The organism is Streptomyces sp. NPDC058231, assembly GCF_042882275.1.
In the GTDB taxonomy this organism is placed as follows: Bacteria; Actinomycetota; Actinomycetes; order Streptomycetales; family Streptomycetaceae; genus Streptomyces.
In genome coordinates, this window is record NZ_JBHVWN010000010.1 from 112732 (window position 1) to 170402 (window position 57671).

47 protein-coding genes (2 of these 47 only partly in view) are annotated in these 57671 nt (G+C 70.5%); 24 read left to right on the forward strand and 23 right to left on the reverse strand.

The annotated features are described in order from the left end of the window. The 3 genes in view from iolB to iolC are tightly spaced (at most 27 nt apart) and all read right to left on the reverse strand, a layout consistent with a single transcriptional unit that may run on beyond the window. Positions 1-93: the beginning of a 5-deoxy-glucuronate isomerase gene (iolB, locus tag ACFVXE_RS10285; protein ID WP_389670594.1), read on the reverse strand. The gene continues 834 nt to the left of window position 1, outside the view; only the first 93 of its 927 coding nucleotides appear in the window; the start codon lies at positions 91-93; its stop codon lies beyond the left edge, outside the window. 27 nt (positions 94-120) lie between these two features. After that, positions 121-1008, reverse strand: coding sequence for a deoxyribose-phosphate aldolase (locus ACFVXE_RS10290; protein ID WP_389670595.1), 888 nt, complete (start codon positions 1006-1008; stop codon positions 121-123). Continuing rightward, entirely contained in the window at positions 1005-2108 is a 1104-nt protein-coding gene (gene iolC, locus ACFVXE_RS10295; RefSeq protein ID WP_389670596.1) for a 5-dehydro-2-deoxygluconokinase, read from the reverse strand. Before iolC ends, ACFVXE_RS10290 begins: the two co-directional genes overlap by 4 nt. A gap of 134 nt (positions 2109-2242) precedes the next feature. On the opposite strand from iolC, the gene ACFVXE_RS10300 reads away from it, so the two are divergent. The 3 genes from ACFVXE_RS10300 (at position 2243) to ACFVXE_RS10310 (ending at position 4078) form a co-directional block, all read left to right on the forward strand. Continuing rightward, on the forward strand, positions 2243-3193 hold the full coding sequence (locus tag ACFVXE_RS10300) for a sugar phosphate isomerase/epimerase family protein (protein ID WP_389670597.1): 951 nt from the start codon (positions 2243-2245) through the stop codon (positions 3191-3193). A gap of 85 nt (positions 3194-3278) precedes the next feature. Further along, the gene (locus tag ACFVXE_RS10305) at positions 3279-3662 is read left to right on the forward strand and encodes a peptidoglycan-binding protein (protein ID WP_389670598.1); all 384 of its coding nucleotides are present in this window, start codon (positions 3279-3281) and stop codon (positions 3660-3662) included. A 218-nt stretch (positions 3663-3880) separates the two neighbouring features. Then, positions 3881-4078 (forward strand): helix-turn-helix transcriptional regulator, encoded by a 198-nt coding sequence (locus ACFVXE_RS10310; RefSeq protein ID WP_389670599.1) that lies wholly within the window; start codon positions 3881-3883, stop codon positions 4076-4078. 248 nt (positions 4079-4326) lie between these two features. Here ACFVXE_RS10310 and ACFVXE_RS10315 read toward each other — a convergent pair whose 3' ends face one another. Both ACFVXE_RS10315 and ACFVXE_RS10320 read right to left on the reverse strand, forming a co-directional pair. After that, positions 4327-5373: a zinc-dependent alcohol dehydrogenase family protein gene (locus ACFVXE_RS10315; protein WP_389670600.1), complete on the reverse strand. Its 1047-nt coding sequence runs from the start codon at positions 5371-5373 to the stop codon at positions 4327-4329. 77 nt (positions 5374-5450) lie between these two features. Beyond that, a complete protein-coding gene (locus tag ACFVXE_RS10320; RefSeq protein WP_389670601.1) occupies positions 5451-7691 on the reverse strand; it encodes an MMPL family transporter in 2241 nt (746 codons plus the stop codon). 241 nt (positions 7692-7932) lie between these two features. On the opposite strand from ACFVXE_RS10320, the gene ACFVXE_RS10325 reads away from it, so the two are divergent. The 3 genes from ACFVXE_RS10325 to ACFVXE_RS10335 all read left to right on the forward strand — a co-directional run bounded on the left by ACFVXE_RS10325 (position 7933) and on the right by ACFVXE_RS10335 (position 11647). Further along, positions 7933-8664, forward strand: a complete 732-nt coding sequence (locus ACFVXE_RS10325) for a TetR family transcriptional regulator (RefSeq protein ID WP_389670653.1) — start codon at positions 7933-7935, stop codon at positions 8662-8664. 134 nt (positions 8665-8798) lie between these two features. Continuing rightward, complete coding sequence (locus ACFVXE_RS10330) at positions 8799-9101, forward strand: heavy-metal-associated domain-containing protein (protein WP_389670602.1); 303 nt, start codon at positions 8799-8801, stop codon at positions 9099-9101. Positions 9102-9247: 146 nt separating this feature from the next. Continuing rightward, positions 9248-11647 (forward strand): heavy metal translocating P-type ATPase, encoded by a 2400-nt coding sequence (locus ACFVXE_RS10335; RefSeq protein WP_389670603.1) that lies wholly within the window; start codon positions 9248-9250, stop codon positions 11645-11647. 532 nt (positions 11648-12179) lie between these two features. On the opposite strand, the gene ACFVXE_RS10340 is transcribed toward ACFVXE_RS10335, so the two are convergent. Then, positions 12180-13469 (reverse strand): citrate synthase, encoded by a 1290-nt coding sequence (locus ACFVXE_RS10340; protein WP_389670604.1) that lies wholly within the window; start codon positions 13467-13469, stop codon positions 12180-12182. A 197-nt stretch (positions 13470-13666) separates the two neighbouring features. Beyond that, positions 13667-15898 (reverse strand): ATP-dependent RecD-like DNA helicase, encoded by a 2232-nt coding sequence (locus tag ACFVXE_RS10345; RefSeq protein ID WP_389670605.1) that lies wholly within the window; start codon positions 15896-15898, stop codon positions 13667-13669. Between the two features lie 533 nt (positions 15899-16431). On the opposite strand from ACFVXE_RS10345, the gene ACFVXE_RS10350 reads away from it, so the two are divergent. After that, the gene (locus ACFVXE_RS10350) at positions 16432-16899 is read left to right on the forward strand and encodes a transglycosylase SLT domain-containing protein (RefSeq protein WP_389670606.1); all 468 of its coding nucleotides are present in this window, start codon (positions 16432-16434) and stop codon (positions 16897-16899) included. 444 nt (positions 16900-17343) lie between these two features. Next, complete coding sequence (locus ACFVXE_RS10355; RefSeq protein ID WP_389670607.1) at positions 17344-17679, forward strand: hypothetical protein; 336 nt, start codon at positions 17344-17346, stop codon at positions 17677-17679. Positions 17680-18031: 352 nt separating this feature from the next. Here ACFVXE_RS10355 and ACFVXE_RS10360 read toward each other — a convergent pair whose 3' ends face one another. Genes ACFVXE_RS10360 through ACFVXE_RS10370 form a run of 3 tightly spaced genes read right to left on the reverse strand, consistent with a single transcriptional unit; the run spans position 18032 to position 21190 of the window. Next, positions 18032-18862, reverse strand: coding sequence for a sugar phosphate isomerase/epimerase family protein (locus ACFVXE_RS10360; protein WP_389670608.1), 831 nt, complete (start codon positions 18860-18862; stop codon positions 18032-18034). Continuing rightward, positions 18859-20004, reverse strand: coding sequence for a dihydrodipicolinate synthase family protein (locus ACFVXE_RS10365; RefSeq protein ID WP_389670609.1), 1146 nt, complete (start codon positions 20002-20004; stop codon positions 18859-18861). Before ACFVXE_RS10365 ends, ACFVXE_RS10360 begins: the two co-directional genes overlap by 4 nt. Before the next feature lie 34 nt (positions 20005-20038). Next, positions 20039-21190 (reverse strand): Gfo/Idh/MocA family protein, encoded by a 1152-nt coding sequence (locus ACFVXE_RS10370; RefSeq protein ID WP_389670610.1) that lies wholly within the window; start codon positions 21188-21190, stop codon positions 20039-20041. A gap of 108 nt (positions 21191-21298) precedes the next feature. On the opposite strand from ACFVXE_RS10370, the gene ACFVXE_RS10375 reads away from it, so the two are divergent. Both ACFVXE_RS10375 and ACFVXE_RS10380 read left to right on the forward strand, forming a co-directional pair. Beyond that, on the forward strand, positions 21299-22402 hold the full coding sequence (locus ACFVXE_RS10375; protein ID WP_389670611.1) for a LacI family DNA-binding transcriptional regulator: 1104 nt from the start codon (positions 21299-21301) through the stop codon (positions 22400-22402). A 168-nt stretch (positions 22403-22570) separates the two neighbouring features. After that, positions 22571-23359, forward strand: coding sequence for a sugar phosphate isomerase/epimerase family protein (locus tag ACFVXE_RS10380; RefSeq protein WP_389670612.1), 789 nt, complete (start codon positions 22571-22573; stop codon positions 23357-23359). 10 nt (positions 23360-23369) lie between these two features. Here the strand turns inward: ACFVXE_RS10380 and ACFVXE_RS10385 are convergent, their stop codons facing one another. After that, entirely contained in the window at positions 23370-24278 is a 909-nt protein-coding gene (locus tag ACFVXE_RS10385) for an EamA family transporter (RefSeq protein WP_389670613.1), read from the reverse strand. 131 nt (positions 24279-24409) lie between these two features. Here ACFVXE_RS10385 and ACFVXE_RS10390 point away from each other — a divergent pair, with 131 nt between their 5' ends. Further along, positions 24410-25318, forward strand: coding sequence for a LysR substrate-binding domain-containing protein (locus tag ACFVXE_RS10390; protein WP_389670614.1), 909 nt, complete (start codon positions 24410-24412; stop codon positions 25316-25318). A gap of 318 nt (positions 25319-25636) precedes the next feature. Further along, on the forward strand, positions 25637-27463 hold the full coding sequence (locus tag ACFVXE_RS10395; protein ID WP_389670615.1) for a glycoside hydrolase family 3 protein: 1827 nt from the start codon (positions 25637-25639) through the stop codon (positions 27461-27463). A 137-nt stretch (positions 27464-27600) separates the two neighbouring features. On the opposite strand, the gene ACFVXE_RS10400 is transcribed toward ACFVXE_RS10395, so the two are convergent. Then, entirely contained in the window at positions 27601-29091 is a 1491-nt protein-coding gene (locus tag ACFVXE_RS10400; protein ID WP_389670616.1) for a S28 family serine protease, read from the reverse strand. Positions 29092-29170: 79 nt separating this feature from the next. Further along, positions 29171-29536 carry a hypothetical protein gene (locus ACFVXE_RS10405; RefSeq protein ID WP_389670617.1) on the reverse strand — a complete coding sequence of 122 codons (366 nt, stop codon included), beginning with the start codon at positions 29534-29536 and terminating at the stop codon, positions 29171-29173. 235 nt (positions 29537-29771) lie between these two features. Here ACFVXE_RS10405 and ACFVXE_RS10410 point away from each other — a divergent pair, with 235 nt between their 5' ends. Continuing rightward, a complete protein-coding gene (locus ACFVXE_RS10410) occupies positions 29772-30257 on the forward strand; it encodes a hypothetical protein (RefSeq protein ID WP_389670618.1) in 486 nt (161 codons plus the stop codon). 26 nt (positions 30258-30283) lie between these two features. Here the strand turns inward: ACFVXE_RS10410 and ACFVXE_RS10415 are convergent, their stop codons facing one another. Next, positions 30284-34036 (reverse strand): ABC transporter ATP-binding protein, encoded by a 3753-nt coding sequence (locus ACFVXE_RS10415; protein ID WP_389670619.1) that lies wholly within the window; start codon positions 34034-34036, stop codon positions 30284-30286. A gap of 187 nt (positions 34037-34223) precedes the next feature. After that, positions 34224-35123 (reverse strand): serine hydrolase, encoded by a 900-nt coding sequence (locus ACFVXE_RS10420; RefSeq protein ID WP_389670654.1) that lies wholly within the window; start codon positions 35121-35123, stop codon positions 34224-34226. Between the two features lie 227 nt (positions 35124-35350). Here ACFVXE_RS10420 and ACFVXE_RS10425 point away from each other — a divergent pair, with 227 nt between their 5' ends. Continuing rightward, positions 35351-35701, forward strand: coding sequence for a hypothetical protein (locus tag ACFVXE_RS10425; protein WP_389670620.1), 351 nt, complete (start codon positions 35351-35353; stop codon positions 35699-35701). Positions 35702-35728: 27 nt separating this feature from the next. On the opposite strand, the gene ACFVXE_RS10430 is transcribed toward ACFVXE_RS10425, so the two are convergent. From ACFVXE_RS10430 to ACFVXE_RS10440, 3 genes are all read right to left on the reverse strand, one after another. Next, the gene (locus ACFVXE_RS10430; RefSeq protein WP_389670621.1) at positions 35729-37414 is read right to left on the reverse strand and encodes a thiamine pyrophosphate-binding protein; all 1686 of its coding nucleotides are present in this window, start codon (positions 37412-37414) and stop codon (positions 35729-35731) included. Then, positions 37411-38388, reverse strand: coding sequence for an agmatinase (gene speB, locus ACFVXE_RS10435; RefSeq protein WP_389670622.1), 978 nt, complete (start codon positions 38386-38388; stop codon positions 37411-37413). Before speB ends, ACFVXE_RS10430 begins: the two co-directional genes overlap by 4 nt. Before the next feature lie 161 nt (positions 38389-38549). Further along, positions 38550-40010, reverse strand: coding sequence for a sodium:solute symporter (locus ACFVXE_RS10440; RefSeq protein WP_389670623.1), 1461 nt, complete (start codon positions 40008-40010; stop codon positions 38550-38552). Between the two features lie 131 nt (positions 40011-40141). Between ACFVXE_RS10440 and ACFVXE_RS10445 the strand changes: the two genes are divergently transcribed. Next, positions 40142-41683, forward strand: coding sequence for a PucR family transcriptional regulator ligand-binding domain-containing protein (locus ACFVXE_RS10445; protein WP_389670624.1), 1542 nt, complete (start codon positions 40142-40144; stop codon positions 41681-41683). A gap of 597 nt (positions 41684-42280) precedes the next feature. Here the strand turns inward: ACFVXE_RS10445 and ACFVXE_RS10450 are convergent. Further along, positions 42281-43303 (reverse strand): helix-turn-helix domain-containing protein, encoded by a 1023-nt coding sequence (locus tag ACFVXE_RS10450; protein ID WP_389670625.1) that lies wholly within the window; start codon positions 43301-43303, stop codon positions 42281-42283. Positions 43304-43500: 197 nt separating this feature from the next. Here ACFVXE_RS10450 and ACFVXE_RS10455 point away from each other — a divergent pair, with 197 nt between their 5' ends. After that, positions 43501-47346: a S8 family serine peptidase gene (locus tag ACFVXE_RS10455; protein ID WP_389670626.1), complete on the forward strand. Its 3846-nt coding sequence runs from the start codon at positions 43501-43503 to the stop codon at positions 47344-47346. Between the two features lie 128 nt (positions 47347-47474). Further along, positions 47475-47648, forward strand: a complete 174-nt coding sequence (locus ACFVXE_RS10460) for a hypothetical protein (RefSeq protein WP_389670627.1) — start codon at positions 47475-47477, stop codon at positions 47646-47648. Positions 47649-47715: 67 nt separating this feature from the next. On the opposite strand, the gene ACFVXE_RS10465 is transcribed toward ACFVXE_RS10460, so the two are convergent. Continuing rightward, on the reverse strand, positions 47716-48069 hold the full coding sequence (locus ACFVXE_RS10465; RefSeq protein ID WP_389670628.1) for a PRC-barrel domain-containing protein: 354 nt from the start codon (positions 48067-48069) through the stop codon (positions 47716-47718). Positions 48070-48174: 105 nt separating this feature from the next. After that, positions 48175-48336, reverse strand: a complete 162-nt coding sequence (locus tag ACFVXE_RS10470) for a hydrophobic protein (protein ID WP_389670629.1) — start codon at positions 48334-48336, stop codon at positions 48175-48177. Positions 48337-48570: 234 nt separating this feature from the next. Here ACFVXE_RS10470 and ACFVXE_RS10475 point away from each other — a divergent pair, with 234 nt between their 5' ends. The 4 genes from ACFVXE_RS10475 to ACFVXE_RS10490 all read left to right on the forward strand — a co-directional run bounded on the left by ACFVXE_RS10475 (position 48571) and on the right by ACFVXE_RS10490 (position 52215). Beyond that, positions 48571-48744 carry a CsbD family protein gene (locus tag ACFVXE_RS10475; RefSeq protein ID WP_389670630.1) on the forward strand — a complete coding sequence of 58 codons (174 nt, stop codon included), beginning with the start codon at positions 48571-48573 and terminating at the stop codon, positions 48742-48744. A gap of 387 nt (positions 48745-49131) precedes the next feature. Continuing rightward, a complete protein-coding gene (locus ACFVXE_RS10480) occupies positions 49132-50289 on the forward strand; it encodes an acyl-CoA dehydrogenase family protein (RefSeq protein ID WP_389670631.1) in 1158 nt (385 codons plus the stop codon). Between the two features lie 19 nt (positions 50290-50308). After that, complete coding sequence (tesB, locus tag ACFVXE_RS10485) at positions 50309-51184, forward strand: acyl-CoA thioesterase II (protein WP_389670632.1); 876 nt, start codon at positions 50309-50311, stop codon at positions 51182-51184. 29 nt (positions 51185-51213) lie between these two features. Continuing rightward, positions 51214-52215, forward strand: coding sequence for a cation diffusion facilitator family transporter (locus ACFVXE_RS10490; protein WP_389670633.1), 1002 nt, complete (start codon positions 51214-51216; stop codon positions 52213-52215). A 40-nt stretch (positions 52216-52255) separates the two neighbouring features. On the opposite strand, the gene ACFVXE_RS10495 is transcribed toward ACFVXE_RS10490, so the two are convergent. Further along, positions 52256-53035, reverse strand: a complete 780-nt coding sequence (locus ACFVXE_RS10495; RefSeq protein WP_389670634.1) for a phosphatase — start codon at positions 53033-53035, stop codon at positions 52256-52258. Between the two features lie 462 nt (positions 53036-53497). On the opposite strand from ACFVXE_RS10495, the gene ACFVXE_RS10500 reads away from it, so the two are divergent. Next, on the forward strand, positions 53498-54463 hold the full coding sequence (locus ACFVXE_RS10500; protein ID WP_389670635.1) for a helix-turn-helix domain-containing protein: 966 nt from the start codon (positions 53498-53500) through the stop codon (positions 54461-54463). Positions 54464-54772: 309 nt separating this feature from the next. Here the strand turns inward: ACFVXE_RS10500 and ACFVXE_RS10505 are convergent, their stop codons facing one another. Beyond that, positions 54773-55375 carry a TetR/AcrR family transcriptional regulator gene (locus ACFVXE_RS10505; protein WP_389670636.1) on the reverse strand — a complete coding sequence of 201 codons (603 nt, stop codon included), beginning with the start codon at positions 55373-55375 and terminating at the stop codon, positions 54773-54775. Between the two features lie 109 nt (positions 55376-55484). On the opposite strand from ACFVXE_RS10505, the gene ACFVXE_RS10510 reads away from it, so the two are divergent. Continuing rightward, positions 55485-57092, forward strand: a complete 1608-nt coding sequence (locus tag ACFVXE_RS10510) for a carboxyl transferase domain-containing protein (RefSeq protein ID WP_389670637.1) — start codon at positions 55485-55487, stop codon at positions 57090-57092. A 14-nt stretch (positions 57093-57106) separates the two neighbouring features. Next, positions 57107-57671, forward strand: partial view of an acetyl-CoA carboxylase biotin carboxylase subunit gene (locus ACFVXE_RS10515; protein ID WP_389670655.1) — the 5' portion only. It continues 1514 nt past the right edge of the window; the window shows 565 of its 2079 coding nt (coding positions 1-565); its start codon is at positions 57107-57109; the stop codon falls past the right edge of the window.

Consider the following 57671-nt stretch of genomic DNA (forward strand, 5'->3'; position numbering starts at 1 on the left):
CAGGGTGTACGGGCCGTCGGCCGCGCTGCCCGCGGGCAGATGCCACCGGTGCTGCGGCCGTTCGCGTACGCGTTCCTCATGCTCCGTGGTCATGCCCTCTCCCTACCCCTTGTCCACCCGCTACAGCAGTGCCACGGCCGTGTCGACGGCCGCGGCCACATCGCCGTCGACCGGATAGAGCAGCGACCTCCCCACCACCAGCCCCTGGACGGTGGGGAGTCGCAGCGCGGCACGCCATTTCTCGTAGGCCGCCTCCTGGTCGTCGCCCACTTCGCCGCCCAGCAGCACGGCGGGCAGCGTCGACGTCTCCATCACGCGCGCCATGTCGCCGGGGTTCTCGGTGACGGGAACCTTGAGCCAGGTGTACGCGGAGGTACCGGCCAGCCCGGAGGCGACGGCGATCGACGTGGTCACCGCCGCCGCTCCGAGGTCGTTGCGGATCCGGCCGTCGACCCGGCGGCAGAGGAACGGCTCGACGAAGACAGGCAGCCGGTGTGCGGCCATGGCGTCGATGGCGCGGGCGGCCGCGTACATGGTGTCGAGGGAGCCGGGGTCGTCGTGGTCGATACGGAGCAGCAGCTTGCCCGCGTCGAAGCCGAGCCGGGCGAGGTCGTCGGGGCGGTGGCCGGTGAAACGGTCGTCGAGCTCGAAGGAGGCGCCCGCGAGCCCGCCGCGGTTGAGCGAACCGACAGCCACCTTCTCCTCCAGCGCGCCCAGGAGCAGCAGGTCGTCGAGGATGTCGGCGGTGGCGAGGACGCCGTCGACACCGGGTCTGGACAGGGCGAGGCAGAGCCGTTCCAGGAGCTCGAACCGGTTGGCCATGGCCAGTTCGCGCCCGCCGACGGCGAAGGAGCCGCGGGCGGGATGGTCCGCGGCGATGATCATCAGGCGCCCGCCGGCTCCGACGAACGGGCGTCTGCGGCGACGGGCGGCGGCCTCGGCGACGGCTTCGGGGTGGCGCACGCGCAGCCGCACGAGGTCGGAGACGGAGGAGGCCGCGGGCGTCATGAGACGGCTCCAGGTCCGGGATCACCGGTGGTGACGGCTGAACGGAGCAGGGCCTCTTCGACCTCGTGCGGGAACGGCATGGCGGGCGAACAGGCGAGCCTCGATGCCACGATGGCACCGGCGGCGTTGGCGTACCGCATGATGCGCCCGGTGTCCCAGCCGGCGAGCAGCCCGTGGCACAGGGCGCCGCCGAACGCGTCGCCGGCGCCGAGGCCGTTGACGACCTCGACCGGCAGCGGTGGGACTTCGACGACGGTGCCGTCCCGGTGGACGGCGAGGACGCCCTTGGGGCCCTGTTTGACGACGGCGAGCTCGACCCCGGCGGCGAGCAGGGCTCGGGCGGCGGCGTGCGGTTCGCGTTCCCCGGTGGCGATCTCGCACTCGTCGAGGTTGCCGACGGCGACGGTGGCGAGGGCGAGGGCCTCGCGGTAGCGCGCGGCGGCGACGGGGTTCCCGGGACGGTCCGCGGCCGGCAGACGGGGATCGGGACGGTCCGGGTCGGGGTGACCGCGGTCGGGGTCGTCGGAGCCGGGGCCGCCGGTCCAGAACATCGGGCGCCAGTCCAGGTCGAAGACCGTGAAACGGCCGGGGCCCGGTCCGGCACCGGAACCCGCGCGCGCCGCGCTCCGGGCGCGCAGCGCCGCCAGCGTCGCCGTGCGGCTGGGCTCCGCGCAGAGTCCGGTGCCCGTCATCCAGAAGACCCGGGCCGCCCGTACCGAGTCCAGGTCGAGTTCGGACTCGTGGATCTCCAGGTCGGGCGCCTTGGGCAGGCGGTAGAAGTAGAGCGGGAAGTCGTCCGGCGGGAAGATCTCGCAGAAGGTCACCGGGGTCGGATAGGCGTCGACGGGCGTCACCCACCGGTCGTCGACCCCGAACTCCCGCAACTGCTGGTGGAGATAGTCGCCGAACGCGTCCCGGCCGGTCCGTGTCACGACCGCCGTCCGCCGGCCGAGCCGGGCCGCCGCGACCGCCACATTGGACGGTGAGCCGCCGAGGAACTTTCCGAACGTGTCGACCTGAGCCAGCGGCAGACCGGTCTGCAACGGGTAGAGATCCACTCCGATCCGCCCCATGGTGATCACGTCGTACATCTCAGGCATACGCATCCCTTCGACCGGCGATCGGAGCGGCTGACCCCAGGTCTAGCCCCCTCTCCGGAACCCTGTCAACATTTTGTCCGGACATAAGGACGAATGCTTGACACCTGTCCCGTGGCGCATCGAGGCTGGGCCGCATGACCTCCTCCGCACCCGCTCCGGCTCGCATCCGTATCGGCTCGGCTCCCGACTCCTGGGGGGTCTGGTTCCCCGATGATCCCCGTCAAGTCCCTTGGCAGCGCTTCCTCGACGAGGTGTCCGAGGCCGGCTACGAGTGGATCGAGCTGGGCCCGTACGGCTACCTCCCGACGGATCCCGTCCGCCTCGCCGACGAGACCGGCCGCCGCGGACTCACCGTCTCCGCGGGCACCGTTTTCACCGGATTGCACCAGGGACCGGACGTCTGGGAACGGACCTGGGCGCATGTCGCCGACATCGCGGCACTCACCCGGGCGATGGGCGCCGCACATCTGGTGGTCATCCCTTCGTTCTGGCGCGACGACAAGTCCGGCGAGGTCCTCGAGGACCGGACGCTCACCGCGGAACAGTGGCGCCACCTCACCACCCAGACGGAGCGGCTGGGGCGCGAGGTGCGGGACCGTTTCGGGCTGCGGATCGTCGTGCATCCGCATGCCGACACCCACATCGACAGCGAGGAGAACGTCAGCCGGTTCCTCGACGCCACCGACCCCGACCTGGTCTCGCTCTGTCTCGACACCGGCCACTACGCGTACTGCGGCGGGGACAGCGTCAAGCTGATCGAGACCTACGGTGAGCGGATCGGCTATCTGCACCTCAAGCAGGTCGATCCGGAGGTCCTGGCCGAAGTGGTGGCCGACGGGGTGCCGTTCGGCCCCGCGGTGGCGCGCGGCGTGATGTGCGAGCCGCCGAACGGGGTGCCCGCCCTGGGGCCCGTGCTGGACGCGGCCCGTCGGCTGGACGTCGATCTGTTCGCGATCGTCGAGCAGGACATGTATCCGTGCCCGCCCGACAGGCCCCTCCCGATCGCCCGCCGCACCCGCGCCTTCCTCCGTTCCTGCGGCACACCGGCACCGGCGCCCGACACGCCGGACCGTCCGCGGAAGTGACGTCCGGGCGGTATGCGGTGTTGTGCTCGGAAGAAGCGGGTGCGGCCCCTGCCGCGCCCCGTGACCGCACGAGGAGCAACTCACCGTGATCCGCAAGATGTCTCCCTCCCCCCGGACGGTCGGGGCCTCGGCCCTGGCCGCCCTCACCCTGGCCGTCGCCCTCGCCGCGGCCCCGGGCGCCTCGGCCACCGGGAATCACCCGGGGCCGCCGCTGGCGCCGCCCGGCGCCGGTACGGTCTGCGCGTTCTACGACGGCGACGAGCCGACGCTCTTCGGCGAGCAGGGCGAACGGGTCTCCGAAGTGCAGTGCCTGCTGGCCAACCGCCGCTATCTGCCGTGGAGCGAGGTCGACGGCACCTTCGGGACGACGACCCTCGCGGCCGTACAGCGCTTCCAGGCGGACCATCCGCCGCTCGTCCCGGCCGGCCTGGTCGACCGTCAGACCTGGTGGGCGCTCTGGCACGCATAGCCGGGTTCGGTCACCCTGAACACCTTCTGTCACAGAGATCACCTCCTCGTCACGGTTGTCTCCGTTACGCGGGCCTTCCGTCACAGGCGCTTCACAGGCCCTGACCGCTCGTCAGGACGCGTCGTTCACCGGGCACTGACCGAGTGATCGTCAGCGTCGGTGCCGCAGCTCCCCCGACAGCCCCCCGGCTGCCGCTGCGGCGCAGAGAGGTATCACTTATGACGGACAGAAGACTCTGGTCCTACAAGGACATTGCCGCACACATCCGGGTTCAGCCGGACACCGTCCGCTCCTACCGCAAACACGGTCTCCTGCCCGCACCGGACCATGTGGAGGGCGGTAAGCCCTACTGGTACGCAGACACTGTCCGCGCCTGGGTCGCCTCCCGACCGGGAAACCGGGGCCGCAAGGACTGACCGCTCCTTTCCCGCTCCTCCTCCATCCGTTCCAGGCCCCGCGCGGCACCGGATCCCACCCGGCACCGCACGGGGCCTCCGTCTGCACCCGACTCCCTTTGTGACGGGAACTGGACACGCCCGGCGCCCTCCTGTCGCGGCCGGTGGCCGGTCGCTTTCCGGTGGCCGGTCGCTGCCGGTGTTCGTCACGCCCGGTGTTCGTTCCCCGCGCGGCGTTCGTCGCGCCCCGGCTCCCGGCCGGCCCCGCGCTACTTCGTCGGTTCGATGATCGTCACGCCGGCCCCTGGAGCCGTCCCCATCGCGGCAAGCGCGGCCGGGGCCGCGTCCAGCGTGATGGTGGACGTGACCAGCAGGTCCGGACGGAGGGTGCCTGCCCGCACCATGTCCATCATCGGCGGGTAGTCGTGGGCAGCCATCCCGTGGCTGCCGAGAATCTCCAGTTCCAGGCCGATCGCCCTGGCCATGGGGACGACGGGGTCACCGGCCGCCGTGGGCAGCAGGCCCACCTGGACGTGGCGCCCCTGCCACCGCAGGCTACGGATCGAGGCGGCGCAGGTGACCGGTGACCCCAGCGCGTCGAGCGAGAGATGGGCTCCGCCACCCGTGATTTCACGCACGGCCTCGTCGGCGCCGTCCGGATAGGCTGAGGCGTCCACGCATTCCACCGCGCCGAAGGTCCGCGCCAGTTCGAGAGCGCGAGCCGAGACGTCGACGGCGACCACCCTGGCTCCACAGGCCACCGCGATCATGACTGCCGACAGTCCGACGCCGCCGCAGCCATGCACCGCGACCCATTCGCCCGGGGCCACCCGGCCCTGGCCGACAACGGCCCGGAACGCCGTGGCAAACCGGCACCCCAGACCCGCCGCGGTCGCGAACGACAGTTCCTGGGGCACGGCTACCAGATTGACGTCGGCCTGCTCCAGTGCCACGTACTCGGCGAACGACCCCCAGTGGGTGAAGCCGGGCTGGGTCTGCCGCTCACAGACCTGCTGGGCCCCGGCCGCGCAGGCGGGGCAGCGTCCGCAGGCGCAGACGAAGGGGACGGTGACCCGGTCTCCGGGGCGCCAGTTGGCGACGCCACGCCCCACCGCCTCGACGACACCGGCGAGTTCGTGGCCCGGCACATGCGGCAGTTCGATGTCGGGATCATGGCCTGTCCAGCCGTGCCAGTCGCTGCGGCACAGCCCGGTCGCCTCGACCCGGACCACGACACCCTGGTCGGAGGGGGTCGGGTCCGGCACGTCCTTCACCGCGGCGTCCTGCCCGAACTCCTCGAAGACCACTGCTCGCATCGGTCCCGCCCTTCGTTCCGCCCGGAGGGACGCCCTGCCACCCGAGGGTGCCCCCGCTGCTGATCGGACCGCCGAATCTACGCCCCGGTGCTGATCCTGTCCCGCCCCGGAGAGGCTGCGGATATCTGCTCGACCGGGGCCGGGAGGGACACTCCTTCGCTCAGCCCGAACCTCCGGTGGAAGGCCCGCAGCGGTGCAGGCGCCCACCAGGTGACCTTGCCCGTCAGCTTCATCACGGAGGGGACGAGCAGACTCCGGACCACCATGGCGTCCATCAGTACGGCCAACGCGATACCGAGGCCCAGCATCTTGGTGTTGGTCACCCGTGACGTACCGATGGCGACCATCACCACCGCCAGGATCACCGCAGCCGCGGTGATCAGCCCTCCGGTGCGGCGCAGCCCGAAGGTCACCGACCGTTCGTGGTCGCCGGTGCGGTCGTACTCCTCCTTGATCCGGGAGAGCAGGAACACCCCGTAGTCCATGGAGAGTCCGAATGCGACGCAGAACATCAGCACGGGCAGTGTCGTCTCCATGTCCCCTGTGCTGGTGAAGGAGAGGGGACCGGAGAGATGACCGTCCTGGAAGATCCAGACGACCGCTCCGAACATCGCGGTGAGGCTCAGGGCGTTGAGCACCACTGCCTGGAACGGGATCAGCAGGCTGCCGGTGAGCAGGAAGACCAGTAGCAGCGTCGCCACGGCGATGATCCCCACCGCCCAGGGCAGTCGGTCCGCGATAGCGCTCCTGGAGTCCACCAGCACCGCCGCCGTACCCGTCACCGAGGTGTCGAACAGGGCGGGCTCGGCCCGGAGCTCCCGGACCAGCTGTTGGGACTCCTCCCCCACGGCCTCCCCCTCGGGCAGCACGCTGAAGTACGCGGACCGTCCCCGCATCACCGGTCCGTCCACCCGCAGCACGCCGGGGAGTGCCGCGATCCTGCTCCGGTACTCGGCGTACCGGGCGGGAGTCGCCTGACCCTGCGCGAGGACCGCCAGGCCGCCGCCGGGGCTGCCGGGGAAGCCGTCCCGTATGTGCTGCTGGACGACGTGCGACTCGGCGGTCGCGGGCAGCTGACGGTCGTCCGCCGTACCGAACCGCACACCGAGGAAGGGCAGTCCGAGCATGATCAGCCCGACGGTGGTGGCGGCCGCGAAGACCGGCGCCCGGCGCATCACCAGGGCCGCGAAGCGTTCCCATCCCTTGCCGGATCCGTCGGCCTCGCCTGGGACCGCCGCGGCCCGCCCCGTCCCTCGGCGTCGCAGCAGGCGCCGCAGGTCCAGGGAGTTGATCCGCGGGCCGAGCAGCATCAGCGCGGCCGGCAGCAGAATCAGCGCGGCGGCCGCGGCCAGCAGAACCACGGCGATCCCGGCATAGGCGAACGAGCGCAGGAAGTACTGCGGGAAAACCAGCATCGCGGCGAGCGAGACCGCCACGGTCATCGCGGAGAACAGCACCGTGCGCCCCGCGGTGCGCAGCGTCCTGCCCACTGCTGTCCGGGTGTCCGTCCCCGTCGCCAGCTCCTCGCGGAACCGGCGCACGATGAACAGGGCGTAGTCGATGGCGAGTCCGAGGCCGAGCGCCGTGGTGAGGTTCTGGGCGAAGACCGAGACGTCGGTGAATTCGGTGATCCCGCGCAGGACGGCGTTGGTCCCCAGGATCGCGACGATTCCGACACCGAGCGGCAACAGGGCCGCGATCGCGCTGCCGAAGACCATGACCAGCAGGACCAGCGTGACCGGCAGGGCGATCAGCTCGGCCCGCAGCAGATCCTCCTGAATGATCGTCTGCATCTCGTGCCGTACGGCGACGGGTCCGCCGACGGAGACGGTCACCGGGCCGTGCGTCCCTCGGTAGGCGGGGGCTATCCGGTCCAGGACCTCACCCGCCGCTTTGTCCTGGCCCTCGATCCTGGCTGCGATCAGCGCCTCCCGCCCGTCCTCGGCGCGGAGCGCGGGCGATCTGCCCCGCCAGTAGGACCCGACACCGGTGACGCCCTTCTCCGCGGCCAGTTTCGCGGTGAGCCGTGCGGCCTCGGCGGCCACCGCCGGATCGTCGACCGAGGCGCTTCCGCTGTCGACGAGCAGCAGGAGGTTGGGCTGGGAGGCGGGGAACTCACGCTCCAGCGCCTTCGTCGTATACGTCGACTCGGCACCGGGGGCCTCCCAGCCGCCGCTGCCCATCCGGTCCGCGACCCCGCTCCCCGCGAACACCGCGAGTGCCGTGATCGCCAGGGCGGCCAGCAGCGCAAGCCGCGGTCGCGCCGTGACGAAGCGGGTCCAGCCTCCCAGTCGCTCCGGGCGGTTGACTTCAGGCATGGTGCGGTGTCCCCTTCCCCCAGACCCGGGCAGCACAGGGCAGCATGGGTCAGTCGTTGCCACCTACACTGGCAAACACGAGTCATCGCTCGCGTTTCACAAGAATGCGAGCGGCCACTCGCGTTTGTCAACCACGCCATGAAAGCTGGGGATTACCGTGTCGGAGGCCAGAGCCGAAGCCGCCGGAGCGGCGGGAGCCGAGGGTGGCGCAGACGCAGCGAAAGCCACGGGTGCCGCGAGAATCACAGGGGCCACCGGCGCAGCAGGGGGCGCGGAGCCCGCAGGGGCCGCCGAGGCCTCCGACTCCACCCGGACCGCCCGCCCACGCCGTCGCCAGGCTCGCGGCGAAGCCCGTATCGCGCAGCTGCTCAAAGCGGCCGCCAGCGTGTTCTGCGCGACCGGCTACACCGCGGCGAGCACCAACGCCATCGCCCGCGAGGCCGGCGTCTCACCCGGCACGCTCTACCAGTTCTTCCCGAACAAGGAGGCCATCGCCGTCGAGCTCGGCGACCAGCTCCTGAACCGCTGGCGCGAGACGTACGGCGCGGCCTTCCTCCCCGACAACCTGGCCCTCCCCCTCGACCGGATGCTGGATGCCACGCTCGACCCGCTGATCGCGTTCAACTGCGAAAACCCGGCGTTCACCGTCCTGCTGCACGGTCCGGAGATCCCCGGCGTGATCATCCGCGGACACGACGCCCTGCACACGACGATGCTCTCCCGGGTCGAGACCATCCTCGGCGACTACCTCCCGGACACGCCGCCCGCCGAAATCACCCGCGTCGCCACCATGATCTTCATCGTGTTCAAGGCCGGGCTCGACGTGATCATGGCCCACGACGGCGACGAACGAGATGCGTACACCAGGGAGTTGAAGACCGTGATCCTCCGCTACCTGGAGCCACTGGTCGGCGACAGCGCCCACTGCCGCCGCCCGCCCCACCCGGCCGCCGCTCCTCCGAATGGCCGCTAGCGCCCGGCCGGCACCGCCCCCCCCTTCGCATTCATACCCCCTAGGGGTATAAAGTGATGAGTGTCGGGGTGCACCGGCCTTCCCGGAGCCCTCCGACGTCACACCGAGATGTACGTGCCGAAGAGGAGAACACCATGACCGCCGAGACCCAGCTCCCCCAGGCCACCGGCTCCTGCTGCTCGCCCGGCGGCGCCTGCCACGACGGCGCCGACGCCACGACCGGCGGGGTCACCGCCGTCTATCGGGTGACCGGCATGACCTGCGGCCACTGCGAAGGCGCCGTCGCGGAGGAGCTCTCCGGGATCGAGGGCGTCTCCTCGGTGAAGGCCGTTGCCTCCACCGGTCAGGTGACCGTGGTCTCCGAGGCGCCGCTGCCCGAGGAAGCCGTGCGCGCCGCGGTGGACGAGGCGGGTTACGCGTTCGCCGGCCGGGCCTGAGCGCTCTCCGCGGCCCAGCCCGGGCCCCCGCAGACCCGCGTCGTCAGTACCACCCGCACCACCCGCACCAAACTTTTTCCGCCGGGCCGGACCGACCAGCAGATACTGGTGGGGCACGGCCCGGTCGGCATTTCAGGAGTTCGGACATGCACAGCGCAACAGAGGCCGAAGCCCCGGCGACCGCGGGTTCGGAAGCGGAACTCACGATCGGCGGGATGACCTGCGCCTCGTGCGCGGCCCGCGTCGAGAAGAAGCTCAACCGGATGGACGGCGTGACCGCCACGGTGAACTACGCGACCGAGAAGGCCCGGGTCACGTACGGAGCGGGGACGCGGCTGGCGGATCTGATCGCCACGGTCGTGAAGACCGGCTACACGGCACAGCCCGTACACCGCCCGGCACCCGCACCGCCCGAGGAATCACCGGCGGAGGCCGACACGCCCATACCCCCGACCGGCACGACGAGCCCCACCGGCACCGCCGGCGTCGACACGGACACCACCACCAGCACCAGCACCAGCACCAGCACCCACCCCACCACCGACGGTACCGACGACGCCGACCGCGCCGCGGCCGCCGACCTCGCCGGCCTGCGTCAGCGGCTGATCGTCTCGGCCGTGCTCGCCGCGCCCGTCATCCTCCTCGCCATGGTCCCGGCCCTCCAGTTCGACAACTGGCAGTGGCTCTCCCTCACCCTCGCCGCCCCCGTCGTCGTCTGGGGCGGCCTGCCCTTCCACCGCGCCACCTGGACCAACCTCCGGCACGGCGCAGCCACCATGGACACCCTGGTCTCGGTCGGCACGCTCGCCGCGTTCGGCTGGTCGCTCCGGGCACTGTTCTTCGGCGGCGCGGGCATGACCGGGATGCGGCACGGATTCGACCTCACCGCCTCCGGGGCCGACGGTGCGTCCACCATCTATCTGGAGGTCGCGGCGGGGGTCGTCACGTTCATCCTGCTGGGTCGCCATCTGGAGGCGCGGGCCAAGCGGAAGGCCGGTTCCGCCCTGCGTGCGCTGATGCACCTCGGCGCCAAGGACGTCGCGGTCCTCCGCGACGGCTCAGAAGTACGTATCCCCGTCGCCGGGCTCGCCGTCGGGGACCGGTTCGTGGTCCGTCCGGGCGAGAAGATCGCCACCGACGGCACCGTGGTCGAGGGCGCCTCCGCGATCGACGCGTCGATGCTCACCGGCGAGTCCGTACCCGTCGAGATCGGAATCGGCGACACCGTCACCGGCGCCACACTCAACGCGGGCGGCCGACTCGTCGTCGAAGCCACCCGCATCGGCACCGACACACACCTGTCCAAAATCGCCGCACTCGTCGAAAACGCCCAGAACGGCAAGGCCCAGGCCCAACGCCTCGCCGACCGCATCTCCGCCGTCTTCGTCCCCACCGTCCTACTCATCGCCCTGACCACCCTCGTGACCTGGCTCCTGCTCACCGACGACACCACCGCCTCCTTCACCGCAGCCGTCGCCGTACTGATCATCGCCTGCCCCTGCGCCCTCGGACTCGCCACCCCCACCGCCCTCATGGTCGGCACCGGACGCGGCGCCCAGCTCGGCATCCTCATCAAAGGCCCCGAAGTCCTCGAAACCACCCGCCGCATCGACACCGTCGTCCTCGACAAGACCGGCACCGTCACCACCGGCCGCATGACCCTCACCGCCCTCCACCCCACACCCGGCACCGACCCCACCCAACTCCTCCGACTCACCGGCGCCCTCGAACACCCCTCCGAACACCCCATCGCCCGAGCCATCACCACCGCCGCCACCGAACGCACCCCCACCCCACTCCCCACCGCCCACGACTTCACCAACCTCCCCGGCACCGGAGTCCACGCCACCATCGACGGACACACCGTCCTCGCCGGACGCGAACAACTCCTCACCGCCGCCGGAATCGAGATCCCCGAGGCGCTCTCCGCCGTGCTCGCGGATGTCGTGGCCCAGGGATGTACCGCCGTCGTGGTCGCCTGGGACGGCGAGGCGCGCGGCGTCCTCGGCGTCGCCGACGCGGTCAAGGAGTCCAGCGCGGAGGCCGTCGCGGAGCTGCGCGCCCTCGGTCTCAGGCCGGTGCTGCTGACGGGTGACAACCGGGTCGTGGCGGATGCCGTCGCCCGCGCCGTCGGCATCGACGAGGTCTACGCCGGGGTGCTGCCGGAGGAGAAGGTGCACGTCATCGAGCGGATGCGGGCGCAAGGCCATTCGGTGGCGATGGTCGGCGACGGCGTCAACGACGCGGCCGCCCTCGCCACGGCCGACCTCGGCCTGGCGATGGGGACCGGCACCGACGCCGCGATCGAGGCGAGCGATCTGACCCTCGTTCGTGGAGATCTCAAGGTGGTCGCCGATGCCATCAGGCTCTCCCGACGCACCCTGACCATCATCAGGGGCAATCTGTTCTGGGCATTCGGCTATAACGTGGCCGCCCTACCCCTTGCGGCATTTGGCCTGCTCAACCCTATGATTGCTGGAGCGGCGATGGCGTTCTCATCGGTCTTCGTCGTGACGAACAGCCTGCGGTTGCGCGCCTTCACATGATTTCCACAAAGAGATCTAGATCACATCGATTTTGGGTAACCATTCGATGAGCTCGCGAGTCTAAGAGTGCGATGCCAAAGACGTCTTGGGGGACGTCCGGTGAAGCGTCTTGGGGGATGCTTCAGGCAAGCGTTGGCCGGGGCACGTGCACCGGGGAGCTTTGAGCGGCCCTCCCGTACGTACCCCGGCAGACCGCGGGGGCGCGCAACCGCAGTGACGCAGTAGAGCAGTACCCGAGCGACACCCAGGAGCTTCGGCTCCCACAGACGCCCGGCCGGATCCCGTGGGGGGAATCCGCTCCGGGATATGGGAAGCGCCTCGCAGTCGACCCGTGGGGGGATCGGCGGCGGGGCGCTTCTCGCTTGGTACGGGCCTCGCAGCCCCCGCCCGGTCGCCTCCCGTGCGGCGGGACGTCCCGGTTGGAACGTGCGCCGGGAAAGCAGATCGCCCCGGACACCGCGCTCTGTACGAAGCGCGGTACGCGGGGCGAAGGCAACCGGCCACTACGGCCGGGGTGGTTCGGCTACGAGGTTCAGCGACCCTCGACCGGGACGAAGTCGCGCAGGACCTCGCCGGTGTAGATCTGGCGCGGGCGGCCGATGCGAGATCCCGGCTCCTTGATCATCTCGTGCCACTGGGCGATCCAGCCGGGAAGCCGGCCGAGCGCGAAGAGCACGGTGAACATCTCGGTCGGGAAGCCCATGGCCCGGTAGATCAGGCCCGTGTAGAAGTCCACGTTGGGGTAGAGGTTGCGCGAGACGAAGTACTCGTCGGAGAGCGCGTGCTCCTCCAGCTTGAGCGCGATGTCGAGCAGCTCGTCGGACTTGCCGAGCGCGGACAGCACGTCGTGGGCCGCAGCCTTGATGATCTTGGCGCGCGGGTCGAAGGACTTGTAGACGCGGTGGCCGAAGCCCATCAGCCGGACGCCGTCCTCCTTGTTCTTCACCTTGCGGATGAAGGAGTCGACATCGCCGCCGTTGGCCTGGATGCCCTCGAGCATCTCCAGCACCGACTGGTTGGCGCCGCCGTGCAGCGGGCCCCAGAGCGCGGAGATACCGGCGGAGATCGAGGCGAACATGTTCGCCTGCGAGGAACCGACCAGGCGCACGGTGGAGGTCGAACAGTTCTGCTCGTGGTCCGCGTGCAGGATGAGCAGCTTGTCGAGCGCGGAGACGACGACCGGGTCCAGCTCGTACTCCTGGGCGGGGACCGAGAAGGTCATGCGCAGGAAGTTCTCGACGTACCCGAGGTCGTTGCGCGGGTAGACGAAGGGGTGCCCGATCGACTTCTTGTACGCGTACGCGGCGATCGTCGGCAGCTTGGCCAGCAGGCGGATCGTCGAGAGGTGGCGCTGCTCCTCGTCGAACGGGTTGTGGCTGTCCTGGTAGAACGTGGACAGCGCGCTGACGACCGAGGACAGCATGGCCATCGGGTGGGCGTCACGCGGGAAGCCGTCGAAGAACCGCTTGACGTCCTCGTGCAGCAGGGTGTGCTGGGTGATCTCGTTCTTGAAGGTCGACAGTTCGTCGACCTTGGGAAGCTCGCCGTTGATGAGCGTGTACGCGACCTCCAGGAACGTCGAGTGCTCGGCGAGCTGCTCGATGGGGTAGCCGCGGTACCGCAGGATGCCCTGCTCACCGTCGAGGTAGGTGATGGCGGATTTATACGCGGCGGTGTTGCCGTATCCGCTGTCCAGCGTCACCAGGCCGGTATGTGCCCGGAGCTTCCCGATGTCGAAGCCCTTGTCGCCGACGGTGCTGTCGATCACCGGGTAGGTGTACTCGCCATCGCCGTACCGCAGTACTACAGAGTTGTCGCTCACGTCATCCCTCACCGACGTAGTGCCTCTTCTTCGAGGTTCCCTGACTGTCTCCACCCTCCCCCATTTGGCTCAGGAGAGTGCACTCGGGGTCGTCCATTGGACCTACTGACGGCACTCAGTGCCGTCAACTTACTCATCCTGCCCCCTTGACTCCGGTTCCGGAAGGCCTCCGTGATGTTTCCCACCGATTTGATCGATCATTTTTCCGGGGATCCTCCGCCAGATCCTCCGTACAGCCGGTAATCCAGCGCCGTACAGCGCTTGCCTGCGGAAACTGTCCGGACCGCCTGCCCGATCGCCTGACGCGACCCGACCAGCACGACGAGCTTCTTGGCCCTCGTCACAGCGGTGTACAGCAGGTTTCGCTGGAGCATCATCCAGGCACTCCTGGTGACGGGAATGACGACGGCGGGGTACTCGCTGCCCTGGGACCGGTGGATCGTCATGGCGTACGCATGGGCCAGCTCGTCGAGCTCGTCGAAGTCGTACGGGATCTCCTCGTCCTCGTCGGTGAGGACCGTCAGCTTCTGTTCGTCCAGGTCGAGCGAGGTGACGACGCCGACCGTGCCGTTGAAGACACCGTTCTCCCCCTTGTCATAGTTGTTTCTGATCTGGGTCACTTTGTCGCCCACGCGGAAGACCCGCCCGCCCATCCGTTTCTCCGGCAGGTCGGGGCGGCCCGGGGTGATGGCCTGCTGGAGGAGGCCGTTGAGCACACCCGCGCCGGCCGGGCCGCGGTGCATCGGGGCGAGCACCTGCACATCACGCCTCGGATCGAGACCGAATCTGGCCGGGATACGGCGTGCGGCGACATCCACGGCGAGTACACCCGCCTCCTCCGTCTCGTCCTCGACGAAGAGGAAGAAGTCGTTCAGCCCCTGGGTGAGAGGCGGCGTCCCGGAGTTGATCCGGTGGGCGTTGGTGACGACACCGGACTGCTGCGCCTGGCGGAAGATCGTGGTCAGCCGGACTGCCGGCACGGGCCCGCCCTCGGCGAGCAGATCCCTCAGCACCTCCCCCGCGCCGACCGACGGCAGCTGGTCGACGTCTCCGACGAGCAGCAGATGGGCACCGGGTGCCACGGCCTTCAGAAGCTTGTTGGCGAGCAGCAGGTCGAGCATCGACGCCTCGTCGACGACGACGAGATCGGCGTCCAGCGGACGGTCCCGGTCGTACGCCGCGTCCCCGCCCGGCTTCAGCTCCAGCAACCGGTGCACGGTCGACGCCTCGGCCCCGGTCAGCTCCGACAGCCGCTTCGCGGCACGCCCGGTGGGCGCCGCCAGAACGACCTTCGCGCGTTTGGCGCGGGCCAGCTCGACGATCGAGCGCACGGTGAACGACTTGCCGCAGCCGGGGCCGCCGGTCAGCACGGCGACCTTCCGGCTGAGCGCGAGCCGGACGGCGGCCTCCTGCTCAGGGGCGAGCTTCGCGCCGGTGCGCCCCGCGAGCCAGGTCAGCGCCTTGTCCCAGTCCACGTCCTGGAAGGCCGGCATCCGGTCCTCGGGGGTCCGCAGCAGCCGATGGACCTGCGCGGCGAGGGCGACCTCGGCGCGATGGAACGGTACGAGGTAGACGGCGGTGACCGGCTCCCCGCCCTCGGGCGACGGCACCTTCTCCCGTACGACCCCTTCCGGATCCTCGGCCAGCTCGGCGAGGCACTCGATGACCAGCCCCGTGTCGACCTGGAGCAGCTTGACGCCGTCCGCGATCAGCCGCTCCTCCGGGAGGAAGCAGTGGCCCTGGTCGGTGGATTGCGACAGCGCGTACTGCAGTCCCGCCTTCACCCGTTCCGGGCTGTCGTGCGGAATGCCGACCGCTTGCGCGATCTTGTCGGCGGTGAGGAAACCGATGCCCCATACATCGGCGGCCAGCCGGTAGGGCTGGTTCTTCACGACGGAGATCGACGCGTCCTCGTACTTCTTGTAGATACGGACGGCGATGGAGGTGGAGACCCCGACCCCCTGGAGGAAGACCATCACCTCCTTGATCGCCTTCTGTTCCTCCCACGCGGCGGCGATCATCTTCGTCCGCTTCGGTCCGAGCCCGGGGACCTCGACGAGCCGCTTCGGCTCCTGCTCGATGATGTCGAGCGTGTCGACGCCGAAGTGCGTCGTGATCCGGTCGGCCATCACCGGGCCGATGCCCTTGATCAGCCCGGAGCCGAGGTAGCGCCGGATGCCCTGGATGGTGGCGGGCAGCACGGTCGTGTAGTTCTCCACCGTGAACTGCTTGCCGTACTGGGAGTGCGACCCCCAGCGCCCCTCCATCCGCAACGACTCGCCGACCTGCGCACCCAGCAGCGAACCGACGACCGTCAGCAGGTCATTGGCACCCCGGCCGGTGTCGACGCGGGCGACCGTGTACCCGTTCTCCTCGTTCGCGTAGGTGATCCGCTCCAGGACCCCTTCGAGGACGGCCATGTTGGACATGAGCCGACGGTATCGGGCGCCACCGACACTCCGACGGCGGAGTCCCGGACTTCCTCACCACACGGCATCCGGGGTCGCGACGAGGCCGCCACCCGCCATCTCGCCCGACGCGGCCTCCGCGAGTTCTCCGGGCCGCGCGCGAATGGGCCGACCGTACGCCGCACTCCATTACTTTGCGCTTTTCATTCGCTACACGAGTTCGTCGCACGAGTTCGTCGCACGAGTTCGTCGCACGAGCGCGCCACGCGAGTTCCTCACACGAGTCGAATAGCGGTTTCTTTGTCCGGCACGGGCAATATCCCCATGTCCGTTTTGTGATGATTAGACACTTTAGTCTTGTGATGTGAGCGATATGGCGTGCGTCACCATGATACGACTTAGTAGGGCAAAGACCCCTCCGAATGGCCTGTTTGCGGCGAATTCGGACACCGTTGGCGATTCCCTATACGTATCCCGATAGTAATGAGGGTCGTTGACCGGGGCTTAAACCCCGTTTAAGAATTCTTGGCATCCCCACGGGAGAGGTAATTCCGATGCAGATCTCCGCGATGTCCAAGAAGTTCGCTCACATGACCCAGACCAAGAAGATCTCGCTGGGCATGGCCGCCGCCGGGGCGGCAGTTGTCGCCGGCTCCCTCGTCAGCGCCCCGGCCGCTTCGGCCGCCACCCCCGCCCAGTCCGGCGGCAGCGTCAACACCTGGATCAACCAGTCCCTGGCGATCATGCACGCGAAGGGCATCCCGGGCTCCTACAACGGCATCTACCGCAACCTGATGCGCGAGTCGAGCGGCAACCCGAACGCCATCAACAACTGGGACTCGAATGCCGCCAAGGGCATCCCGTCCAAGGGTCTGCTCCAGGTCATAGACCCGACGTTCAAGGCGTACCACGTCGCCGGCACCTCGTGGAACATCTACGACCCGGTCGCCAACATCACCGCCGCCTGCAACTACGCGGCCCACCGCTACGGCTCGATCGACAACGTCAACTCGGCCTACTGATCGGCCTACGACAGAGCCGGTCCCGACCGTCACCGGGCCGGCCCGCCGTTCCACCGACAAGGTCCTCGGTATTGCGAGCAGATCGCTCGCCGTACCCGGGCCGAACGCTCACGACGCTGTGCCCGGCCCGGAACCCCAGGCCGGCGCCGTCCGTCAGCACCAGCCGTGGCAGGACTCCCCGCACCGAAGTCCGGGGAGTCCTGCCACGGTTGTTTTCGGCGTTCCGGCGGCTCCCCGCGCGACAGGGCTCGACCGCCGTCCCGGTCTGCGGCGCGAGCCCCGACCGACCGGGCTCGGCCCCCTGTCCTTCCGATGAGCGGCCGTGGGCTTGCCGGATACCTGGCGTCCGGTGGGCACCCGTCCCTATGATGCTGCGCTGACCAGCGCCGTCGCCATATTCCCGACCCGGCCCGGCATCGCCCCCTTGTCGCAGAGGACCCGCCCATGCCTGTTCGCCGGATCGCCGCCCTTGCCGCGGTGCCCCTGACCGCACTGCTCCTGGCCGCCTGTGGCAGCAGCGCGGTGCACGGCAAGATCACCGAGAAGGAGTACAAGCCGGCCCGCACCACGTGGTCCACCGAGTCGGTCACGAAGCGGGAATGCACCACGTCCCGGAGCAAGGGCAGGACCAAGAGGTCGTGCCGCTCGGTGCGGACGGGCAGCCACCGTGTCCCGCACCGTCATTCGGCCTGCTGGCAGATCGAGTTGGACAACGACGCCCACGAGCTGTGCATAGCCAAGAGCAAGTGGGACAAGGTGCGCGTCGGCGACCGGTGGTGACACGCCGGGACCGGACGGCGGCGTCGTCGCCGGAAGCATGCGGGTAGTGGATGCGCGGAAGGCGCTGGAGTGTGCAGGTGACTCCCGCGCCGGCCTCCGGTCGGGCCGGGGTGGACCGCTCCGCGCCGGGCCGTGCCGGGAGGCAGCCGGGGCCGGCGCCCCGTAGTTGTCCCGGAACGCGAAATGGGGCCCGGTCAGAAGACCGGACCCCCCTCGCTTTCCCCCTCCGTCAGGGCTTCCCGATCCCCCCGGATCCCTCCCCGGAAGCGCCCGACGCAAGATACGACCCGGCAGGGCGCCGAAGGGTTGTAGCCCTTTACGATCTCTTTACGCTGCCGATCCGGACCCGCTCTCAGCAGGCGTGCTCGACGTACCGGGCCGCGACCTCGGCGAGAACTTCGGCGCCGTCACGCGCCCACAGGCCCTCGTTGAAGATCTCCACCTCGATCGGTCCGGCGAAGCCGGTGGCCTCGACCATCCGGCGGAAGGCCCGGAAGTCGACACTTCCGTCGCCGAGCTGGCCACGCCCGACCAGGACGCCCGCCGGTAGCGGCGTGATCCAGTCCGCCAGCTGGAAGGAGTGGATGCGTCCGCCCGCGCCGGCCCGCGCGATCTGTGCGGCCGCCTGGTCGTCCCACCAGATGTGGTAGGTGTCCACGACCACGCCGACCTGCTCCGCCGGGAAGCGCTCGGCGATGTCCAGGGCCTGGGACAGGGTGGAGACGACGCAGCGGTCCGAGGCGAACATCGGGTGCAGCGGTTCGATCGCCAGGCGTACACCGCGCTCCTGCGCGTACGGGCCCAGTTCGGCGAGTGATTCCGCGATGCGTTCGCGGGCGCCGTGGAGATCACGGCTCCCGGCCGGAAGGCCGCCGGAGACCAGGACCAGGGTGTCGGTGGACAGCGCGGCCGCCTCGTCGATCGCGGCACGGTTGTCGTCCAGGGCACGTGCCCGTTCGGCCGGGTCGAGGGCGGTGAAGAAGCCGCCCCGGCACAGGCTGGTGACGGAGATCCCGGCGTCGGCGAGGAGCTGCGCGGTGCGCTCCACCCCGTACTCCTGGACAGGGGCTCGCCACAGGCCGACCTTGCCGATGCCCGCCTTGACGCAGCCCTCGGTGAGCTCGGGCAGTGACCACTGCTTGATGGTCTCCTGGTTGATGCTCAGACGCGACAGGTCCGTCACCGGACACCTCCGTTGACCGTGAGCAGGGCGCGCATCCTGGATTCGGCCAGCTCCGGGTCGGGGAACAGGCCCAGCCGGTCGGCGAGTTCGTACGCCGTCGCCAGGTGCGGCAGCGAGCGGGCGGACTGGAGGCCGCCGACCATCGTGAAGTGTTCCTGGTGCCCGGCCAGCCAGGCGAGGAAGACCACGCCCGTCTTGTAGAAGCGGGTGGGCGTCCGGAAGAGGTGCCGGGACAGTTCGACCGTGGGGTCGAGGAGTTCCCGGAAGCCCTGGACGTCCCCGGTGTCCAGAACGCGCACCGCGTGGGCGGCCAGCGGTCCGAGCGGGTCGAAGATGCCGAGCAGCGCGTGGCTGAAGCCCCGGTCGTCGCCCGCAATCAGCTCGGGGTAGTTGAAGTCGTCGCCGGTGTAGCAGCGGACGCCTCCGGGCAGCCGGCGGCGTACGTCGATCTCGCGCTCGGCGTCCAGGAGCGAGATCTTGATGCCGTCGACCTTGTCGGGGTGTTCGGCGATGACCTTCAGGAAGGTGTCGGTGGCGGCGTCGAGGTCCGACGAGCCCCAGTAGCCGTCGAGTGCCGGGTCGAACATCGGGCCGAGCCAGTGCAGGACGACAGGTTCCGAGGCCTGGCGCAGCAGGTGGGCGTAGGTCTCGAGGTAGTCCTCGGGACCGTTCGCCGCGGCGGCGAGGGCGCGGGACGCCATCAGGATGGCCTGGGCACCGCTCTCCTCGACGAGGGCGAGCTGCTCCTCGTACGCGGCCCGCACCTCGGCGAGCGTGGCGGGCCCCACGGGAAGCTGGTCGGTGCCGACACCGCAAGCGATCCGGCCGCCGACCGCCTTCGCCTCGGCGGCTGAGCGGCGGATCAGCTCGGCGCCACCGGCCCAGTCCAGCCCCATGCCGCGCTGGGCGGTGTCCATGGCTTCGGCGACACCGAGACCGTGCGACCACAGGTGTCGGCGGAAGGCGAGGGTGGCCTCCCAGTCGACGGCCGCGGGGGCGTCGGGGCTGACGTCGGCGTACGGGTCGGCGACCACATGGGCGGCGGAGAAGACCGTACGGGAGGCGAGCGGCGCCCCGCCCGGGGCGAGGTCGAGCGGGGTGGTGCGGGGTTCGTACGGACCCTGCGGGAGATGGATGGTCACGGGATCAGCTCCGGACGGGACGGGAGTCGGGTCGTCACGGCGTCAGCTCCGGAACGTCGAGGCGGCGGCCCTCCGCGGAGGACTTGAGACCGAGCTCGGCGAGCTGTACGCCCCGGGCGCCGGCCATCAGGTCCCAGCTGTACGGCTCGTCGAGCACGATGTGCCGCAGGAAGAGCTCCCACTGGGCCTTGAAGCCGTTGTCGAAGACGGCGTTGTCGGGGACTTCCTGCCACTGGTCACGGAACGACTCGGTGACCGGGAGGTCGGGGTTCCAGACCGGCTTGGGGGTGGCGGAGCGGTGCTGGACACGGCAGTTGCGCAGTCCGGCGACGGCGGAGCCGTGCGTTCCGTCGACCTGGAACTCGACGAGCTCGTCGCGGTTGACCCGGACGGCCCAGGAGGAGTTGATCTGGGCGACGGCTCCGCTCGCCAGCTGGAAGATGCCGTAGGCGGCGTCGTCGGCAGTGGCCGCGTACGGCTTGCCCTGCTCGTCCCAGCGCTCCGGGATGTGCGTCGAGACCTGCGCCTGAACGGTCTTGACCTGGCCGAACAGCTCGTGGAGCACATACTCCCAGTGCGGGAACATGTCGACGACGATGCCTCCGCCGTCCTCCGCCCGGTAATTCCACGACGGGCGCTGCGCCTCCTGCCAGTCGCCCTCGAAGACCCAGTACCCGAACTCGCCCCGAACGGAGAGGATCTCGCCGAAGAAGCCGCCGTCGATGAGGCGCTTCAGCTTCAGCAGACCCGGCAGGAAGATCTTGTCCTGGACGACACCGTGCTTGATCCCGGCGTCACGGGCGAGGCGGGCCAGCTCCAGGGCGCCCTCGACGTCCGTGGCGGTGGGCTTCTCGGTGTAGATGTGCTTGCCCGCGGCGATCGCCTTCTTGATCGCCTCGACGCGGGCCGAGGTGACCTGGGCGTCGAAGTAGATGTCGATCGAGTCGTCGGCGAGCACCGCGTCCAGATCGGTCGACCACTCGGTCAGGCCGTGCTGCGCGGCGAGTTCCTCCAGCGCGTGGGCGCGACGTCCGACGAGCACGGGCTCGGGCCACAGCACCTCGCCGCCGCCGAGGTCGAGGCCGCCCTGCTCGCGGATCGCGAGGATCGAGCGCACCAGGTGCTGCCGGTATCCCATGCGACCTGTGACGCCGTTCATGGCGATGCGCACTGTCCTGCGTGTCACGAAGTTCCCCTCCATACAGCTTTAGCAAGCGCTTTCTATGCGGTATGACGCTAGCCTGCCGACAGCGGCCCGGACAAGAGGGCCCGGTCAAAACCCTCGGAGGATGCGATGACAGTCACCCTGGCCGATGTGGCGGCTCGCGCCCGGGTGTCACCCGCCACCGTGTCCCGGGTGCTCAACGGCAACTACCCGGTGGCGGCGTCCACTCGGGAGCGGGTGCTGCGCGCCGTGGACGACCTGGACTACGTGCTGAACGGACAGGCGAGCTCGCTCGCCGCTGCCACGTCCGATCTGGTCGGCGTCCTGGTCAACGACATCGCCGACCCGTTCTTCGGGATCATGGCGGGGGCGGCGCAGACGGAGATCGGCGGGCCGGGCGACGGTTCCGGACGGGCCGGGGGCGAGAAGCTCGCCGTCATCTGCAACACCGGCGGCTCCCCCGAACGCGAACTCACCTACCTCACCCTGCTCCAGCGCCAGCGCGCAGCGGCGGTCGTGCTCACCGGCGGCGCCGTGGAGGACCCGGCGCACCAGGCCGCGATGGCCGCGAAGCTGGCGAAACTCGCGGACGCGGGCACCCGGGTGGTGCTGTGCGGGCGGCCTCCACTGCCGGACGGGGACGCGGTCGTGGCGGCGCTCGCCTTCGACAACCGGGGTGGCGGCCGGCGGCTCACCGAGCACCTGCTCTCGCTGGGCCACCGACGGATCGGCTATGTCGCGGGGCCGGAGGAACGGACCACCACCCGCCACCGGCTGGAGGGTCACCGCGAGGCGATGGCGGCGGCAGGGCTGCACGGGGACGGCGGGACCATGGAGGGGCGCCTCGCGAGCGAGCGCGACGAGGACCGTCTCACCGTGCACGGCCCGTACGACCGGCGTTCCGGTTACGACGCCACTCTCGAACTCCTTCGCCGCGAACCGGAGGTGACGGCGATCGTCGCCGCCAACGACACGGTGGCGCTGGGCGCGTGCGCAGCGATCCGGGACCGCGGCCTCCGTATTCCCGAGGACATCTCCGTAGCCGGCTTCGACGACCTGCCGTTCTCGGTGGACGCGGTGCCGGCGCTGACGACCGTACGGCTGCCGCTGTTCGAGGCGGGGGCGCGCGCGGGACGGCTGGCCATGGGCAAGGAGACCCCGCCGCCGGGAGGCGTCGCGACGATCGCGGCGGAGCTGATGGTGCGGGGGTCCACGGCGGCGCCGCGGAAGTGACACCGGGGCGAGGCCGTCACAGCCGAGGGCATCCGGCGGCCGGCGCCGCCCGCTGATTCCGCCGCCCGGCCGGGGGTACCCGTATCGCGTGCCGTGGGCCGATGATGTGCGGGCCGCTGTCCGGTCCCGTCAGGCGCAGTGGCACGTACCGACGGAAGGAACACGCTCGTGAAGCTCGCTTTCTCGACCCTCGGAGTGCCGGGGATGCCGATGGCAGACGTCATCCGGCTCGCCGTCGACCACGGCTACCAGGGGGTGGAACTGCGCGCCCACGCCGAGGAGCCGGTGCACCCGGGACTCTCCGGACCCGAACGGGGTGAGGTGGCCCAGGAGTTCAAGAGGGGCGGCGTCGAGATCCTGACCGTCGCCGGGTACGTCCGGGTCGCCGCCGAAGGGGAGGACGAGCCGGTGATCGCCGGGCTCGCCGAACTCGTGAAACTGGCCCACGACCTCGGCGCGCAACATGTCCGGGTCTTCCCCGGCGGCGGCTCACTGGATCCCGAGGTGGCCGACGCGAACGCCGCCCGCCGGCTGGCCGCCGCCGCCCCGTACGCCGCCGACCTGGGCGTACGCATCCTCCTGGAGACCCACGACTCGCACCGGGCCGGAGCCGACGTGGCCCGGGTCGCGGGAACGGTCGGGCACCGCCAGGTCGGTGCGCTGTGGGACATCATGCACACCTGGCTGGCGGGCGAGGAACCGGCCGCGACCCATGCGGTGCTCGCCCCGCACCTGGGCTACGTCCAGGTGAAGGACATCGCGTCGGCGCAGGACACACGGCCGCTGGCGCTCGGCGCCGGGGTGCTGCCGCTCGGGGCCTGCCTGGACACCCTGGACGCGGACAGCTGGGTCTGCTGGGAGTACGAGAAGCGCTGGCATCCGGACGCGGCCGAGTTGCCGGGACTGCTGGGCGCAGGACGCGAGCACCTGCTGCGGCTGGGTGCGCCCAAGCAGTAGGCCACCCGGATCAGGCGCTCACCGGCTGCGGTTCCGTGGACTCCGGCGCCACGGGCCGCGGCCTGCGCGCCCCCGCGAGCGACGTCAGCGCCACCCCGCCCACCAGCAGCGCCGCCGCGCACCACCGCAGCGGACTCACCGACTCGCCGAGGAACAACGCGGCCGAGGACATCCCGAAGACCGGCACGAGCAGGGTGAACGGGGCGACGGACGAGGCCGGGTGGTGGCGGAGCAGGAAGCCCCAAGCCCCGAAGCCGAAGACCGTGGTGACCCAGGCCACGTACACGATGATCCCGACCCCGCTCATGTCCAGCGCGGCCAGTGCGTCGGCGTCGCGGTGCGGGCCCTCGAGGAGCAGCGAGAGGCCGAGCAGCGGCAGTACCGGGACGGTCGAGACCCAGACCATGAAGTTGAGGGAGTCGGGCGGGGCGGCCCTGCGGGTGAGGACGTTCGACACACCCCAGCAGGCCGCCGCCACGATCACCAGGACGAACGCGAGCACAGGTCCGCCCGCCCCCTCGTCCACCGCCGCGACCCCGATGCCGGCCAGCGCCGTCACCATGCCCAACACCCTTGTCCTTCCGGGCCGTTCGCCGAGCGTGACCGCCGCGAAGAGAGCCGTGAAGACTGCCTGGACCTGGAGCACGAGGGAGGAGAGACCGGCGGGCATCCCTCGGTCCATGCCGATGAACAGCAGCCCGAACTTCGCCACGCCGAGGACCAGCCCGACGCTCACGATCCATTTCCAGGCGACCTTGGGGCGTCCGACGAAGAAGACCGCGGGGAGCGCCGCGACCAGGAAGCGCAGGGCGGAGAAGAGCAGCGGCGGGAAGTGTCCGAGGCCGAGCTCGATCACGACGAAATTGACACCCCAGACGGCGGCCACAAGGGCGGCCAGGGCGATGTGGAGGGGACGCATGGACCGAGGATCACCCGCCTGCATCATGTAGCACCAGCGCGGATTTCTTCATGGTTGAATTAAGCGTTGCTGATGAATCTGGCAAGGGCCGCGCACCCCGGTGGGGCGGCCTCCGCGTACCGGAGGTTCCGTTGCTCGATCTGTCCCGGCTGCGCGCGCTGCACTCCGTCTCCGTCCACGGCTCGGTCGCCGGCGCCGCCGCGGCGCTCGGCTACACCCCGTCGGCGGTCTCCCAGCAGATCACGAAGTTGGAACGGGAGACCCGCACGACGCTGCTGGAACGGCGCGGCCGAGGTGTCGCGCTCACCGAAGAGGCTCTCCATCTCGTCTCCGCGGCACAGCAGTTGCTGGCGATCGTGGAGCGTGCCGAGACGACTCTGGAGGAGCGCCGGGGGTTGCCGACGGGCCGGCTCTCGATCGGCGCGTTCGCCTCCGCGGCGCGCGGTCTGCTGCCCGCCGTGCTGGCCGGGCTGGACCGCGACCATCCCGCCCTGGACGTCCGGCTGACCGAGGTCGACCCGCATCTGTCGGTCGATCTGGTGGCCAAGGGCGTGATCGATCTGGCGGTCGCGCACGACTGGGACATCGCCCCGCTGCCCGCCCCGGAAGGGGTGGCGCAGGCGGTGATCGGTGACGACCGGTGCGATCTCCTGGTGCCGGAGGGGCATCGCCTCGCCGGGCGGCGCGGGGTGCGGCGCGAGGAACTGGCGAAGGAGCGGTGGATCTGCCAGCCGCCCGGGACGGTCTGCCACGACTGGCTCGTACGGACGCTGCGGGCTGCGGGGTACGAGCCCGACATCCGGCACCAGGCGGAGGAGAACCACACCCAGCTGGCGCTGCTCGCCGCCGGGCTCGGGGTCGCCATGATCCCGCGGCTCGGGCGGGGTCCGCTGCCGGAGGGAGTCGTCGCGGTGCCGCTCGATCCCGTACCGGTACGGCGGCTGTACGCACTGTGGCGTACGGAGGCGGCCCGACGGCCCGCGATCACCGCGGCGGTGGGCGCGCTCCAGGCGCGAGGAGAGGCAGCCGGACTGACCTGAGGGCTGTCGGTCGGGCGTGCTCCGGGTCGGCCCGGTCGGGCGGGCCCGGGGGCGCATGACCATGACGGGCCGGGCGGCCGCCGCAGGGGGGCGGAGCGCGGCGCCGCTCCCGGTTCCTGCCGGGGCGCGGCGGACACCGTCCCGTCCCCGGCGAACCCGATCGGCGGTGTGCCGCGCCCGGCCGCCGGGGCCGACCGGTTTCCGGCAACCCGTTTATCGGGCGGCGCCCTTGACCGGTAGTTACTTTCTGGATATCGGTGACCCTGGGAAGTTTCTTTCATCACCTTCTCCTCACCGAGTACGGCCGAAGGAGCTCACGTGCCCCACCGCACCTCCAGACGCACTCTCCTCACCGCCACCGCCGCGACCGTCGCCGCGGTCGCGACCGGTGCGGCCGCCGCCCCCGGGGCAGCCGCCGCATCCGCTCACTCCTCCGCCACCACCGAGCGCCTCAAGCGGCTCATCTCCCGGATGAGTCCGGAGGAGAAGGTGGGCCAGCTCTTCGTGATGCGGGTGTACGGGCACTCCGCCACCGAGCCCGACCAGGCCGACATCGACGCCAACATGGCCGAGATCGGAGTCCGCACCGCCGCCGACCTGATCGCCAAGTACCACGTCGGCGGCATCATCTACTTCACCTGGGCGCACAACACCCGGGATCCGCACCAGATCGCCGATCTCTCCAACGGCATCCAGCGTGCCGGACTCGCCGGACCCACCCCGCTGCCGCTGCTCATCTCCACCGACCAGGAGCACGGCATCGTCTGCCGTGTCGGTGAACCCGCGACGCTGATGCCGGGCGCGATGGCGCTGGGTGCGGGCGGTTCGCGTCCCGACGCCCGGCGGGCCGGGAAGATCGCGGGCGCCGAACTCGCCGCGATCGGCATCAACCAGAACTACGCCCCGGACTCCGACGTCAACGTCAACCCGGCCAACCCGGTCATCGGCGTACGTTCCTTCGGCGCCGATCCGCAGGCCGTGGCCGCGATGGTCGCAGCCCAGGTGAAGGGGTACCAGAGCGCCGGGATCGCCTCGACGGCCAAGCACTTCCCCGGCCACGGCGACACGAACACCGACAGCCACACCGGTCTGCCGTACATCCACCACACCCGCGCGCAGTGGGCCGAGCTGGACGCCCCGCCGTTCCGGGCCGCGATCGCCGCCGGCATCGACTCGATCATGACCGCGCACATCGTGGTGCCCGCTCTCGACCCGGCCGAGGACCCGGCCACGCTGTCCCGTCCCATCCTCACCGGCATCCTGCGCGAGGAGCTGGGCTACGACGGTGTCGTGGTCACGGACTCGCTCGGCATGGAGGGCGTACGCACGAAGTACGGCGACGAGCGCGTGCCCGTCCTCGCCCTGCAGGCGGGCGTGGACCAGCTGCTGAACCCGCCGGACCTCCACGTCTCCTGGAACGCGCTGCTCGCGGCCGTGAAGAGCGGGGAGATCAGCGAGGCCCGGCTCGATGAATCGATCCTGCGGATCCTGCGGCTGAAGACGAAGCTGGGGCTCTTCGACGATCCGTTCGTCAGCCACCGGGGTGTGGACCGTACCGTCGGCATCCGCTCGCACCTCGACGCCGCCGACCGGTTCGCCGAGCGCACCACGACGCTGCTGGCCGACGACGGTGCGGTGCTGCCGCTGTCCCGCCGCTCCCACCGGAACCTTCTGGTGGTCGGCGCCGATCCGGCGTCCCCCTCCGGCACCACCGGTCCGCCCACCACCACGCTCGCCGCCGCCTTCGGTGAACTGGGTTACGCGGCAACCGCGCTGTCCACCGGCACCGCCCCCTCCCAGGCGAAGATCGCCGAGGCGGTGGCGGCCGCGCGCGGCAAGGACGCGGTGGTCGTGGGGACGTACAACGTCTCCGCGACCAGCTCGCAGCGCACCCTGGTCGGCGCCCTCGTGGCGACCGGTGTCCCGGTGATCACGGTCGCGATCCGGAACCCGTACGACATCGCACAGCTGCCCGCCCACGCGGCGAGCCTTGCCGCGTACTCCTGGACCGACGTCGAACTGCGGGCGGCGGCCCGGGTGATCGCGGGGCGCGCCGAACCGGAAGGCAGGCTGCCGGTTCCGGTGCCGCGGGCGGACGATCCGGCGCAGGTGCTCTACCCGGTCGGCTACGGCCTGAGCTACTAGGTCCATCCGGATCGGGCCCGCACCGCGGAGTTCCGCGGAGTTCCGCGGAGTTCCGTGGAGGAGTGGGCTGCGCGCGCCGTGTCCGTCCGGATGGTCCGGACCCGGCGCCGCACAGCCCACCCGCTTCCGGAGGCTCCCTACGGGCGCAGCGCGGGGCCCTGCCTGCGCTCGCTGGTCACGTCCCGCTTGTCGAGGCGCGCGTCGTACGGGGCGAGCGGCTTCGCCTTCGCCGGGTCCGACTGGACGGCGGCCGGGGCGACGCCCGCCCAGCGCAGGATGTCGGCGGTGGCCCCGGCGTTCTCGTCGGCGGCGAGGCCGGCCACGTTGGATCCATGGTTGCCGCCGGCCACGGTGTAGACATGGCTGTCGTGGGCGCCCCTGCCCAGCCGGAAGCGCTCCGCGCCCCACGGGTCGTTCTCCCCGTACACCCACATCATGTGGTCGGCGTGGTGCTGCACCCAGTGGTCGACGTCCCGCATCACCGACGGCTGGAACTTCATCGGGATGGACCGTGGCACGAAGTTGCGCGGCGGCTGGTACCCGTACCGGCTGAGCTTGCCGAGCCACGGCTGCTCGATGTCGGGCGAGCCGAGCTGGGTGCCCGCCTGGTAGTAGTACGGCGTGTACGTGGACAGGCCCTGGTCCGCGTAGGCGGAGAAGCCCGAGATGGTGTCGATCGAGTCCCAGATCGCCTGGTCGGGGGCGGACTCGGCGTCGGCCGGAATGGTGTCGCAGTCGGCGAGGAGGCTGTACTGCCAGTACGCCCAGACGTAGTCCATGACGACGGCTTCGTACGCCTTGTCGAGCGATCCGACGGTGTTGAAGGTGTAGCCGTTCATGTCGGCGTACTCCTTGTACTTCTTCTCCAGCGGTTCGCGGCGGACCAGCGCCTCGCGCTGCACGCCCTCCAGCCGGTCGCGGCACTCCTTGGTGCCGACGTGCTCGAAGAACCGGTCGTACGCCGAGTCCTCCTTGTTGACCACGTCGTTGGGGGCGACGTACGCGACGACGCCGTCCATGTCCTTCGGGTAGAAGCGCTCGAAGTACGTGGCGGTCATACCGCCCTTGGAACCGCCGGTGGCCAGCCAGTTCTTGGAGTAGATCCGCTTCAGCGCGGTGTAGACGCGATGCTGGTCGCTGGCGGCCTGCCAGATGTCGAGCTTCGACCAGTCGGCGGGCGCCGGGCGGGAGGGGGTGAAGAAGCGGTACTCCAGCGAGACCTGGTTGCCGTCGACGATCCGGGTCGGCTCGGAGCGGCTGGGGTTCGTGGAGACGTTGTAGCCGCTGGTGTAGAAGACCGTCGGGCGGGAGGTGTCCTTGTGCAGCAGGGTGATGCGCTGCTGGAACGTTCCCTTGGACGGGTGCCGGTGGTCGATCGGCTGGGTGTAGTTGAGGACGAAGTAGCGGTAGCCCGCGTACGGCTTCTCCTCGATCAGACTCATTCCCGGGATGGCCAGGATGCGGTCCTTGATGTCCGTGCTCGTACCGCTCTCGCCGCCTGCGGCGGCCTGGGCCGAGTCCCGGGCGGCCGGTTCCGCGGCGGTGGCCGCGCCGACCGAGGCGCCGGTCGCCCCGACTGTGCCTATGAGCACCGCGAGCGACAGGAATCCTCTGAGCACCTTGCTCATACACCCTCCCCTGATTCACGACATTGGTCGTGAACCTAGCGGGGCAACACCGGTCCCGCCAGACCCACCTGTCGCACAGTCAGCAGAGGATCCAGCCCGTGGACGCCGTCTTTCCCTCGATCGAGCCCGCGGCCCGGACACACCGGTTCAGCGCGTGCACCGTCACCGGCCCGGCCTGTTTGGTGTACTTGCCGCTGTCGGTGACCGGCGCGCCGCCGCGCGCCTGGAGCTGCACGGACATCTGCCGCCGCCTGCCCGGCTTCTTGGCGACCGCGAGCACGCAGGCGTAGGAACGGCTCCGGTAGACGCGCAGCTCACCGGTGGCGAAGCCGATCGTCCTCGCCGGCCGCCCGGTGCACGGCGACGCGGCGTCGGCGGGGCCCGCCCCGGGGCTGCCGACCACCAGGCCCACGGCGCTCGTCAGCACCAGGATGAAGGCGGGCACAAGCGCCCGACGACCTCTGCCCCGCCCGGCGCTTCGCACGGCCACGCCCCCTCTGTTCCCCAGCAGTTCCCTCACCCCATCGAACACTCTTGCCCCAGCCGAGCACACGAACGTACATGCGTACGACGCGAAGGGCCATCCGAAGGTTGCACGCGGCGCGCTGGGCTTCTCCAGCAACCGAATCGCCCCAACATGGGTCCAACGGGGCAGAGTCATACGAAAGGCAGGAACTGCCATGATCCAATTCGGCAATGCGTCACGTCCGCGCGGGCGCCGCACCATCGGCCGCGCGCTCCTCATGACTGCTCTCCTCGCGGCCGCCCCGATGGTCCCGGCCGCCGCCGCGCCGCAGGCTCCGGCACCCACGGCGCAGGTGCGCAGCACCGTCCCGGCCTATCAGCAGGTCGCTCATTTCTACGGCGCCTACATCGACGCGGTCACGGTCGAGGGCGGTGGCAAACTCGCCACCGCTCTCCGCTCGTTCTATCTCACGCCCGGACTCCGCTCCCAGTTGCGCACCTGGGAGGCGCGCAACCACGCGGACGGCGTGCTGCGCGCCCAGAACACGCCGCTCGCCTTCAGGGTCACCGCCGGCGACAGCGGTGCGGGTCACACATGGTCGAAGGTGCGGCTGACCTGGAGCGGCGGCAAGCACCCCACGTACTCCAACCTCACCGTGCAGTCGGACCTGCAGACCGGGAAGATCTCCGGCATCCGCTAGTGCTGTGACCGGCGGGGCCGTGCGGATCAGACCCCCGCGCGCTCGTCCTCCCCTATGAAGGTGCGCCACAGCACGGCGTAATGACCGTCCTCGGCGAGGAGTTCGTCGTGCGTGCCGTCCTCGACGACCCGGCCGTGGTCCATCACCACGACCCGGTCGGCGCGGGCGGCCGTGGTCAGCCGGTGGGCGACGACAAGGGTGGTGCGCCGCCCGGTGAGCCGGTCCGTCGCCTGGTTGACCAGGGCCTCGCTGGCGAGGTCCAGGGAAGCGGTCGCCTCGTCGAGCAGCAGGACGTCCGGATCGACGAGTTCGGCGCGGGCGAGCGCGATCAGCTGGCGCTGGCCGGCCGAGAGGTTGCGGCCCCGCTCGGCGACCTCGTACAGATAGCCGCCGTCCAGCGTGGCGATCATGTCGTGTGCGCCGACCGCCCGGGCCGCCGCCTCCACCTGCGCGTCGGAGGCGTCCGGCCGCCCGTAGGCGATGGCGTCGCGGAGCGTACCGGCGAAGAGGTACGCCTCCTGCGGCACGACTCCGAGGCGGTGCCGGTACGCGGTGAGGTCGAGACTGCGCAGGTCGGTGCCGTCCGCCGTGACCCGGCCGCCCGTCGGGTCGTAGAACCGGGCGACGAGCTTGACGAGGGTGGACTTGCCGGCGCCGGTCTCACCCACGAACGCGACGGTCTGACCGGCCGGGATCCGCAGGTTGACGCCGGTGAGGGCCTCCTCCTTCTCGTCGCCGGAGCCGTATGCGAAGGACACGTCCTCGAACGCGATCTCGCCGCGCAGCGACAGCACGTCCAGCGGCTCCTCGGAGCCGACGGTGGACGCCGGTTCCCGGAGGAGCTCCTGGATGCGGCCGAGCGACACCGTGGCCTGCTGATATCCGTCGAAGACCTGCGAGAGCTGCTGCACCGGGGCGAAGAACAGGTCGATGTACAGGAGATACGCGACGAGGGCACCGGTGGTGAGGGTGCCGTTGTCGACCCGGCCCGCGCCGACGATCAGTACGGCGGCCGCGGCCACCGACGAGAGCAGCTGCACGAACGGGAAGTAGACCGATATCAGCCACTGCCCGCGGACCCGGGCCTCGCGGTAGTGGTCGCTGCGGTCGGCGAACCGTTCGGCACCGTCCTTCTCGCGGCGGAACGCCTGCACGATCCGGAGCCCGGAGACGGACTCCTGGAGGTCGGCGTTGACGACGCTGATCCGCTCACGGGCCAGCTCGTACGCCTTGACGCTCCTGCGGCGGAAGAAGAACGTGCCGACGATCAGTGCGGGAAGGGTCGCGAAGACGACGAGGGCCAGCTGGACGTCGAGGACGAGCAGCACGCCCATGATGCCGAAGAACGTGACGACGGAGACGAACGCCGTGACCAGACCGGTCTGCAGGAACGTGGACAGCGCGTCCACGTCCGTCGTCATCCGGGTCATGATGCGTCCGGTCAGCTCACGCTCGTAGTAGTCGAGGCCGAGCCGCTGGAGCTGCGCGAAGATCTTCAGACGGAGCGAGTAGAGCACCCGCTCGCCGGTGCGGCCGGTCATCCGGGTCTCGCCGATCTGCGCCGCCCACTGCACCACGACGACGAGCAGGGCGAGCCCGGACGCCGCCCACACCGCGCCGAGCGCCATCCGGGTGACACCCTCGTCGATGCCGTGCCGGATCAGCACCGGCAGCACCAGGCTCATGCCCGCGTCGACGGCGACGAGAGCAAGGCTCACCAGCAGCGGAAGCCCGAATCCGTGCAGCAGCCGGCGCAGCCCGTAGGCCTCCTCGGACCGCACGGCGCGCGCCTCGTCGATGTCGGGGACGTCGGTGGCCGGGGGCAGCGCCTCGACCTGGGCGAGCAGCTCGGGAGTGGCGGGCATACCCGCGGCGTCGATGTCGCGGGGCTCCTCCTTGCGGACCCAGAGGCCGGGGCTGATGCCGCGCTCGGCGTCGAAATCGGCCTCCAGCTCCTCCTGGATCGCCCGGTCGTCGTCGACGGCCGTGTCGGACCTGACCGGCTGGTGGCCCGGGGAGGTGCCGCCGAGTTCGTCCGGGTCGGTGAGCAGCCGCCGGTAGAGGGCCGAGCGGCGCTCCAGCTCCTCGTGCGTGCCGATGTCGGCGAGCCTGCCCTGCTCCAGGACCGCGATCCGGTCGGCCAGAGCGAGGGTGGAACGGCGGTGGGCGATCAGCAGGGTCGTACGCCCCGCCATGACCTGTGCGAGCGCCTCGTGGATCTCGTGCTCGACGCGCGCGTCGACGGCGGAGGTGGCGTCGTCGAGGAGGAGGAGCCGGGGGTCGGTGAGGATGGCACGGGCGAGCGCGAGGCGCTGGCGCTGACCGCCGGAGAGGGTGAGCCCGTGCTCGCCGACCTTGGTGTCGTAGCCGCGCGGCAGGTCGGCGATGAACCGGTCCGCCTGGGCGGCACGGGCGGCCTGCTCGATCTGTTCCTGGGTGGCGTCCGGGCGCCCGTAGGCGAGGTTGGCGCGGACGGTGTCGGAGAACAGGAAGCTGTCCTCCGGTACGAGACCGATCGCGGCCCGCAGGGATTCGTGGGTGAGCTCGCGGACGTCGTGGCCGCCGACCAGGACCGCGCCGTGCGCCACGTCGTAGAAGCGGGGCAGCAGCAGGGAGACGGTGGACTTCCCGCTGCCGGAGGCTCCGACGAGGGCGACGGTCTCGCCGGGCTCGATGGTGAGCGAGAAGCCGTCGAGGACCGGTCGCTCCGGGTCGTAGCCGAACCGCACGTCGTCGAACTCGACGCTCGCGGGGGCGTCGGCGGGGAGCTCCAGCGCGCCGTCCCGCATGGTCGGCTCGGTGTCGATCAGCTCGATGACGCGCTCCACCCCTGCCCGGGCCTGCTGCCCGACGGTGAGGACCATGGCGAGCATCCGGACCGGTCCGACGAGCTGCGCGAGGTAGGTCGAGAAGGCGACGAACGTGCCGAGGGTGATCTCGCCGCGGGTGGCGAGCCAGCCACCGAGCGCCAGCATCGCGACCTGGCCGAGCGCGGGGACGGCCTGGAGCGCGGGGGTGTACCGGGAGTTCAGCCGGATCGTGCGCAGCCGCCCGGCGAACAGCTTCCGCCCGACCTCGCGCAGCTTGCCGGTCTCCTGCTCCTCCTGCCCGAACCCCTTGACGACCCGGACCCCGGAGACGGCCCCGTCGACCACTCCGGCGACGGCGGCGGCCTGCCCCTGGGCGTACCAGGTGGCGGGGAAGAGCCGGGCGCGGGAGCGGCGGGCGATGAACCAGAGCGCCGGGGCGACGGCGACCGCGACGAGCGTCAGCAGCGGCGAGAGCCACGCCATGATCACCAGGGAGATGAGGAAGAGCAGTATGTTCCCGATCGTCATCGGGAGCATGAAGAGCAGCCCCTGGATCAGCTGCAGGTCGCTGGTGGCGCGCCCGATGACCTGCCCGGTGGACAGCTCGTCCTGGCGCCTGCCGTCGAGCCGGGCCAGGGTCCGGTACATCCCGGTCCGCAGATCGTGCTGCACGTCGAGGGCGAGCCGGCCGCCGTAGTAGCGGCGGATGTACGTCGATACGTACACCAGCAGCGCGGCGCCGACGAGGAGCCCGGTCCAGACGCCGAGGGACCGGGTGTGGTCGACGACCACATCGTCGATGATCACCTTGGTGATCAGCGGGACGAGCGCCATCACGGCCATCCCGGCGATCGACGAACCGAGCGCCAGCAGCACATTGCGCCGGTAACGCCATGCGTAATGGGCCAGCCGCCGCGCCCATCCCTGCTGTGCTGCGTCCGTGCCCGCGTCCGTGCCCGCGTCCGCCACCGGTGCCTCCCGTTCGACCTGATCTACCGGAAGGCACCAACGCGATCAGCTGCGGATTTCATCCCGCTGTCACAAAGACAGTCCCTTCGGCGGAGGACCCGGGTACGTCTTACGGCGGAGCGCGAACAGGGGCGGGGGCGCGCCCCTGGGGCTGCCCCGTGATCCCCTGCGGGCCTTGCCGGGGTCCTCAGGACCGGGCCGGGGCCGTCACCATCGGGACGGCGGATGCCTCCGGCACCGCCGGGACCGCCTCCTGCGGCTTCGCCGGCGGGGCGACCGCCGTCTTCGCCGCGGTGGCCGGGTTCAGATCCTTGTGGATGGCGCGGGCGACGGCCTGGATGGTGTTGATGCCGTCGTTCATCGTCTTGTTGTCCTGGGTGAGCACGGTGATCCCGTAGTCGTGCCCCTTGCCGGTGAAGGCGCCGATGCTGTGCACCCGCCAGCCGTGCGTGGCGCGCGGCAGCCAGCCGTTCTTGACCTGCACGGTCACCCCGGCCGGGGCGCCGGCGGGCGTTCCCCAGCGCTGTGAGGAGATGACCTTGTGCATCAGACCGAGTTCGTACGCACGCGAGTTGTCGCTGAGCACGGAGTTCGTGGCGGTCAGCAGCTTGAGCAGCCTGAGCTCGTCCTGCGCCGTGATCCGGGTCAGTCCCCAGTAGCCGCCGGAACCGGGCACGGTGTGCGTCATGCCCGCGGCCTTCAGGAACGCCTTCACCTTGGTCACGCCGAGCTGCTTCCACAGGCTGGTGGTCGCGTCGTTGTCGGACTTGGTGATCATGGCGGTGGCGAGGTTGACCTCACGCTGCGTGAGGTAGCGGTTGTGCTTCTTGTTGTCCCAGAGCAGCGTCGCGAGGACGGTCGCCTTCACCACGCTCGCGGAGTCGTACGCGCTGGTGGACCGCATCGTGCACGACGTGCCGGTGGTCCGGTCGTAGAGCGCGATCGCCGTGGTCGACGTGCGCCCCTTGAGAGCGGCCGCGATGTCCTTCGACAGTTTGGCGGCGAGTCCCGCCTTGCCTGAGGTACAGCTCACGGCCGGTGTCGCGGCAGTGGCGGGTGTGGCCGCGAGAGTCACGGGCGCGAGCATGCCCGCGGCGAGCGCGACGGAGAGCGCGGTGCGCGCGCGGCCGGATATACGAGGCTGGTCCGTCATGAGGAGTGTCCCCCCTGAGTCATCTGTACGGTGCGTCCCCTGCGCACCTGTCAGGGATGACTCGCGGACGGCCGAATAGTTGTACGCCGCGCCGGGCCGTAGTTCCCGGTCCGGAAGACCGGGTAGCAATGCCTTCTGTCGGAGTGGACCGGGGAGAGAGCATGCCGAACGACGCCTATCGCTGTGGGCAGCTGTACGCGGCCCTGGAAGCGCTTCAGAGTCTCGCGGACGTGGAGTCCCGGTCCCTGTCGCATCCGGAGTCGAGACAGAAGGCCGCCAGACAGCCCCTCACCCATATGAAGCTGCGCCTGTGGACGGCCGGGAAGTACCTGGAATTCGCCTGGCGGCGGGGCCGAGGCCCGGCGGCCGGCGCGGTCTTCCGGTCGATCCCGGAGCTGATGCCCCCGGGCAGGGAGCTGCCGGGCACTCTCTCCGCGGACGGGCAGAAGGAGTTCGAGCGGGGCCGGCAGGCGCAGGTGGAAGCGATCGGGAAGGCGTCCGTCGATCGCTGAACCACCTGCGCACCACCGGACCGTTACCTACAGGTGCGTCGGCTCGAACATCCTCAGCAGTGCCGGGAGCACGACCACCGAGGGGCCGGGTTCCGCGAGGGACTTCGCCAGGTCGTCGGCGAGCGTCTCGGGGGTCGTACGGACCGCCGGGACACCGAACGACTCGGCGAGGGCGACGAAGTCCGGGCGGGACAGTTCCGTCGCCGTGGCCTCTCCGAACGCGCCCGTCATGTACTCGCGCAGAATGCCGTAGCCGCCGTCGTCGACGATCAGCCAGGTGACCGGCAGGTCGTATTGGCGGGCGGTGGCCAGTTCCGCGATGGAGTACATCGCGCCGCCGTCGCCGGAGACCGCGAGGACCGGCCTCGTCCGGTCGGCGGCCGCCGCGCCGAGCGCCGCCGGGAAGCCGTAGCCGAGGCCGCCCGCGCCCTGCGCCGAGTGCATGGTGTTGGGGTGACGGGCGTCGAAGGCGGACCAGGCCCAGTAGGCGAGGATCGTCATGTCCCAGAAGCTCGGGGACGTGTCGGGCAGCGCCTCGCGGACCGAGGCGACCAGCTGCTGTTCCAGGGTGAGGCCCTGGCCGTCGATCCGGGTGCGTACCGCGTCGAGCACCGTGCGCACACGGTCCGCCGCCGCCTCGTCCTCGCGGCGGTCGACCGCGTCGAGGAGGTCGGCGAGGGCCTCGCGGGCGTCGGCGTGGATGCCGAGCGCGGGGTGGTTGGACTCCAGCTTCCCGGCGTCCGCCTCGATCTGGACGACCCGGCCGCGCGGCTTGAACGTGTGGTAGTTCGAGGAGAGTTCGCCGAGCCCGGAGCCGACGACGAGCAGGACGTCGGCCGCTTCGAGGAAGTCCGTCGTGTGACGGTCCTCCAGCCAGGACTGGAGGGACAGGGGGTGTTCCCACGGGAACGCGCCCTTGCCGCCGAAGGTGGTGACGACCGGGGCGTCGAGCTTCTCCGCGAGCGCGAGCAGCTTGCCGGACGCGTCGGAGCGCACGACTCCGCCGCCCGCGATGATCGCCGGGCGTTCGGCGTTCGACAGCAGGTGCGCTGCCACGGCCGTCAGTTCGGGGCGGGGATGCAGGACGGGCGGGGTGGCGTCCATCGCCGTGACGACGGGGAGCGTGGTCTCGGCGAGGAGCACGTCCTGCGGGATCTCGATCCAGACCGGGCCGTGCGGGGCCGTCAGCGCGGACTCCCAGGCGGCGGCGATCGCGGACGGGATCTGCGACGCCGTGCGGACCGTGTGGACCGACTTCACGATGTCGCGGAACGACGCCTTCTGGTCCCGGAGTTCGTGCAGGTAGCCGTGGCGGCCGCCGCCCAGACCCGCGGTCGGGATCTGGCTGGAGATGGCCAGCACGGGGGCCGAGGCGGACGCCGCCTCCTGGAGCGCGGCGAGGGAGGTGAGCGCGCCCGGCCCGGTGGAGAGCAGCAGGGGCGCCACTTCACCGGTGATCCGGCCGTACGCGTCGGCGGCGAAGCCGGCGTTGTTCTCCACGCGCAGCCCGACGTACGAGAGGGAGGAGCGGCGCAGCGCGTCGAACATGCCGAGCGCGTGCTGCCCCGGCAGGCCGAAGACGGTGGTCGCGCCGAGGCCCTGGAGGGTCTCGACGACGAGATCGCCGCCGTTGCGCCCGGCGGGCGGGTTCAGTGCGGCCGCGATCTGCTCGGAGGTGAGCTGCGGGCGCTCGTCGTGGTGGTCGTGAGTCACTTGGCCTGAGTCCCCTTCGCCGCCGCGATCTGGCGGGACATGATCGTCGTGAGTTCGTACGCGGTGTGCGAGGCGGCGACGGCCGTGATCTCCGCGTGGTCGTACGCGGGAGCGACCTCGACCAGGTCGGCGGAGACCAGGTGGCACGAGGACAGGCCGCGGACGATCTCCAGCAGCTCGCGGGAGGTGAGGCCGCCGGCCTCCGGCGTGCCGGTGCCGGGCGCGTGCGCCGGGTCCAGGACGTCGATGTCGATGGAGATGTACAGCGGACGGTCGCCGATGCGCTGGCGCAGCTGGTCGGTGATCTCGTCGACACCGCGGCGCATGACGTCGGCGGAGGTGACGATGCCGAAGCCCAGCTTGGCGTCGTCGTCGAGGTCCTGCTTGCCGTACAGCGGGCCGCGGGTGCCGACGTGGGAGAGAGCGGACGTGTCGAGGATGCCCTCCTCCACGGCGCGGCGGAACGGCGTGCCGTGGGTGTACTCGGCGCCGAAGTAGGTGTCCCACGTGTCGAGGTGGGCGTCGAAGTGGAGCAGCGCGACCGGGCCGTGCTTCTTCGCGACGGAACGCAGCAGCGGAAGCGCGATGGTGTGGTCGCCGCCGAGCGTCATCATGCGGGCGCCGGTGCCGAGAAGGTCGTCGGCCGCGGCCTCGATCGTCTCCACGGCCTCGTTGATGTTGAACGGGTTGGCGGCGATGTCACCGGCGTCGGCGACCTGCGCGAGGGCGAACGGGGAGGCGTCCTGCGCCGGGTTGTACGGGCGCAGCAGGCGCGACGCCTCACGGATGGCGTTGCCGCCGAAGCGGGCGCCGGGGCGGTACGACACACCCGTGTCGAAGGGCACACCGACGACGGCGACGTCGGCCGTGCCGACCTCGTCGAGCCGGGGCAGCCGCGCAAACGTCGCGGGCCCGGCGTACCGCGGGACGCGGGAGGAGTCGACGGGGCCGCGCGGCGTTTCGTTGCTGCTCATGTGGGGTGCCTTCCTGAGGGGTGGTGCGCGCTTTGTGGGCGTTCGTACGTTATTCGAGTGTGCGGGATGCGGCGGCGTTCGGGGTGCCTCCCGCAACGGTTCCGTCCCCGATCGCCGGGCGGGCCCGAACTGCCTGCCCGGCGATCGGGGACGAGTGGTCGTCAGACGGTGACCGGCTCCGGCGCCTCGGCCTCCGCGCCCTTCCCGGCCAGCCGTTCGCGCCAGGCGGCCAGTACCGCCGGGTCCGTCGGCTTCGTGGCCAGGGACACGATCACGTACACCGCGAGCGAGGCCAGCAGGCCGTAGTAGACGGGTTCGTTGGCGAGGATTCCGTACGTCGCCATCAGGCCGATCACCGCGACGCCGCCCACCGCCACGGCGGCCAGCGCACCGGCCGCGGTGCCGCGGCGCCACAGCAGACCGCCGAGGATCGGCACCAGCAGCCCGCCGACGAGCAGGTTGTACGCGACGGTCAGGGCCTCGACGACGTTGTTCAGCGCGATGGCGATGACGATGACGACGACACCCATGATGAGGATGAAGGCGCGGTTGCCCTTCACCTCGTCGTGCTCCTCGCCGCCCCTCCGGCTCACCACGCCCCGCAGCTTCGACCAGATGTCGTTGTTGGCGACGGTGGCGCAGGCGATCAGCGCGCCGGACGACGTGGACATCACCGCGGCGAGCGCGGCGGCCAGCACCAGCCCGCGGACACCCACCGGCAGTTCGTCCTTGACGATGGTGGCGAACGCGGCGTCCGCGCTGGGCAGCTTCGGGTACATGACCTTGGCGGCGGTGCCGATGACGGCTCCGGCGACCGCGTACACCAGGCAGTACGTACCGGCGACGGTGCCGCCCCAGCGTGCGGTGCGGTCGCTGCGCGCGGTGAACACGCGCTGCCAGATGTCCTGGCCGATCAGCATGCCGAAGGTGTAGATCAGCACGTAGGTGAAGATCGTCTCCCCGCCGATGCCCAGCGGGTCGAAGTACTCCGTGGGCAGCTTCGCCTTCATCTCGCTGAAGCCGCCGGCCTTGATGACCGCGATCGGCAGCAGGAGGAGCAGCACGCCGATCGTCTTGACGACGAACTGCACCATGTCGGTGAGCGTGATCGACCACATGCCGCCGAGCGTCGAGTACGCGACGACGATGGCGCCGCCCAGGATGATCGCGACGGTCCGGTTCATGTCGAAGAGGACGTCGAAGATGGTGGCGTACGCGATGGTCGAGGTGACCGCGAGCATCAGCGTGTACGCCCACATGACGACACCGGAGATGAGTCCGGCCCGGCCGCCGTAGCGCAGGTCGAGCATCTCGGAGACGGTGTAGACCTTCAGCCGGGCGATGCGTGCCGAGAAGAAGACGGACAGAGCGAGCAGTCCGAGGCCGATGGTGAAGACCATCCAGGCGCCGGAGAGTCCGTACTGGTAACCGAGGCCGACACCGCCGATGGTGGAGGCTCCGCCGAGGACGATCGCGGCCATGGTCCCGGAGTACATCCAGGGGCCGAGGCGGCGGCCTGCCACCAGGAATTCGCTCTTGGACTTGGCGCGGCGCATGCCGAACCAGCCCATGGCGAGCATGCCGGCCAGATAGACGATGATCACTGCGTAGTCGACAGCCATGGGCTTTCCTCCGTCTCGGTCACTTCGCGGAACGTGCGCGTATGCGTTTCGTGAAGACGGTAGGTGGCCCACAGGCGGTGCTGAAGTGTACGTTTCATCCATTCTCTCCGTATCCAATGGATGGACCGTCCATGTCGGACACTCCCACGGGCCCCGTACCCCCCACCGGACCCGCTTCCCCCGCCGAATCAGGGCACACCGCAGGACCCGCCTCCGGTGCCACCGGATCCACCCCTCCCACCCCGCCGATCCCGCTCGCCGAGCTGCTCGCCCGCGAGGAGCTCGGGCTGCACCGGATCGCCGGCCCGGCCCACGCCGACCTGCTGTGGGTGCACACCTCGGAGATGGCCGACCCCTACCCGTACCTGCTCGGCGGTGAGCTGCTGCTGAGCGCCGGAGTGCTGCTCAAGGACCCGGACACCTATGTCGCCCGGCTGGTGGAGGCGGGAGCGGCGGCGCTCGGGTTCGGGGTCACCCCGGTGCACGACGCGGTGCCGCAGGCGCTGATCGAGGCGTGCGACCGGCACGGACTGCCCCTGGTGGAGGTGCCGCCCGCGACACCGTTCACGACGATCGCGCGGGCGGTGTGGCGGCTGATGGCGGAGGCCCGGCACCGGGAGCTGCGCCGTGTGACGCGCGCCCAGCAGGCCCTGGCGACCGCGGCGGCCCGGCCGGATCCGGTGCCCGCGGTGCTGCATCAGCTGGCCGTGCAGCTGTCGGGGCGGGCGATGCTGCTCTCCTCGCGCGGCGAGGAGCTGCACGCGGCGGGCCGCCGCCCGGCCCCCACCGTGCGGGCGGCGCTGGGCCGGCTGACCCGTGTGGTCTCCCCCACCGCCCCTCCCTCCTCCCCCGCCCCCACGTCCGCGACCGACACCCTCGGGGACACGCACCTCTTCGCGTACGCGCTCGGCGGCGGGCACGGCCTCGTCCTGGCCCTGGCGACGGAGCGACGCGAGGCGGGCGACCACACGGTCGCCGGGATCGCGGTCGTCCTGTTGTCGCTGCTGGCCGCCCCGCACCAGGGCGCCGATGCCGCGGGCCGCTCGGCGGCGCTGGTGCGGATGCTGCTCGGCGCGGGGCCGGCGGACGTCGCCCCGCTGCTCGGCGCCGCCGAGCTCTGGACGGTGGTGCACGCCCGCCGCAGCGGTGGCGGCCCCGTCGATCCGCTGACCGCCGGCGCGCTGGGCGCCGCCCTCGGCTCGGCCCTGGTCGACGCCGGCCGGGGCGCCGACGCGGTCCGGGTCCTGGTCCCGGGCAGCGACCGGATCACCCCGCAGCCGGGCTGGACGCTCGGCGCCTCCGCGCCCGCGCCCGTCACCGCACTCGACCTCGCCGACGGCCAGGCGGCCCGCGCCCTGGGCCGCGCCGTGGCCACCCGCACCCCGCTCGCGCACCACCACACCGACACCGGGCGGGGGCTGGCCGCTCTGATCGCGCCCGACCAGGCCGAGGCCCACGCCCGCGCCCTGCTCGCCCCGCTCACCGAACCGCTGGCCGAGACCCTGCGCTGCTGGCTGAGCCTGCACGGCAGCTGGGACCGCACCGCGACGGCCCTGCAGATCCACCGCAACACGGTCCGCCAGCGCATCGCCCGCTGCGCGACGCTGCTGGACGCGGACCTGGACGACATGGACGTACGGACGGAACTGTGGATCGCGCTGCGGCTCGGATGACCAACGATCGCCCGCCGGCAGCTGAGCCGGCGACGACCCGCCGGCCGGGCAACGCCCTCGCGCATGCGGCTCCGGGTGATGCGGCGGCTGCCGATCGCGTTCGGGTGGCTGACCCGACGCGGGGACGGCGGCGCTGCCCGCTGGATGCGCCCGGTCCTGGAGCAGCCGGAGATCCGCCGCGCCGCCGTGCGCGTACTTCGCGCGACACCGGCGGACCGCGACGTCCTGGTCCGGGCCGCCGAACGGCTGCCGGGCTTCGATCGTCCCGCCCTGGTGATCCGGGCCCGCGGCGACCGGGTGATGCCGCCGGAGCACGGCCGACGCCTCGCCGGGCTGATCCGGGAGTTCGTCGGACGGACCGTCAGTAGTCAGAGGCCTTTGATCCTGGGGCCGCGACCGCTTCTGGAGGGCCTGCGTCGGCAACTGGACCTGTCGGCCGAGCGGCCGACGGAGCTCTGCCCCTCGCACTGTGTGGGCGAGGGTTCACTCCCGGGCGCCACGCGGTCTGTCAGGGACCGCTCAGTCCGTCTGCACCGGATCAGCTCGGTCAGTTGCCGCAGCAGTCCTGCCACGCCGGAGCGAAATCAGGCAACGGGTTTACTCCCTTGAGGAGTTACAACCTTGCTCCCACACTCCCCCACCCTTCACCCACCCATTCGCCGTGGCATGAATGCCGAGCTGGAATCGTGTGTGCGCGTGTGCCCGGTCCATCAGGGCGCGTAGGCGGCGCTGCAACGTGCGGTAACTGATGTTGACCTGTCGTGCGATGGCTTCGTCCGTGAGGCCCGCGGCCAGGAGGTTGACCAGAAGCTGGTCGTCCGACGACAGGCCATTGCGGTCGGTGCCGTGCACGCTCCCGAGCTGGAGCGGCAGAGCGGCCGCCCACAGCGCCTCGAACAGCGCCGACAGCGCGTCGAGGACCGCTGATCGATGCAGTACGACGAAGGAGGGGCTCGGGTCCGGGCCTGAACCGGGGAGCAGAGGCAAGATCGCAAGTCGGTCGTCGACAAGGGCCATCTTGGTGGGGACATCGTGGAGCACCCGAGCCTGCTCGCCCGCGGCTGCCCACATGCGGAGAACGTTCAGACGACCGGGCTTGCTGATGCCGTCCGCGTCGTACAGAGCGCGGACGGTGCCACCGCGAGCGAGAAACTCGAGTTCAGGTTCGTTCGGGTCGAGTTCGCCCCCGGAGTGATATGGCGGTTTGTCGAAGGCACAAACCTCGTGTCGTGCGCCCCGTATCGCCTGGCTGCTCCGCCGGCGCACCGCGTCAGCCCCGGTGACGACCTCGACGAGCGCAGCCGGGTCTCGGGTGGCCGCCAATCGACGGAACTGCTCGGTGAACTCTCCGGCGCGGAGCCTCGCCCTGCGCAGCTGCTCCTGTCTGGTCAGCAACAGCCCGTCCAAGGCGACCTCGGGGTCGATGGCCACATAGCTGACCGGACGGCCGGGCCGACGGTTCACGAGTCCGGACGACTGAAGCCGACGCAGTGCCACCCGCACGCGGGTCGGCGACAGCCCGGTGGTGCGCGCCAGGTCGTCCGGCACCGCCGGCGGCGAGGAGAGCAACGCGGCATAGACGGTTTCTGATTCTGAGTCGACTCCGAGCACTTCAAGCATGATCATCATCCTCCCCTTCACCAGTGGCAAAAACTCGTCATTGGCGATATTGCGCCGGGTGTGAGGGTTCCTGCACGGCGACGGATGAGTTTCACTTCCACCCCAATGGACCGACCTCCACTGGGCGTTGCTCCGACGGAGCCGCGCCGGTGCTACCCGTGTGCATTCCCGCCGGCTCCGCCCTTGAAAGGATCTCGATGCACATCTCCACCGGCCGAACAGGGCGTACTGCCGCCAGCGGGGCTGCACTTGCCCTCGCCCTGTCGCTGACGAGCCTGCCTGGTGCCGTGGCGGCGGCACCGCCACCAAGCGCCGCGAACGTGCTGCCCGCGACGGGGAAAGCCACCACGTCGACAGTGACCCTGGTCACCGGGGACAAGGTCGCACTGAGCACGGGGGCCGACGGTAGACAGTCGGTGAACATCCTCTCCGGTGCGGGAACGTCCAAGACGTTCCAGACCGCCAGCGGACAGAACGGCGACCTGTACGTCTACCCCGAGGACGCCATGGCCGCCCTCGCCTCCAGCACGGTGGACGGCGAGCTGTTCAACGTGAGCCGGATGATCAGGGACGGCTACGGCGACGCGAAGACCGACGAGGTCCCCGCCATCGTCGATTTCCAGGGGAAGCCGACCGCCGCTGCCCTGAAGCAGAAGACCGAGGACCTGCCGGGCAGCGGCAGCGAGCGGGTCATGCCCCGGCTGGGGCTGTCCGCGGTGCATGTCGACAAGCGCAGCGCGAAGGGCTTCTGGCAGGCCGTCAAGCCCGCCCGCTCGCTCACCAGGAGCGCCGGGGCAGCGGTCACGCCAGGCACCGCCGGGGTGAGCAAGCTGTGGTACGACGGCAAGGCGAAGGTCGCACTGGACAAGAGCGTGCCGCAGATCGGCGCCCCGGAGGCATGGGCCAAGGGGTACGACGGCAAGGGCGTGAAGGTCGCCGTGCTGGACACCGGTGCCGACCTGAACAACGCCGACATCAAGTCCGAGATCGTCCAGAGCCAGAGCTTCGTCAACGGCCAGACGGTCCAGGACGGTCACGGCCACGGCACCCACGTCGCATCCACCATCGCGGGCAGCGGCGCCAACTCCGACGGCAAGTACAAGGGCGTCGCCCCCGGCGCCGACCTGCTGATCGGCAAGGTCCTGTCCAACTCGGGCCAGGGCGCGGACTCCAGCATCCTGGCCGGCATGGAGTGGGCGGTCGAGCAGGGCGCCGACGTCGTCAGCATGAGCCTCGGCGGTCCCGACGCCCCCGGCGAGGATGTCCTGACCAACGCGGTCAACTCGCTCAGTGCCTCCTCGAACACTCTGTTCGTCATCGCCGCCGGTAACAGCGGCCCCGGTGAGAGCACCCTGGGCACCCCCGGCGCCGCCGACGCGGCCCTCACCGTCGGCGCCGTCGACAAGTCCGACGCGCTCGCCGACTTCTCCAGCCGCGGCCCGCGCCTCGGTGACATGGCGATGAAGCCGGAGATCACCGCCCCGGGCGTGGACATCGTCGCCGCCCGCGCCGCAGGCACCAACCTGGGCACCCCGGTCGGCACCGACTACACCACGCTCAGCGGCACCTCGATGGCCACCCCGCACGTGGCCGGCTCCGCTGCGATCCTCAAGCAGCGCCACCCCGACTGGACCGGGCAGCACATCAAGGACGCGCTGACCGCGCACGCCAAGTCCGCTGCCGACCAGACCGTCTACCAGCAGGGTTACGGCCGGGTCGACATCCCTGCCGCCCTCGACCCGTCGCTGGAGCTGTCCGGCACCGCCGACTTCCGCGTCATACCGTGGCAGAAGGGCACCTACCCCACCCGCAGCCGCACCCTGACGCTGCACAACAACGCCGCGACCGACACCGTGGTGACCGTGACGGCCGCCGCCAAGGACGCGAGCGGAACCGCGGTCCCGGCCGGCACGCTGTCGCTGTCGGGAGCGGGCCTGTCCGACGGCCGGGTCACCGTCCCGGCCGGCGGCACCGCCGAGGTCACCGTCACTCTCGACAACAACGGCCTGAAGACCGGTCAGTACGGTGGGTCGGTCACCGCCACCTCCGACAGCGGCGAGTCGGTGCACGCCGCGCTCGGCTTCGTCACTTCCGTCGAGCAGCACGATGTCACGCTGAAGGTCACCGACCGCTTCGGCAACACCCCCAGCGCGTACAGGTTCACCCTGCACGGGATGGACAACGACTTCTGGCAGAGCCAGACCATGTACGGCAACGGCACCGCCACCCTGTCGGTACCGCTCGGCCACTACTCCATCGAAGGCTCGCTCTACTCGGCGGACCCCGCCGGGGGCACGGTCTCCTACGCGGCCGACCTGTTCGACGTGCCCAACATCGAGGTGAGTGACCGGGACCAGACCCTCACCGTCGACGGCACCACCGCCACCGACCTCAGCGTGAAGATCAAGGGTGAGAACCGGCCCTTGGAGAACGGCCAGGTGACCACGTTCGTCGTCCGTGACGACGGCACCCCGAACGGCCACCTCAACTTCTCCGGCATCGGCAACCTGCTCAACCTCGCCGACACCAGGCAAGGCGCCATCCCCAGTGCCGGCGCCACCACCGGCGCACTGCGCCTGGAGACCTCCCTGGCCCGGCGCGAACCGCTCGTCCAACTGGAGGTGACGGGCCCCGGGCACGTGACCATCCCACTGAAGTCCGCGGTGAACGCGAAGCGCTTCGAGGGCACCAAGCACACCGAGCTGGTCGACCTGGGCGCCGGCACAGAGCAGGACTTCGCCGGCACCGACGTCAAGGGCAAGACCGTCCTGGTCTCCGTGGCCGACGTCACCAAGGCCGACGACCAGGCCGCCAGGGCCGCGGCTGCCGGAGCCGTCGCGATGATCGTGGCCCCTGCCGACCCCGGCCCGAGCGGCAGCGGCGTTCCCGCCGGCCAGACCATCCCGGTCGCCCACGCCACCTACGACGACGCCGCGACCCTCAAGGGCTTGCTGGCCAAGGACAAGGTCCGGATCGCCCTGAAGGGCGTCCTGGAGTCGGGCTACACCTACAACCCGCACTTCACCGACGACCGGATCCCCGCCGACCTGGCCAAGACCGTCGACGTCAAGGACTTCGCCAAGGTCACCGATACGTTCCACTCCGACGGCGCCCGACGCCTTGGCGCCGAGAACATGAACATCTGGGGTCCCCTACAGGTGAGCACCGGCTCCGTCGGCCAGCCCCTCTACCAGGGCACCACCCGCGACGACTACTTCCTCGCGGGCACCGGGGTGACGTACCAGCCGAGCGTGTCGGCCGACTTCAACTCCTCGACCTGGCGGATGGACAGCCTTCGCGGCACCTACCTCACCCCGGGCAAGTCCTACACCCGGAGCTGGTTCGACGCGCCGATGCGCCTGTCCCAGTACGAGTTCGGGCCGTGTGTGTTCTGCCGCACCGACGTCTGGCAGAAGCTGCCCGGCAGCAACGGTGCCGACAGCGATCCCACCCACACCCTGTCGGGCCTGACCGGTACCTGGAGTTACTACCTCAACGGGCAGCCGATCACCGGCTTCGGCCAGCTGGCGCAGGAGAAGGCGGACTACCGGTACGTCCTCGACCAGAAGCTCGCCAAGGACGTCCCGGGCGTCACCCTGGGCCGCCAGATGCACACGGAGTGGAATTTCAGCCAGGCGGCACCGACCACCATGGCCATCAAGGACTGCGACACGGCGTTCATTCCCACGCCCAAGGTCTGTGAGTCCATGCCCGTGATCCTGCTCGACTACGACCTGCCGCTGAACGTGCTCAACCAGGCACGGGCGGGACTGCCGTACACCTTTACCGTGAACGCGGGACGCCCCAAGGGCTGGGCCGGCTCGACCGCGATCGCCGGCGCCAAGGTCTCCGTCTCCTACGACGACGGCGCCACCTGGAAGTCCGCTGCGATGCTGCGCAAGGACGACAACTCCTTCCAGGCACTGCTGTGGCACCCCAAGCTGGCCGACACCAACGGCTTCGTGACCCTCAGGACCGAGGCCTGGGACTCCGCGGGCAGCCGCACCGTCCAGACCATCACCCGGGCCTACGCACTCAAGTAGCAGGCTCCAGGGACAGACCCTGGCGGCGGAGACTCCCGACACCCCTTCTGGGCAGGTGCCTCCTGCCCAGTGGACTCGGTGTCGGCGCTGTCCCGGCCGACGCAGACCAAGGCGTCGATCCCGTGGCGATGGCGCGAATGGTAGTGCGGTCGTACCCCGCTTCAGCGAACATCTCGCACGCCGCGGGAGCACGCAGCCCGGCCTGGCCCGGAAACCGGGCCATCACCGATGACCGGAAACGGCTCGCCGTCTCCGCCTACGTCTGGGGCCACGCCCAGAGCGAGTACTGCTTCGCCCGATGACACCGGGCCGGGCGGGACGAAGAGGTCCTTCGTCCCGCCCGGCCCGGTGCCGGTGTGCTGCCGCACCTCAGACGCGGCGGTGGCGTCCGTAGTACTCGCCGGTGCTCCGGTGGAACTCGGCGTTGCCCGGATGGGCGTCCTTGTCGAACTCCGGGGCGCCCTTGATCTGCTCCTTGGTGAGGTCGACGTACACCTTCTCGTCGCCCACATCGACGCGGCTGACGGTGCCTGCCGGAAGCATGACGTGCTTGCCGAATATCCACACCCCGGTGTCCACCACCAGATAGGAGGAGGTGACTTCGTCGGAGTGCTTGTCGACCTTGCCGATACTGCCGTCGGTCGCCTCGACCTTGAAGCCGATCAGGTCGGTGCCCGTGGCATGGCCGGCGGTCGGCTGGTAGCCCCACAGGCTGTCAGTCATGAATTCAGCTCCCTCGCATTGGAGAAACAGACAGGTTTCGTGCGTCGCAGCGCTCGCGAATCATGCATTCAAGAATGCGGGTATTCGAGCATTCGGCGTCCGCTGTCACCAGCGGTACCAGCGGGAACTGCCGCCCTTCGGACGGGCGACGAAGCCCACCAGCCACAGGACGAGGACGATCGCCGCGACGATCCACAGCGCCTTGAGGGCGAATCCCGCACCGAACAGAAGCAGAGCGAGCAGAAGAACGAGAAGCAGGGGAACCATTGTTATCAACCTCCAGAGCCGCTGATGCCCCGCCCGCTCCCACCCATGCACTCGTTCCCACTTGATTCTTCCGCCGCTTTACGGGCATCCTGTTGCGCCCCCTGCCCCCACGTCACCGTGCGAAGAAATAATTCGCCGCCCCCGAAAAGGATTCGGATATCGAGGAGTTTGAACGAATCGAAAGCGGTCAGGCGGATGTTGTCCGAACAACGGCTACAGCAAGGTGTGAGTGACATGGCTGCCGACGAGAAGACCCAGGCGAAGACCGAGCAGGCCAAGGGAAAGATCAAGGAAGCCGCCGGCCGGGCCGTGGGCAATGAACGTCTCACCGCTGAGGGCAGGGGCGACCAGGTCAAGGGCGACGCCCGCGAGGCCAAGGAGAAGGCGAAGGACGCCTTCAAGCGTTGAGCTTCCCCCTCCGCGTCGCGCGATCTCCCGCCGCGTGACGCACGCATGGCCCGGCCACCGTGCCGGGCCATGCCTCTGTCCGGGCCAATCCTCTCCGCCCTCACGCCTTCCGGTGCCTCAGGTATGACCGCCACTCGGGCGGGTGGGCGCGCCTGCACCCTGCGGAACGACGCGCGGGCGAGCACACGGCGAGAGGTTCCGCGTCGACCGCAGGGCACGTGTCCGACCATCGCCCCTGAGGAGAACGCGCCACAGGACGGGCCCCCGGGCGTGCTCAGCGTCACCCTGGACAGCGCCCGTGACTGCCGGGTAACTTCGAGGGCGACTGAGCAAGCGCTTAGGCATGCTCGGTGAGCGGAAGACGACAGCCGACCAAGGAGGCACCCCGTGCGCCGTACGGTATTCAACGAGGACCACGAGGCGTTCCGGGAGACCATCCGCGCCTTCATCGCAGCCGAGGTCGTCCCCGTCTACGACGAGTGGTTCGCCGCCGGTCTGGTGCCGCGCGAGTTCTACCACAAGCTCGGTGAGCTGGGCGTCTTCGGCATCGAGGTGGACGAGGAGTACGGCGGCGCAGGCATCGACTCGCACAAGTACGAGGCCGTCATATACGAGGAGACCGCCCGTGCCGGTGTCTCCTTCGGCGGCTCGGGTGTGCACACCCTGCTCGGCCTGCCGTACGTCAAGATGCTCGCCACCGACGAGCAGAAGAAGCGCTGGCTGCCGAAGTTCACCACCGGCGAGGAGATGTGGGCCCTCGCGATGACCGAGCCGGGCACCGGCTCCGACGTCGCGGGCATGAAGACCACCGCCAAGATCTCGCAGGACGGCACGCACTACGTCCTCAACGGCGCCAAGACCTTCATCACCGGTGGTGTGCACGCCGACCGCGTGATCGTCTGCGCCCGTACGTCCGCTCCCCGCGAGGACGACCGCCGCTTCGGCATCTCGCTCTTCGCCGTCGACACCAAGTCCGCGGGCTACTCGATCGGCCGCAAGCTCGACAAGCTCGGCCTGAAGACCTCCGACACCGCCGAGCTGGCGTTCGTCGACGTCAAGGTCCCGGTCGAGGACCTGCTCGGCGAGGAGAACAAGGGCTTCGGCTACCTCGGCACCAACCTGGCCTCCGAGCGCTGGGGCATAGCCTTCGGCGCGTACGCGCAGGCCGCCGCCGCCGTCCGGTTCGCCAAGAGCTACGTGCAGGACCGCACGGTCTTCGGCAAGACCGTCGCCTCCTTCCAGAACACCAAGTTCGAGCTGGCCGCGTGCCAGGCCGAGGTGGACGCGGCCCAGGCCGTCGCCGACCGCGCGCTGGAGGCCCTCGACGCCGGTGAGCTGACCGCCGCCGAGGCCGCCTCCGCGAAGCTGTTCTGCACCGAGGTCGCGCACCGCGTGATCGACCGCTGCCTCCAGCTGCACGGTGGCTACGGCTTCATGAACGAGTACCCGATCGCCCGCCTGTACGCGGACAACCGGGTCAACCGCATCTACGGCGGCACCAGCGAGGTCATGAAGTCGATCATCGCCAAGTCCATGGGCCTGTAGAGCGGTTACGTTTCTCTCCATGAGCGCAGCACTTGAATCCCTGCTCGATCTGCTCGACCTGGAGCAGATCGAGCGGGACATCTTCCGGGGCACGAGCCGTTCGGCGGTCGTGCCCCGGGTCTTCGGCGGTCAGGTCGCGGCCCAGGCACTCGTCGCCGCGGGCCGCACCGTCCCCGCGGACCGTACGGCCCACTCCCTGCACTCCTACTTCCTGCGGATGGGCGACCCGGGCGCACCGATCGTCTACAGCGTCGACCGGATCCGCGACGGCAGGTCGTTCACCACCCGCAGGGTGGTGGCCGTCCAGCACGGGCAGCCGATCTTCCACCTCTCGGCGTCGTTCCAGACGTACGAGGTGGGTATGGAGCACCAGGCGGACATGCCGCCGGCCCCCGATCCGGAGACACTGCCGACGGCGGCGCAGATGCTGCCGCGGTACGCGGACGTGTTCACCGACCCGGGTGTCATGGACCGGCTGCTGGAGGCACGGGCCGCGGTGGACCTGCGGTACGTCGACGTTCCGCCGTTCGCCAGCGTCGGCGAGTCCCGCGAGCCGCGCTCCCAGGTGTGGTTCCGCACCAACGGCAAACTCGCGGACGACCCGCTGCTGCACGTCTGCATGGCGACGTACGTCTCCGACATGACGCTGCTCGACTCGGTGCTCCTCGCCCACGGGCGGGGCGGCTGGGCGGTCGGCGACGTGGTGGGCGCGAGCCTGGACCACGCGATGTGGTTCCACCGGCCGTTCCGGGCGGACGAATGGCTGCTGTACGACCAGGAGTCGCCGTCGGCGTCCGGCGGGCGCGGGCTGGGTCAGGCCCGGATCTACACACAGGACGGCCGGCTGGCGATCACCGTCATCCAGGAGGGCGTGGTCCGGGTCCCGAGGGACTGAAGTCCGCCCTTGCGGACATACTCCCCACCATGAGCGCCGAGAACAGCACCAGCAGCAGCGCGACCGGTGGGGAGTCCACGTTCACTGTCGTCGTCGCGGCGGCCGCCAATCTCGGTATCGCCCTGGCGAAGGCGGTCGCGGGGCTGATCAGCGGATCGAGCGCGATGCTGTCCGAGGCGGCGCACTCGGTCGCCGACACCGTCACCGAGGTCCTGCTGCTCACCGCGCTCAAGCGCAGCGAGAAGCCCGCCGACGAGGAACATCCGCTGGGGTACGGCCCCGAGCGGTACATCTGGGCGATGCTCGCCTCGGTCGCCACCTTCGTCGGCGGCGCGGTGTTCGCCATCTACGACGGCGTCCACACCCTGGTCCAGGGCGAGGAGCTCGGCGACCCGCTCATCTCGTACATCGTGCTGGGCATCGCCTTCGTGCTGGAGGGTTTCTCCCTGCGGACGGGCCTGCGCCAGGTCCGCGGCGAAGCCGCCCGGCTGGGCGCACCGACCACCCACTATCTGCGCCGCACCGCCGACACCGCGGTCAAGGCCGTCGTGATGGAGGACTCCGCGGCCCTGGCCGGCCTGCTCCTCGCCGCGGGCGGCCTCCTCGGCGGTCAGCTCTCCGGCTCAGGCGTCTGGGACGGCATCGCGTCGATCCTGATCGGCGCGCTGCTGGTGTACGTGGCCTGGGTGCTTGGCCGCTCCAACGCCCAGCTGTTGATCGGCCGCCCGGTGCCGAAGGAGATGCGGGCCGGGATCCGCGAGGAACTGCTGTCGGTCCCGCACATCATCGACGTCCTGGAGCTCACCACCCTCATTCAGGGACCGACGGAGATCCTGATCGCCGCGAAGGTCGACTTCCGTGACGCGTCGACCGCGGGGCAGATCGAGTGGGCGTGCGAGGAGGCGGAGGAGCAGCTCCAGGAGCGGTACCCGGCGATCCGCCGGGTGTATCTCGACCCGACGCCGGGGCTGGGGCTGGAGCGGGAGCAGGAGCAGGAGCGACGGGACGGATCGGGCCCGCCCGGCGGCTGAGGCCGGGCATCGAGTGCATGGGTCCGGCGGACCGCCGACGTCAGACCAGCCCCGCGGCGTCCAGCAGGTACTCCGTCATCGGGTCGTAGAACCGCGGGTCCAGCACATGGTCGTCAAGCGGCACGACGACCTGGAGGGTGCCCTCGGCCTCCCCGACGAAGAGTGCCGGGTCGTTGCAGTCCGCGTACCCGACCGAGTCGACTCCGCGCTGCCCGGCGCAACCCGCCCACCCGTGGTCGGCGACGACCAGATCCGGCAGCGGCCGCCCCTCCCGTTCCAGGCCGTCCAGGATCGCGGCCATCGGCGCCGGCGAGTGCGTGTGCCACAGTGTCGCCCCGCGCTCCATCACGGCCACGTCGGCGAACTGGAAGACCATCCCCTCGTCCGCCATCAGCCCGGACGGAATCCGTACGATCTCGCATCCGGCCCTGCGCAGCGCGTCCGCGGTCTGCCGGTGCACGTCCAGCAGCCCACCCGGGTGCCCGGTCGCGAACAGCACCCGCTCCGATCCCTCCGCCGCCTTGCGCAGCCGGGCCGCCATCCGCTCCAGCGCGTCGACGGTCAGCTCGGGGTCGATGGTGTCCTGCCCGTGCCGGTGCTCCGGATCGTCGCTGACCCCGCACCGCTCGGCCATCACCGCGAGCACGTCCTGCTCATCGGCCCACCGGGTGCCGAGTTCCAGTCCCAGCCAGTAGTGGCGGTCGCCGTTGGCGAGGTGACGGTAGTGGGAGAGGTTGTTGTCGCGCGGGGTGGCGACGTCTCCGGCGATGCGCGTACGGACAAGGTGTTCGACGAGGGCGGCACGGCTGGGTATCGGCATGAACCCATTGTGCCGTCAGGGGTGCGCAGTGTGCCGGTCGTCTTGCACGGCGGACACGGGGAGGCTGCCACCGCCCCTTGGACGGGCCTGATCGCCCTGCAGGAGCCGGGGGAGGCCACCGTGCCGCAGCGGCGCCCTTCCGTGCAGCGCCCTTGGGCGGAAGGGGCACACCGGATCGCGGCTGTCGCGACCCGGTGGCCCGCGACCCGGTCGGTCACGACCTGACCGGTCGCGACGCGGTGCGTCGCGACATCAAAAGCTTTTGATCCCTTGGGGAATTACCCTCCCCGACCCCACCTGCCCCCCATCACCCACAAGGGTGAGGTTTTCCAACTGGGCTGGATTTCGGTCCGGTTGGCAGGCATATGCTCGCCGCGACAAACCCCAGACATGCGTCGGCCCCCGGCCGGGACTGCGAATCCCGATCGAGGGCCTGACCACCGAGGAAGTTAGGGCTTCCCGATGGATACCCAGCAGATTACCGCGCCCTCGCGCGCCACGGCAGGCGATCCCCGTCCTGCCACCCCATCTGGTGTCATCCACGTCAACACCCGGCACACCAGCCGCTACACGGTCATCGGCAACCACCTCGCCCAGCACCGCGAGATGTCGCTGCTCGCGATCGGTCTGGCCGTGCACATCCAGTCGCTGCCCGCCGGGGCCAAGATCGGCATCAAGTTCCTCGCCGACCGATTCCCGGAGAGCGAGACCCGGATCGCAGCCGCCCTGCGCGAGCTGGAGAGCCACGGATACCTGTCCCGTTCGCGGGAGCGTACGTCCGGCGGCCGGGTCGTCACGCGGACCGTGTCGTACAACCAGCCGGGTGCGGGAGCAGCAGCTCGGACCGGTCCCGCCTGCCCGCCGAAGCCCGAGCCCAGGACCGACCGGCAGCAGCAGGAGCGCGAGACGATACTGCCTGCGCCGGCTGCCCAGCCTGCCTCGACACCAGCCCCGGTGGTCGTCCCGGCGCAGCGAGCCGCGCCGCCGGGAGCCACCCCGCCCCCGCCGCTGCCCGAGCCGCAGACCGCCGATCTCGCCCGCCACCGCGTCGCCGTCGACCTTCTCGCCAGCCTGCGCCGCCATGATCCCCGACTGCTGCTCTCCGAGGACGGCACCCGACAGCTGGCCCCCGCCGTCGCCGCCTGGCTCGAACGCGACGCCCACCCCGACGCCGTACGCCGCACCCTCGTCGCCGACCTCCCCGAACCTCTGAAACACCCGGTGGGTCTCCTCGCCCACCGCCTCACCGTCCTCCTGCCGCCCCCGCTCCCTGCCGCCCCGGCCCGGGAAGCCGTACGGTGCCCGGATCAGCTGCAGAACTGCGACGGGTGCGACCGCGCCTTCCGGGCACCGGAGCCCGGCAAGTGCCGCGGCTGCCGAAAGGCGAGCGAATCAGAACTCGACGAGCACCTGGAGCACTGCGCGTGACCATCCCGCATGTATATGGAGTGTCTGGCGCTGGATCGAAGCCGCCCAGTACCACCTCGCCCAGCGCGGACTGCACCGGAGCCTGTCCACCGTCGACTGGCTGGTTTGCGCCACGGCCGCGCACCACGGCTTGGTCGTTCTGCACGACGACAGCGACTACTGCGCCGCGGCGCGCGTTCTGACCGATGTGACGGAACGGAGCGTGTTCTCCCCGCCCTCGTGATCCGACCGCACGCCCGGCGGCATGCCGGTCGGCCTGCCCGGCATGCCGACCGAACCTGCCTCGCCAGGACGCGGCCGCCGCAAACGCTAGGACACCGCCGCCGCGAACGCCCCCCGCGCCAGCCGGTGCAGCAGCGCCGCCGTTGCCGTGCGGCCCGGGAGGGCACCGGGGCGGCCCAGGTGCGGGGTCGAGTTCAGCAGGCCGAAGACCGCGTGGACGGTGGCGCGGGCCTCGTTCTCGGGGAGGAGGGGGTAGAGGGCTCGGACGACCTCGACCCAGAGTTCCACGTACTGGCGCTGGAGCTGGCGCACCCGCTTGCGGTCGGCGTCCCGGAGGCGGTCCAGCTCGCGGTCGTGGAGGGTGATCAGGGGGCGGTCGTCCAGGGCGAAGTCGATGTGGCCCTCGATGAGCGCGTCCAGCAGGGCTCCCGGGGAGCCGTCGCCGCCGGCCGTGTCCTCCGCGACACGCAGCTGCCCGCCGGCCAGGAGGCGCTCGCTGATACCGACCAGCAGTTCGGCGAGCATCGCGTCCTTGCCCGGGAAGTGGCGGTAGAGGCCGGGGCCGCTGATCCCCACGGCGGCGCCTATCTCGTCCACGCCCACACCGTGGAATCCACGCTCGGCGAAGAGGCGGGCAGCCTCTTTGAGGATCTGCTCGCGGCGCGTCGGGGCGTCTGTCCTGGTGGTCATGGATTCGATTCTAGACAGTGGCGTTAGCGAGCGTTAACCTGAGGGAAATGTGTTAACGCTCATTAACCGAGTCGGCCGGACCGGCCGACCGGGCAAGGGGGCTCGACGGATGCAGCAGGCACCGGTGCTGGCGAGTGCGGCGGATCCCGCGTCTCAGGGCTGGCCGGCCAACGAGGAGGCGCACCGCGCGCTCGGCGACGAGCTGCGCGCGCGGCTGGCCGCGGCCCGGCTGGGCGGGGGTGAGAAGGCCCGTGCCCGCCATGTCGCGCGCGGCAAGCTGCTGCCCCGGGACCGGGTGGACGCGCTGCTCGACCCCGGGTCGCCCTTCCTGGAGCTTGCACCTCTGGCAGCCGAGGGGCTGTACGGGGGTGCGGCCCCGGCGGCCGGCGTGATCGCCGGGATCGGACGGGTCAGTGGGCGTGAGTGCGTGATCGTCGCCAATGACGCGACGGTCAAGGGCGGCACGTACTACCCGATGACGGTGAAGAAGCACCTGCGGGCGCAGGAGGTGGCACTGGAGAACCGGCTGCCGTGCCTGTACCTGGTGGACTCCGGCGGCGCGTTCCTGCCGATGCAGGACGAGGTGTTCCCGGACCGTGAGCACTTCGGGCGGATCTTCTACAACCAGGCGCGGATGTCGGGAGCCGGGATTCCGCAGGTCGCGGCCGTGCTGGGGTCCTGCACGGCCGGTGGGGCGTACGTCCCCGCGATGAGCGACGAGGCCGTGATCGTACGGAACCAGGGGACGATCTTCCTCGGCGGTCCGCCGCTGGTGAAGGCCGCGACCGGCGAGGTGGTCACGGCGGAGGAGCTGGGCGGCGGCGAGGTCCACTCCCGGATCTCGGGCGTCACCGACCACCTGGCGGAGGACGACGCGCACGCGCTGCGGATCGTCCGGAACATCGTGTCGACACTGCCCGCGCGAGGGCCGCTGCCCTGGTCCGTGGAGGCCGTGGAGGAGCCGAAGGTCGATCCCGCCGGGCTGTACGGGGCGGTGCCGGTCGATTCACGGACCCCTTACGACGTGCGGGAGGTGATCGCGCGGGTCGTCGACGGGTCGCGGTTCGCCGAATTCAAGGCGGAGTACGGGACGACGCTGGTCACCGGTTTCGCCCGGATCCACGGGCATCCGGTCGGCATCGTCGCCAACAACGGCATCCTGTTCTCCGAGTCCGCCCAGAAGGGCGCACACTTCATCGAGCTGTGCGACCAGCGCGGCATCCCGCTGGTCTTCCTGCAGAACATCTCCGGGTTCATGGTCGGGCGCGACTACGAGGCGGGCGGCATCGCCAAGCACGGCGCCAAGATGGTCACCGCCGTCGCCTGCACCCGGGTCCCGAAGCTGACCGTCGTGGTCGGCGGGTCCTACGGAGCCGGGAACTACTCGATGTGCGGGCGGGCCTACTCGCCGCGCTTCCTGTGGATGTGGCCCAACGCCAAGATCTCCGTCATGGGCGGCGAGCAGGCCGCGTCCGTCCTCGCGACGGTCAAGCGCGACCAGCTGGGCGACGACTGGAGCGCGGCCGACGAGGAAACCTTCAAGGCGCCGATCCGCGAACAGTACGAGACGCAGGGCAACGCGTACTACGCCACCGCCCGGCTCTGGGACGACGGGGTGATCGACCCGCTGGAGACCCGGCAGGTGCTGGGGCTCGCCCTGACCGCGTGTGCCAACGCCCCGCTGGGTGAGCCCGGCTTCGGCGTCTTCCGGATGTGAGGGAACAGATGACGATGTTCGACACCGTTCTGGTCGCCAACCGCGGCGAGATCGCGGTCCGGGTGATCCGGACCCTGCGCGAGCTGGGTGTGCGGTCCGTCGCCGTCTTCAGCGACGCGGACGCCGAGGCCCGGCACGTACGTGAGGCGGACACGGCGGTACGGATCGGTCCGGCGGCCGCCTCCGCCAGCTATCTGAGCGTGCCCGCGCTGCTGGAGGCGGCCCGCCGCACCGGCGCGCAGGCCGTGCACCCGGGGTACGGGTTCCTCGCCGAGAACGCCGGGTTCGCGCAGGCCTGCGCGGACGCGGGTCTGGTCTTCATCGGGCCGCCGGCATCGGCGATCTCGCTGATGGGCGACAAGATCCGGGCCAAGGAGACGGTGGCCGCGGCCGGCGTCCCGGTCGTCCCCGGGTCGTCCGGGAGCGGACTCGACGACGCTCGACTGGCCGAAGCGGCGCACGCGATCGGGATGCCGGTATTGCTGAAGCCGTCGGCGGGCGGCGGCGGCAAGGGCATGCGGCTGGTGCGTGACGAGGCACTGCTCGCCGAGGAGATCGCCGCCGCCCGGCGCGAGGCCC

Excerpts from the sequence above, each read along its gene's own strand:
- ACFVXE_RS10290 (WP_389670595.1), bottom strand. The coding sequence starts at position 1,008 with ATGACGCCCGCGGCCTCCTCCGTCTCCGACCTCGTGCGGCTGCGCGTG.
- iolC (WP_389670596.1), bottom strand. The coding sequence starts at position 2,108 with ATGCCTGAGATGTACGACGTGATCACCATGGGGCGGATCGGAGTGGAT.
- ACFVXE_RS10300 (WP_389670597.1), top strand. The coding sequence starts at position 2,243 with ATGACCTCCTCCGCACCCGCTCCGGCTCGCATCCGTATCGGCTCGGCT.
- ACFVXE_RS10310 (WP_389670599.1), top strand. The coding sequence starts at position 3,881 with ATGACGGACAGAAGACTCTGGTCCTACAAGGACATTGCCGCACACATC.
- ACFVXE_RS10315 (WP_389670600.1), bottom strand. The coding sequence starts at position 5,373 with ATGCGAGCAGTGGTCTTCGAGGAGTTCGGGCAGGACGCCGCGGTGAAG.
- ACFVXE_RS10320 (WP_389670601.1), bottom strand. The coding sequence starts at position 7,691 with ATGCCTGAAGTCAACCGCCCGGAGCGACTGGGAGGCTGGACCCGCTTC.
- ACFVXE_RS10330 (WP_389670602.1), top strand. The coding sequence starts at position 8,799 with ATGACCGCCGAGACCCAGCTCCCCCAGGCCACCGGCTCCTGCTGCTCG.
- ACFVXE_RS10335 (WP_389670603.1), top strand. The coding sequence starts at position 9,248 with ATGCACAGCGCAACAGAGGCCGAAGCCCCGGCGACCGCGGGTTCGGAA.
- ACFVXE_RS10345 (WP_389670605.1), bottom strand. The coding sequence starts at position 15,898 with ATGTCCAACATGGCCGTCCTCGAAGGGGTCCTGGAGCGGATCACCTAC.
- ACFVXE_RS10350 (WP_389670606.1), top strand. The coding sequence starts at position 16,432 with ATGCAGATCTCCGCGATGTCCAAGAAGTTCGCTCACATGACCCAGACC.
- ACFVXE_RS10355 (WP_389670607.1), top strand. The coding sequence starts at position 17,344 with ATGCCTGTTCGCCGGATCGCCGCCCTTGCCGCGGTGCCCCTGACCGCA.
- ACFVXE_RS10375 (WP_389670611.1), top strand. The coding sequence starts at position 21,299 with ATGACAGTCACCCTGGCCGATGTGGCGGCTCGCGCCCGGGTGTCACCC.
- ACFVXE_RS10385 (WP_389670613.1), bottom strand. The coding sequence starts at position 24,278 with ATGCGTCCCCTCCACATCGCCCTGGCCGCCCTTGTGGCCGCCGTCTGG.
- ACFVXE_RS10400 (WP_389670616.1), bottom strand. The coding sequence starts at position 29,091 with ATGAGCAAGGTGCTCAGAGGATTCCTGTCGCTCGCGGTGCTCATAGGC.
- ACFVXE_RS10410 (WP_389670618.1), top strand. The coding sequence starts at position 29,772 with ATGATCCAATTCGGCAATGCGTCACGTCCGCGCGGGCGCCGCACCATC.
- ACFVXE_RS10420 (WP_389670654.1), bottom strand. The coding sequence starts at position 35,123 with ATGCTCGCGCCCGTGACTCTCGCGGCCACACCCGCCACTGCCGCGACA.
- ACFVXE_RS10425 (WP_389670620.1), top strand. The coding sequence starts at position 35,351 with ATGCCGAACGACGCCTATCGCTGTGGGCAGCTGTACGCGGCCCTGGAA.
- speB (WP_389670622.1), bottom strand. The coding sequence starts at position 38,388 with ATGAGCAGCAACGAAACGCCGCGCGGCCCCGTCGACTCCTCCCGCGTC.
- ACFVXE_RS10440 (WP_389670623.1), bottom strand. The coding sequence starts at position 40,010 with ATGGCTGTCGACTACGCAGTGATCATCGTCTATCTGGCCGGCATGCTC.
- ACFVXE_RS10445 (WP_389670624.1), top strand. The coding sequence starts at position 40,142 with ATGTCGGACACTCCCACGGGCCCCGTACCCCCCACCGGACCCGCTTCC.
- ACFVXE_RS10450 (WP_389670625.1), bottom strand. The coding sequence starts at position 43,303 with ATGCTTGAAGTGCTCGGAGTCGACTCAGAATCAGAAACCGTCTATGCC.
- ACFVXE_RS10455 (WP_389670626.1), top strand. The coding sequence starts at position 43,501 with ATGCACATCTCCACCGGCCGAACAGGGCGTACTGCCGCCAGCGGGGCT.
- ACFVXE_RS10460 (WP_389670627.1), top strand. The coding sequence starts at position 47,475 with ATGGCGCGAATGGTAGTGCGGTCGTACCCCGCTTCAGCGAACATCTCG.
- ACFVXE_RS10465 (WP_389670628.1), bottom strand. The coding sequence starts at position 48,069 with ATGACTGACAGCCTGTGGGGCTACCAGCCGACCGCCGGCCATGCCACG.
- ACFVXE_RS10470 (WP_389670629.1), bottom strand. The coding sequence starts at position 48,336 with ATGGTTCCCCTGCTTCTCGTTCTTCTGCTCGCTCTGCTTCTGTTCGGT.
- ACFVXE_RS10475 (WP_389670630.1), top strand. The coding sequence starts at position 48,571 with ATGGCTGCCGACGAGAAGACCCAGGCGAAGACCGAGCAGGCCAAGGGA.
- tesB (WP_389670632.1), top strand. The coding sequence starts at position 50,309 with ATGAGCGCAGCACTTGAATCCCTGCTCGATCTGCTCGACCTGGAGCAG.
- ACFVXE_RS10490 (WP_389670633.1), top strand. The coding sequence starts at position 51,214 with ATGAGCGCCGAGAACAGCACCAGCAGCAGCGCGACCGGTGGGGAGTCC.
- ACFVXE_RS10495 (WP_389670634.1), bottom strand. The coding sequence starts at position 53,035 with ATGCCGATACCCAGCCGTGCCGCCCTCGTCGAACACCTTGTCCGTACG.
- ACFVXE_RS10500 (WP_389670635.1), top strand. The coding sequence starts at position 53,498 with ATGGATACCCAGCAGATTACCGCGCCCTCGCGCGCCACGGCAGGCGAT.
- ACFVXE_RS10505 (WP_389670636.1), bottom strand. The coding sequence starts at position 55,375 with ATGACCACCAGGACAGACGCCCCGACGCGCCGCGAGCAGATCCTCAAA.
- ACFVXE_RS10510 (WP_389670637.1), top strand. The coding sequence starts at position 55,485 with ATGCAGCAGGCACCGGTGCTGGCGAGTGCGGCGGATCCCGCGTCTCAG.